The organism is Paenibacillus alginolyticus DSM 5050 = NBRC 15375 (genome assembly GCF_000422905.1).
Classification (GTDB): Bacteria; Bacillota; Bacilli; order Paenibacillales; family NBRC-103111; genus Paenibacillus_E; species Paenibacillus_E alginolyticus.
The window spans coordinates 57,672-104,712 of record NZ_AUGY01000018.1; the positions used below are offsets into that span (position 1 = coordinate 57,672).

General features: G+C 48.4%; 39 protein-coding genes and 2 pseudogenes (1 of these 41 running past the window's edge). 13 read left to right on the plus strand and 28 right to left on the minus strand.

Features of this window, described 5'->3' with window-relative positions; genetic code table 11:
• From helD to G519_RS0110100, 6 genes are all read right to left on the minus strand, one after another.
• Window positions 1-2,043 carry the 5' portion of an RNA polymerase recycling motor HelD gene (gene helD, locus G519_RS0110075; RefSeq protein ID WP_029194571.1) on the minus strand. It extends 255 nt beyond the left edge of the window, so only the first 2,043 of its 2,298 coding nucleotides appear in the window; the start codon lies at window positions 2,041-2,043; the stop codon falls past the left edge of the window.
• A gap of 21 nt (window positions 2,044-2,064) precedes the next feature.
• Window positions 2,065-3,036 (minus strand): ABC transporter ATP-binding protein, encoded by a 972-nt coding sequence (locus G519_RS0110080; protein WP_029194572.1) that lies wholly within the window; start codon window positions 3,034-3,036, stop codon window positions 2,065-2,067.
• Window positions 3,037-3,072: 36 nt separating this feature from the next.
• On the minus strand, window positions 3,073-3,864 hold the full coding sequence (locus G519_RS0110085) for an ABC transporter permease (protein ID WP_029194573.1): 792 nt from the start codon (window positions 3,862-3,864) through the stop codon (window positions 3,073-3,075).
• Complete coding sequence (locus G519_RS0110090) at window positions 3,861-4,637, minus strand: ABC transporter permease (protein ID WP_029194574.1); 777 nt, start codon at window positions 4,635-4,637, stop codon at window positions 3,861-3,863. The genes G519_RS0110085 and G519_RS0110090 overlap by 4 nt, the downstream gene beginning before the upstream one ends.
• Before the next feature lie 248 nt (window positions 4,638-4,885).
• Complete coding sequence (locus tag G519_RS42515) at window positions 4,886-6,898, minus strand: LTA synthase family protein (protein ID WP_051253300.1); 2,013 nt, start codon at window positions 6,896-6,898, stop codon at window positions 4,886-4,888.
• A gap of 97 nt (window positions 6,899-6,995) precedes the next feature.
• Window positions 6,996-7,310 carry a c-type cytochrome gene (locus G519_RS0110100; protein WP_036632564.1) on the minus strand — a complete coding sequence of 105 codons (315 nt, stop codon included), beginning with the start codon at window positions 7,308-7,310 and terminating at the stop codon, window positions 6,996-6,998.
• Between the two features lie 269 nt (window positions 7,311-7,579).
• Between G519_RS0110100 and G519_RS42520 the strand changes: the two genes are divergently transcribed.
• Window positions 7,580-11,170, plus strand: a complete 3,591-nt coding sequence (locus G519_RS42520; RefSeq protein WP_244280086.1) for a family 10 glycosylhydrolase — start codon at window positions 7,580-7,582, stop codon at window positions 11,168-11,170.
• A gap of 63 nt (window positions 11,171-11,233) precedes the next feature.
• On the opposite strand, the gene arfA is transcribed toward G519_RS42520, so the two are convergent.
• Window positions 11,234-12,745 (minus strand): arabinosylfuranosidase ArfA, encoded by a 1,512-nt coding sequence (arfA, locus tag G519_RS0110110; RefSeq protein WP_029194576.1) that lies wholly within the window; start codon window positions 12,743-12,745, stop codon window positions 11,234-11,236.
• 165 nt (window positions 12,746-12,910) lie between these two features.
• Here arfA and G519_RS0110115 point away from each other — a divergent pair, with 165 nt between their 5' ends.
• The gene (locus tag G519_RS0110115) at window positions 12,911-13,816 is read left to right on the plus strand and encodes an ArsR/SmtB family transcription factor (protein ID WP_029194577.1); all 906 of its coding nucleotides are present in this window, start codon (window positions 12,911-12,913) and stop codon (window positions 13,814-13,816) included.
• Window positions 13,817-14,280: 464 nt separating this feature from the next.
• On the opposite strand, the gene G519_RS0110120 is transcribed toward G519_RS0110115, so the two are convergent.
• A complete protein-coding gene (locus G519_RS0110120) occupies window positions 14,281-15,687 on the minus strand; it encodes an MATE family efflux transporter (protein ID WP_029194578.1) in 1,407 nt (468 codons plus the stop codon).
• 143 nt (window positions 15,688-15,830) lie between these two features.
• Here G519_RS0110120 and G519_RS0110125 point away from each other — a divergent pair, with 143 nt between their 5' ends.
• The 6 genes from G519_RS0110125 to G519_RS0110150 all read left to right on the plus strand — a co-directional run bounded on the left by G519_RS0110125 (window position 15,831) and on the right by G519_RS0110150 (window position 21,486).
• Window positions 15,831-16,706 carry a helix-turn-helix domain-containing protein gene (locus G519_RS0110125; RefSeq protein ID WP_029194579.1) on the plus strand — a complete coding sequence of 292 codons (876 nt, stop codon included), beginning with the start codon at window positions 15,831-15,833 and terminating at the stop codon, window positions 16,704-16,706.
• 80 nt (window positions 16,707-16,786) lie between these two features.
• The gene (locus tag G519_RS0110130; RefSeq protein WP_029194580.1) at window positions 16,787-17,029 is read left to right on the plus strand and encodes a hypothetical protein; all 243 of its coding nucleotides are present in this window, start codon (window positions 16,787-16,789) and stop codon (window positions 17,027-17,029) included.
• A 97-nt stretch (window positions 17,030-17,126) separates the two neighbouring features.
• The gene (locus G519_RS0110135) at window positions 17,127-18,326 is read left to right on the plus strand and encodes an MFS transporter (protein WP_029194581.1); all 1,200 of its coding nucleotides are present in this window, start codon (window positions 17,127-17,129) and stop codon (window positions 18,324-18,326) included.
• A gap of 34 nt (window positions 18,327-18,360) precedes the next feature.
• On the plus strand, window positions 18,361-19,041 hold the full coding sequence (locus G519_RS0110140) for a TIGR00266 family protein (protein WP_029194582.1): 681 nt from the start codon (window positions 18,361-18,363) through the stop codon (window positions 19,039-19,041).
• Between the two features lie 1,268 nt (window positions 19,042-20,309).
• Window positions 20,310-20,900, plus strand: coding sequence for a zinc metalloprotease (locus tag G519_RS0110145; RefSeq protein WP_029194583.1), 591 nt, complete (start codon window positions 20,310-20,312; stop codon window positions 20,898-20,900).
• Window positions 20,901-20,916: 16 nt separating this feature from the next.
• Window positions 20,917-21,486, plus strand: a complete 570-nt coding sequence (locus tag G519_RS0110150) for a hypothetical protein (protein ID WP_029194584.1) — start codon at window positions 20,917-20,919, stop codon at window positions 21,484-21,486.
• A gap of 774 nt (window positions 21,487-22,260) precedes the next feature.
• On the opposite strand, the gene G519_RS0110160 is transcribed toward G519_RS0110150, so the two are convergent.
• The 4 genes and pseudogenes from G519_RS0110160 to G519_RS48420 form a co-directional block, all read right to left on the minus strand.
• On the minus strand, window positions 22,261-22,920 hold the full coding sequence (locus tag G519_RS0110160) for a transposase (RefSeq protein ID WP_029194585.1): 660 nt from the start codon (window positions 22,918-22,920) through the stop codon (window positions 22,261-22,263).
• Between the two features lie 332 nt (window positions 22,921-23,252).
• A complete protein-coding gene (locus tag G519_RS0110165; protein WP_154669561.1) occupies window positions 23,253-23,600 on the minus strand; it encodes a hypothetical protein in 348 nt (115 codons plus the stop codon).
• On the minus strand, window positions 23,572-23,931 hold the full coding sequence (locus G519_RS51035; RefSeq protein ID WP_029194587.1) for a transposase: 360 nt from the start codon (window positions 23,929-23,931) through the stop codon (window positions 23,572-23,574). The genes G519_RS0110165 and G519_RS51035 overlap by 29 nt, the downstream gene beginning before the upstream one ends.
• 163 nt (window positions 23,932-24,094) lie before the next feature.
• Window positions 24,095-25,380 (minus strand): annotated as a pseudogene (locus tag G519_RS48420) (IS1182 family transposase).
• Between the two features lie 502 nt (window positions 25,381-25,882).
• Between G519_RS48420 and G519_RS0110185 the strand changes: the two are divergent.
• The 3 genes from G519_RS0110185 (at window position 25,883) to G519_RS0110195 (ending at window position 28,424) form a co-directional block, all read left to right on the plus strand.
• Window positions 25,883-26,632, plus strand: a complete 750-nt coding sequence (locus tag G519_RS0110185) for an IclR family transcriptional regulator (RefSeq protein WP_029194589.1) — start codon at window positions 25,883-25,885, stop codon at window positions 26,630-26,632.
• A 14-nt stretch (window positions 26,633-26,646) separates the two neighbouring features.
• Window positions 26,647-27,420: an SDR family NAD(P)-dependent oxidoreductase gene (locus tag G519_RS0110190; protein WP_029194590.1), complete on the plus strand. Its 774-nt coding sequence runs from the start codon at window positions 26,647-26,649 to the stop codon at window positions 27,418-27,420.
• Between the two features lie 104 nt (window positions 27,421-27,524).
• Window positions 27,525-28,424: a fumarylacetoacetate hydrolase family protein gene (locus G519_RS0110195; RefSeq protein ID WP_029194591.1), complete on the plus strand. Its 900-nt coding sequence runs from the start codon at window positions 27,525-27,527 to the stop codon at window positions 28,422-28,424.
• Between the two features lie 91 nt (window positions 28,425-28,515).
• Here the strand turns inward: G519_RS0110195 and fabG are convergent, their stop codons facing one another.
• From fabG to G519_RS42540, 16 genes and pseudogenes are all read right to left on the minus strand, one after another.
• Window positions 28,516-29,262: a 3-oxoacyl-ACP reductase FabG gene (gene fabG, locus G519_RS0110200; protein WP_029194592.1), complete on the minus strand. Its 747-nt coding sequence runs from the start codon at window positions 29,260-29,262 to the stop codon at window positions 28,516-28,518.
• 41 nt (window positions 29,263-29,303) lie between these two features.
• Window positions 29,304-30,203 carry an intracellular short-chain-length polyhydroxyalkanoate depolymerase gene (gene phaZ / locus G519_RS0110205; protein ID WP_029194593.1) on the minus strand — a complete coding sequence of 300 codons (900 nt, stop codon included), beginning with the start codon at window positions 30,201-30,203 and terminating at the stop codon, window positions 29,304-29,306.
• A gap of 1 nt (window position 30,204) precedes the next feature.
• Window positions 30,205-31,242, minus strand: a complete 1,038-nt coding sequence (locus G519_RS0110210) for a 3-oxoacyl-ACP synthase (RefSeq protein ID WP_029194594.1) — start codon at window positions 31,240-31,242, stop codon at window positions 30,205-30,207.
• A 9-nt stretch (window positions 31,243-31,251) separates the two neighbouring features.
• Entirely contained in the window at window positions 31,252-31,437 is a 186-nt protein-coding gene (locus G519_RS0110215; protein WP_029194595.1) for a hypothetical protein, read from the minus strand.
• Window positions 31,428-32,435: a branched-chain amino acid ABC transporter permease gene (locus G519_RS42530; RefSeq protein WP_036632566.1), complete on the minus strand. Its 1,008-nt coding sequence runs from the start codon at window positions 32,433-32,435 to the stop codon at window positions 31,428-31,430. Before G519_RS42530 ends, G519_RS0110215 begins: the two co-directional genes overlap by 10 nt.
• Window positions 32,436-32,439: 4 nt before the next feature.
• The gene (locus tag G519_RS0110225) at window positions 32,440-33,309 is read right to left on the minus strand and encodes a branched-chain amino acid ABC transporter permease (RefSeq protein WP_029194596.1); all 870 of its coding nucleotides are present in this window, start codon (window positions 33,307-33,309) and stop codon (window positions 32,440-32,442) included.
• A 27-nt stretch (window positions 33,310-33,336) separates the two neighbouring features.
• Window positions 33,337-34,041 carry an ABC transporter ATP-binding protein gene (locus G519_RS0110230; RefSeq protein ID WP_029194597.1) on the minus strand — a complete coding sequence of 235 codons (705 nt, stop codon included), beginning with the start codon at window positions 34,039-34,041 and terminating at the stop codon, window positions 33,337-33,339.
• Window positions 34,028-34,792 (minus strand): ABC transporter ATP-binding protein, encoded by a 765-nt coding sequence (locus G519_RS0110235; protein WP_029194598.1) that lies wholly within the window; start codon window positions 34,790-34,792, stop codon window positions 34,028-34,030. The genes G519_RS0110230 and G519_RS0110235 overlap by 14 nt, the downstream gene beginning before the upstream one ends.
• A 16-nt stretch (window positions 34,793-34,808) precedes the next feature.
• Window positions 34,809-36,101, minus strand: a complete 1,293-nt coding sequence (locus G519_RS0110240; RefSeq protein ID WP_036632569.1) for a substrate-binding domain-containing protein — start codon at window positions 36,099-36,101, stop codon at window positions 34,809-34,811.
• Between the two features lie 51 nt (window positions 36,102-36,152).
• Window positions 36,153-39,395 (minus strand): BTAD domain-containing putative transcriptional regulator, encoded by a 3,243-nt coding sequence (locus G519_RS0110245; RefSeq protein ID WP_029194600.1) that lies wholly within the window; start codon window positions 39,393-39,395, stop codon window positions 36,153-36,155.
• A gap of 23 nt (window positions 39,396-39,418) precedes the next feature.
• Window positions 39,419-40,930 (minus strand): acyl-CoA synthetase, encoded by a 1,512-nt coding sequence (locus tag G519_RS42535; protein ID WP_036632571.1) that lies wholly within the window; start codon window positions 40,928-40,930, stop codon window positions 39,419-39,421.
• 134 nt (window positions 40,931-41,064) lie between these two features.
• Entirely contained in the window at window positions 41,065-42,249 is a 1,185-nt protein-coding gene (locus tag G519_RS0110255) for an acetyl-CoA C-acetyltransferase (RefSeq protein ID WP_029194601.1), read from the minus strand.
• Entirely contained in the window at window positions 42,242-42,922 is a 681-nt protein-coding gene (locus tag G519_RS0110260; protein ID WP_029194602.1) for a 3-oxoacid CoA-transferase subunit B, read from the minus strand. The genes G519_RS0110255 and G519_RS0110260 overlap by 8 nt, the downstream gene beginning before the upstream one ends.
• Entirely contained in the window at window positions 42,919-43,626 is a 708-nt protein-coding gene (locus G519_RS0110265; RefSeq protein ID WP_029194603.1) for a CoA transferase subunit A, read from the minus strand. Before G519_RS0110265 ends, G519_RS0110260 begins: the two co-directional genes overlap by 4 nt.
• A 47-nt stretch (window positions 43,627-43,673) precedes the next feature.
• Entirely contained in the window at window positions 43,674-44,459 is a 786-nt protein-coding gene (locus tag G519_RS0110270; protein WP_029194604.1) for a 3-hydroxybutyrate dehydrogenase, read from the minus strand.
• 24 nt (window positions 44,460-44,483) lie between these two features.
• A pseudogene (locus G519_RS42540) lies at window positions 44,484-45,599 on the minus strand (GntP family permease); the annotation flags it as partial.
• 106 nt (window positions 45,600-45,705) lie between these two features.
• Here G519_RS42540 and G519_RS0110280 point away from each other — a divergent pair.
• Window positions 45,706-46,596 (plus strand): LysR family transcriptional regulator, encoded by an 891-nt coding sequence (locus G519_RS0110280; protein WP_029194605.1) that lies wholly within the window; start codon window positions 45,706-45,708, stop codon window positions 46,594-46,596.
• Window positions 46,597-46,859: 263 nt separating this feature from the next.
• Window positions 46,860-47,041 (plus strand): hypothetical protein (locus G519_RS0110285; protein WP_029194606.1); only part of this gene is annotated, 182 nt, incomplete at its 3' end.

The following is a 47,041-nucleotide window of genomic DNA, read 5'->3' on the forward strand; positions in this document are numbered from 1 at the left end:
AGCGTACGCGCGGCGCGTCTCGCGCTCGGTCTTGCAAATGATCGCGACGGAGCTTGCACCGCCGTCGCGCCTAGCGATTGCCGCCTCAGCAACGAGGCGGCTGAGGCGGCCATCGTCCGCCGCGCGCAGAACACGCGGCGCCTCGCCGCTGCGGCTGAACGGCTCGATCGGCTCGCCGCCCGGCAGCACGCGACTAGCGAAATCAACGATTTCGCGCGTCGAGCGGTAGCTCTTGACGAGGCGGATCGTCTCCGTCTCGTCTTCCTTCATCAGCTCGCTAATGGAGCTGTACTCGCTCGGTTGCCCCTCGCCATCCGAACTGCTCGCGTTCGCGTGCGTGAAGATCCCTTGATTCCAGTCCCCGAGCAGGGTAAACCGAGCACGCGGGAACAGCTTCTTCAAGTACGCATAGTGAAACGGCGAGTAATCTTGCGCTTCATCCACAAGACAATAGCGGATGGTGCCTACGCGCAGCTGTCCCTCAACGAGGCCCTTCAAATAGACAAGAGGTGTCGCATCCTCGTAATGCAGCATTCCCTTAGCAAGCGCGTCTGCCGTGAAGGCGCTGATCGTATCCCAAGCTGCGGGCAGGCGCTGCCCCTCATGGTGCATAAGCTCTTGATGCAGCTCACGATTTGTATAAAGGTCTTGGTACATCCCGAGCACGTCCACATAAGCTAGCTTCCGCGCCTTCTCCTTAAGAGGAGCAATCGCTTTATGCGCTTTGACCTTGCTCATCTTTTTCATCTCTGGCTCGGTGCCCACATATTTCGGCTCCCGCACCATTTTACGATAAAACCTCTTCTGTACATCCACTTGAAATTCATCCAGCTTCTCCAGCATCCACTCCGATAACTGCTCCATCCGTTCACCCAAAGCAAGAATAGAGGACTTGCTGTAAAACCGTTCGCTAAGCTCCTCGGCGGTAATCAACACTTTCTTACCTACCGATAAATCTTGGAATCGGATTCCACCGTTTTTCAGCTTCTCCCCGTAGGCCTCAATGACACTGAGAAAAGCAGCGGACGTTTTGTAATGAATGCTTTGCAGCCGCGCTGCGTAAGCGGGATCTTGATCCGTCCCCGTAAGGATAAACTCCAATTGATCGTAGGGATCTTCCAGCGCTAGACCCGTGTCGCTTAATTTATGTGTTAAATAGTCTTGGAATGTCGTTTGCTGCATGGTAGCTTCGCCAAGCTCCGGCAGTACGTGAGAGACGTAATCGCTGAACAGGGAGTTCGGCGAAAACAGAATCATATTGTCGGCGCTAAGCGTCGTCCGATATTTGTAGAGCAAATACGCGATGCGCTGCAGCGCGACGGAGGTTTTGCCGCTGCCGGCCGCCCCCTGCACGACGAGCACCTTGTGCCGATCATCACGGATGATCTGGTTTTGCTCGCGCTGGATCGTCGTGACGATGCTGTGCATCTTCTCGTCGGCGCTGCGGCTTAGCATCTGCTGAAGCATCTCGTCACCGATGGAGATCCCCGTATCGAACACGTCCTGCAGCACGCCGGCCTTGATGATGTACTGGCGCTTGAGCATCAGCTCGCCGCTGACATCCATCTCCGGTGTCCGATACGTCGCTGGGCCCGGCGGATAGTCATAGAACAGACTGGCTATAGGCGCGCGCCAGTCGTAGATAAGAATTTCATCCGTCTTGGCATCTATGAAGGACGTCAGTCCGATATAAATCTTCTCGCGCTCCTGCTCTCCGCTCTCCTTGAAATCAATGCGGCTGAAATATGGCGCATCGACGACACGCTGCAGCTTACGCAGCGCATCCTGCGCCAAGCGATAGCTGCGTTCTTGACCCTGCAGCACGTGCTCCTGCTGGGCCATACTCGCTGCCGTCTCAATCAAATCATCCGCATTATCCGCATTGACCGAGATATCATCCCAGAAGCTGCGGCCAATTGCTGTCGCTTCCGATCGTCGCTCATCCACCGTTTGGCGCAGCTCTTCAATTCGCTGCTGTATATTACCTCGGACAGAGGCAACGCGCTGCGTCTCCCTCTCCCGTTCTTCGTTCTCTATAGGCATACGGTCTCACTCCAGTTCTATCTATTTATATACACCGTGGATCACCTCTTCAAATTCAGGCTCTTCCATATGTACGTCATCCATATCGCCCCAGCTGCTGACGATTCGCAGCACTTCCATCGCTTTCAGCTCCTGACGGTTGCAAGCGATCGTGAGACAATTCGCTTCTTGCTCCACCACGCGAAACGGAAGCTCCCAGCCGGCAGGAACTTGGATTTCACCTCGATAAGTAACCTTCATCATCGTTGGTAAGCCAATGCGCTCCCGCAGCTCATCGATCGACCCGTCATAGCCGATTTGCCCATGATTGATCACGATGACTCGTTTACACAATTGCTCGATATCATCCATATCATGCGTAGTCAGCAGAATCGTCTTACCGAAATCTCGATTTAATGTCTGAAGAAAGCCGCGAATGTTCCGCTTGGCGACAACATCCAATCCGATAGTCGGCTCATCCAGAAATAAAATATCCGGATCATGCAGCATCGAAGCCGCCAAATCGGCCCGCATCCGCTGACCAAGGGACAGCTTCCGCACAGGCGTGTCCATCAGCTCCTTCAGTTCCAGAAGCTCTGTCAATTCGCCTAATCTGCGGCGGGCGGTGCTTTCCTCCACCCGATACATCGCCGTAAGGATCTCATAAGAATCCTTCACCGGCAGATCCCACCACAGCTGACTGCGCTGACCGAATACAACGCCAAGCTGCCTAACGACTCGCCTTCGATGCTTCTGAGGACTATACCCGTGGATTAACACCTCGCCGGAGGTGGGGTGAAGAATGCCGGTGAGCATTTTGATCGTCGTCGACTTTCCCGCTCCATTAGGTCCAATATACCCGACGAACTCGCCAGATTCAATCTCGAAGCTTACATCGTGCACCGCTTCCTTCTCTTTATAGGCTCGTGAGAACAAAGTTCGAATGCCAGAGAACCTGCCTTCTCTGACTAGCGGAGTTTGAAAGGTTTTGCGCAAATTCGTTACGGTTATCATGTTTTCTTGTAATCCCTCCTTGTATGAAGCCCTTGATTAACTTCCTGTGCTTTGATAGCGAGATAGTCCTAGCTTCCAGAAGCGCATGGCCAGCCAGAGCGCAGCGAATGAAACCGCAATAGTTCCTAGCAGCATCCCGATGCCGCCTTGATGTCTTAGCAAGTATAAAGTAGGTATGTAATTGACGAATCCTACCGGAACGAGCACCAACAGCGCGCCCTGCAGCCACTTTGGATATAAGGAAAGCGGATAGCGCGCCGCGGTTTGAGAAGCGTCTTCGGTCATATTTTGCAGGGATTCGATCCGGGTCAGCCAAAAGCCGGCTGCTGCAGTTGCCAAACCAATGGCGAATAAAATAATGGCACCCGTTAGGATAATTAACACCGTTAAAGGTACGGCTGACCATCCGATTTGTCCATTAGCCATCAAGGCTTTCATAGCGATAAAAAGTAAAATGATGCCTTGCCCTACTTCGGCAAATAAGACACGTGAATTTTGTGTCATCAGCGCCAGCAGCACAGGGACAGGCCGTGTGAGAAGCGCATCCAGATCACCGGAAACGAGATATTTCTCTAGATGATGCACATCGGAAGCCAGCGTGCGATAGATCGCTTTGGATATCATCATGACCCCATACAGATAACACACCTCGTACAGTGTCCAGCCTTTGATATTGCCAAAACGCATCATCACGAGCGCCACCATCAGAAATTCTGAGATATGTACAAAGGAAGCCATCACGGTCGAAAAAAAGAAATTAAACTTATACTGCATTCGGCTTCGCAAGCTCGCCTTGATCAGCAATATATAGAGCCTTACTGACATCATCCGCCTTGCACCTCCAGCTTTCTGCGTACCCCTTGCGTAACCGCCAAACAGACACAAGTAAACCCGATGCCCCATAGGAGAGCTCCGAGCACAACAGTTCCTTGTTCAAGCTGCATGTAAATACGAGTTGGGTAATAGAGTAGATAGGGATATGGTGTGTAAAAGCTAATCGTGCGGAGCCAACCTGGCAGCCATTCAAGCGGAATGAAAAAACCAGAGAGCAGTGTACTGAAGGAATAATTAACCCAGTAAAACCAACGAGATTCTGTGGTCCACAAGGCTGCTACGCCTATCAAATAATTTGTGCAAATGGAGATATATGCCGCCAAGACGAGCGCAATCGCTGTCCAGCCATAAACCGAAGCGTGATGTGGAAGCTGTAAGGAGAAAATAAAGTAATAGAGGGCATAAATCGGGATAAATTTATAAAGAAACTGATAATATACCTGGCCCCATTCCCGGCTCATCGCCTGATAGAATAAGTGTACCGGCCGCATGAGATCGACCGCAATTTGCCCGGTGCGCACCGATTGCTCGAGCCCGAGTCCATTCGTCGTGAACTGCGTAATCCAAAGGATTGCTTGGTTAAAAGCAATATAACCTACAATCCCTTTAGCCCCGTATTCACCGAGTGACGAGTCGCTCCCCAAACCGGTCCAGATGCTGGCATAAATGAAGCCAAACACCGCGCTCACTGCATTGTGCAGCAGATGCGAACCGCGATACTGCAAATTCCTCGCATACGCCTTGCGCGCCAAAACCGCGAAAAGCATAAAACACCTCCTGAGCTGTTTTGATCCTTATCCACTAGCTTTTTTTTGCAGCCGCCGCGTAGAGACGGAAGTCTATATTACCAAAATTCCCCTAACCATGGCAATGATTATTTTTTTACCGCAGATGAAGGCCACACTTAACGATGAAAAACATCGTCTCAGCTCACCGCCCTCCACCACAACTAAAATACGAAAAAGTCCCCGTCTCGTCGCTCAAAGCAACAAACAGGGACTTCTCTTCTATTCTCTTACTGCGCGCTCACCGGCTTAGCCGGCGGGGAATTACTGTTCACTCCCGCAGCTTGCACATGTTCTTCACCAAATTCAGCGTTATATTTATCCTGAGAGGTTTTCGTCAAATAGTCATGATCAATATGTTCAGCTAAGTACTGCTTGCCGAAAAGTAAATCGTACTGCACATTCCTGTAGTCATTAAGGAGTGCTTGCGATGATTCGGGAACCTTAGCATGGAGTTCTTGGTTCGCATCAACAACAAGGTTACTCAGTAGTCCTGGCACTTGCGCCGCCAATTCGGCATTCAATTTGAAGTTCGCCGGTTTTTCCATATGCAGCATATCCAGCACGTGGGCACCAAGGAAGGAATCACTGAGCAGCGGAATGTCCTGCTTCGGCATATCGAAGTTCGACCAAGTAACAAGCGGGATGCTGTGCATCTTCTTCACTTCTTCCAGCGACCAATTATTCGCGTTGCTGCTTTGGATGAAGCCTGCTTCTTTATATACTTGATAATCTAATCCCAGCATCGGCAAATGGTCCCCATAGAATACGATCATCGTCGGTTCATCCGATTGCTTGAAGTGATCGATCAGCATTTGCAAGCTCTGATCCGCATCGTGCGCGCCCTGCGCGTAGGTTTCAAGAATCGTTTTGGCTTCCGGCGTCAGGTCGCCTTGCGCTTTGAACTGATTTTCTCCATACCGAGGTTCATCATACGGCCCATGATTTTGCATGGTTACTGTGTACATAAACATAGGATCCTCGGTTTTATCTACTTCATCTATGATGCTCCTAGACACTTCGGCGTCAGAAATAAAATAACCCTTCGTTTCCGGATTCACGAAATACTCACTGCTCTTAAAGCTTTCGAAGCCTAACTCCTTATACACCGAATTACGGTTCCAGAACCAGCCTTCATAGGAGTGAATTCCCATGCTTTTGTAGCCCTGATCGGCAAAATAACTCGCCAAACTCGGTACTGGTTTCGTTATATATTGTTGATACGGAATGGACCCTCCTGGCAGAAAGCTCATTGAGTTCCCCGTCAACACTTCGAATTCCACATTGCTGGTACCGCCACCGAATTGGGGGGACAACAGATATCCGGAACTCGACTCTTTCTGCAAGCGGTGGAGGGTGGGCACCGGATCTTCACTGAACTTCACATTCGTTAGCAAAGTTGGATCCCAGAACGCTTCACTCATAATGAAAATCACGTTCGGCTTCTTCCCTTTTAGAGAATCAGCATCTACGGACTTTTTCAGTCCTGCCGTTTGCGTGCCTGCTTCTTGTAGATTAGCTGCAACGGTTGCAATACTCTGATCGCTATACGTTTCTGGCTTTTGAACGATCGAATTTTTGACATTAAGGGTGAAAGCTAACGCTAATCCATTATTCGCATAGTTCTCTTTCTGATTCCACACAATTTCGTTTACACCCAAATGGTCAAGAATTTTGCCAGCTAACGGTGTTTTGATTGCAAATGCATATAAGGCATAGAGCGAGAACAGCCCTAAACCAATTCGACTGATGATAGAAAACGATATGCGCGGAAGAATCCATTTCAGTAAAAATACAAGAATGACCGCGATGACCACAGCTCCGATTCGGAGAAGTGCGGCTTTCCCTGTTACGAGCGAAGCAATATCCATACTTTCTTTATTCAGCAAAATATCCCACGGGAAGAATGGCTCCCCAATCATTTTCACCTTCATATAAGAGATCAGTGCCATTAGTCCGAGCAATAAAGTTGTGATGGATCCGGAAATAGCTAATGATCCTACAACCGCATAAATGAAAGCTAGTAAACAAAAGGACAGTCCTACATTTAATAGAAAAAGTGGTCGATTAGTTGTTATCCATTGGACTGTTTCATGCAAGGAACCACGTTCTAGAAGTTCCATTCCGGCTACTGAAAGTACAGGTAAGACTATCATAAATAACAAAAGCGAAATCGTCGCTCCCAGACGGTTTGGTCTCATCTTCTTAGGAAGATGGTTCCGGGGCTTCAAATTCAAGTGCATATTGCATCACTCTCCTCTTGCCCCTATTATAGACATCAAATGTGAAGGAATTATGTAGCTAACCTTAAAGGAACCTTAGTGTTACCATATATACCCATTATTTAAGCCCTGCCAGCCATGACGCCAACGCCTTCAATTCTTCCTCTTTCAGTGCCACTTGGAACGGCGGCATTCCGCCACCACCCTTTTGAATACGCTTTATGATCTCGGCTTCATCTAAACGTTCTCCTACTTTTTGGATATTAGGGCCTTGTCCGCCTTGTAATTGATTTCCATGACACGAGATGCAGAAATTTTGATAAATCTTAGGAACATCCACTTTTACCGCGGCAGGCTGCGTTTCATTTTGTTTATTTCCACAGGCGGATAAGCCGAGAGCCAGAACAATGACGCCAAACAGTTTTAATTTCATGCGCACGAAACTCCTTCAATCAGTTCTATTTCTCTCATCATACCAGAGCATAGATTGTAAAATAAAGGAGTACTCCCGATAGAACGATCCTCCCGAAAATTCAGTAAAATAAAATTTCACATATATTATTGAATGTTGAAATATTATTTTGTATGCTAAAGGCAGCCGAAATTTTTTATAACATTTGCTAAGAGAAAGGAAGAAAGGAGGAAAACCGTATTTTCGGCAATTATGTAAGCGAATACATAATGAGAAGGAAGTGAATCCCGTTGAAGAAATCTGTTCAAAGTCGCACAGTTTCAATCCCTTTTACCATGGCCTTATTATTATTCTTGAGCACAATCATGTTCGGTGTACCCGTTGTTAGCGCGGACACGGAGGCTGCTTTGAGCGCAGATATGCAGACGTCAGCTGTCGTTCAAGCTACCGCCGATGTGGAAGGCTTTGAGCAAACGGCTAATCTCTTCTCGTCCTCGGCAAGGGCGACGGCAAGCATCGGTCTCATCAGCCGACCGGAAACGATTTATTACGGCTATCATGCTGTTAAATTGTCCTATGATTTTACCGGAACGATTGGAACCTCGGCGGCTTATGTTAACTTCAAGGATCCTGACGGCACAACGGGCAGAACGCTGCAGGGACTTCCGAAGAAACTCGGCCTCTGGGTGTACGGCGATGGCAACAACCATTGGCTGCGCGCTCAAGTCAAAGATTCGGCGGGAACCGTCTCAGCGCTTGACTTCACCTCCGGCAACGGACTGAGTTGGACTGGCTGGAAGTACATAACGGTATCAATTCCGACCTCGCTGAAGGCTCCGATTAAGCTCAATCAAATCTATTTGGCAGAGACCAAAGACAACAATAAAAACAAAGGCGCGCTTTATTTTGACCAATTGACGGCGTTTTACACGGATTCGACCGTTTACGGGCTCGATTTAGCGGATCTTCCTCCGCTTCAGGTTGGGGAATCGAAGAAGGCGCAAGTATTCGCGACTTACCAGAACGCAGCGGAGCCGGTTCCAGTTACAAGCGGGCTATCTTTCCGAAGCAGCAACGATCAGGTCGCAACCGTCGACGTAAGCGGCACCGTCCGGGCGCTGCAGGCAGGCACAGCGACGATCTATGCCTCCTATGGAACGGCTCCAGAAGCATCCTACGTGCTGACTGTCTCAACAAGTGCTGCCGTGCCGTCGAAATTAGAACAATCTTCCTTGGAGAAGCTGGAATCAGGCTCTACGAACAAAATTCGCCTGTACGCCGTATACCCGGACATGACTGAACCCGTTACCGTGCAGAGCGGAGCAACGTTTGAAAGCAGCACTCCTGATGTTGCAACCGTCGATGCCGATGGCGTGGTGAAAGCCGTAAAACCTGGAACGACAACGATCACAATGTCCTATAAAGGCGTTTCAACGGCTTATACGTTGAATGTAAACGCCCCTGTACCGGTATTGCAGAGCATCAAGCTGACCGAGCTCCACACGATGACGCTTGGCGATACCTTGCAGGCGAAGGTGCTCGGCACCTACACATGGCTTTCGGACCCCGTTCAGCTGACTAGCGGTGTTACGTATACGAGCAGTAACCCGGCGATCGCCGCGGTGAGCGCAAGCGGAATCGTTACGGCACTGAAATTCGGCACCTCCCGGATTACCGCGACGTATGCCGGGAAAACGAGCGATTTCTACTTGGTGGTGAACAATGTGACAGCCATTCCGAAGTCAGAGCTCCGAGCTGCCTGGATCGCAACCGTTGACAATATCGACTGGCCGGACAAAGGCGTAACGGACCCGGAGCAGCAAAAACGCGATTTCATCAAGCTGCTGGACCAACTGCAAGCTACGGGGATCAACGCGGTCATCGTACAGGTAAAGCCGACGGCGGATTCCTTGTACCCGTCCCATTTCGGTCCATGGTCGGAATGGCTGACAGGCGTGCAGGGCAAGGATCCCGGGTATAACCCGCTTGCGTTCATGCTGGAGGAAGTGCATAAGCGCAATATGGAGTTCCACGCTTGGTTCAACCCCTATCGGATCAGCTTGCAGGATCGTCTCGACAAGCTGGTACCGGATCACCCGGCGCGCCAGCATCCGGACTGGGTCGTTTCGTACGGCGGAAAGCTGTATTTCAACCCTGGAATTCCGGAAGCGAAGCAATTCATCATGGACGGAATTATGGAAGTCGTTAAAAATTACGATGTCGATGCGGTTCATTTTGACGATTACTTCTATCCGTACCCGGTCAGCGGGGTGGACTTCCCCGACCAAGTTGCGTTCCAGAAATACGGCGCGGGCTTTGCAAGCATAGCGGACTGGAGACGTAACAACGTCAATTCGTTCGTACAGGAAATAGGCGCCAGAATCAAGCAGGAGAAAAGCTACGTCAAATTCGGCATTAGTCCGTTCGGCATCTGGAGAAACAAAGGGGAAGATCCGGCAGGCTCCGATACGAATGGTCTCAGCAGCTACGACGCCATCTATGCGGACTCGAAAAAATGGGTCGACCAGCAGTGGATCGATTACATCGCACCGCAAATCTATTGGTACATGGGCTATTCGCCGGCCGCGTACGACAAGCTGATCGAATGGTGGAACGGCGTCGTTGCCAATAAAAACGTTCACCTTTACAGTGGGCAGGCCACCTACCGCATCGGCTCAAACGATCCGAGTTGGCTAAACCCGAACGAAATGCCAGACCAAGTAAGCTATAATCGCAATTTCAGCAGCGTCAAAGGCAGCATCTTCTTCAGCGCCAAATGGCTGCCGGCGAATCCGCTGGGCTTTACAGACCGGTTAAAAACCGATCTCTACCGCTACCCGGCCCTTGTCCCTGCGATGCCTTGGCTCGACAATCAAGCGCCGGCCGCCCCTGCTCTCGCTTCGGCCATCCGCAAAGCACCCGGTGTGGAGCTGACTTGGGCGAATGGTGCATCAGACGCGGCCTACTTTACCGTATACCGTTTCGCGGGTGATACGGCAGGAAGCTTGCAGGATGCAACGAAGATCGTCGCTACCGTTCGCAAGCAGGAGGGCGCGAAGGGAACGTTCGTCGACCGGACAGCTGTTGACGGCGCGCGATATACGTATGTCATTACCGCTGTGGACCGCCTCCATAACGAAAGTGCGGCCAGCAACACGATTGCGATAACGAATGTGCTTGATGTGACCGCACCTGTGACGACGGCAACCGCCCAAGGAACGATCCGTAACGGCTGGTACGTTTCGGAGGCGACTGTGACACTCACGGCTACGGATGACCTGACAGGCGTCAGCTCCACGCAATACAGCACCGACAACGGCATAAGCTGGCAGCCGTACGGCGGTCCTATTACCATTGAGGCCGACGGCGGGACCACCCTTCTTTACCGGTCCGAGGATGCTGCCGGCAACGTGGAACAAGCGAAAAGCTCGGAAATTAGCATCGACCGGACGGCTCCCGTGATTCAAATCAGCGGCGGAACCACATACACTGTAGACCAAACCGTCCAAATAAAGTGTACCGCTTCCGATACGGTTTCTGGCCTCGTTTATAATCCTTGCTCCGCGCTCCTTGTCGATGCTCCGGCCTATGAGATTGGTCTCGGCTCGCACGTCGTGACCATCGATGTTCAGGATACCGCAGGCAACACAGCATCCGCATCGTTTACGTACACGGTACAGACGACCGTTAGTTCCATTTCAAACGTAACCCGTACATTTGTAACAGGTCCGGGAGCCGACGGGGTTACGAACTCGCTTGTGAAAAAGCTTGAGCACGGTAATTACGACGCATTTATCCATGAAGTGCAGGCACAAACCGGCAAAAGGCTGACGGCTCATCAGGCCGACGTCTTGATCCGTTTAGCGGCGTCTCTGCAATAAACCGTAAAGGCTGCTGATAAAATAAAAGACATGGCCGGGGTAGTCCCCGGCCATGTCTTATTATTAAACTAATTTCAACCGAATGACGTTCCATGATGCTTTGCCAAGTACCGCCTGAATCTGGCTGTTTGACGATATGGCCGCATTACCTCCTGCATGAGGCTTCACCCGATCCTGGGCATCCATGGTATTCGAAGCTTTCAAATCGTCGTTCTCCAGAACGATATGCTCGATAACTCGGCATTCACCAAAACTGCGCAGATCCAGCTCCAAAGGAAGTGCTTCCTCCAGATGACGGTTAACTGCGAAAATCGTCACTTCGGACTTGTCTTCGTTATGAACGGCAACAGCTTCCAAATAAGGCACATCCGTATAATCCTTCGCGTCGTATTTCGGTGATTTGATCAGCGGCACAAGAACAGTCCCTCGTCCAAACACACTTGCATGCATGTAAGGATAGTAGATCGTCTGTTTCCAGGCTGCTCCCCCATTCGCGGTCATGATCGGTGCGATGACGTTAACGAGTTGTGCTAAACAAGCCATCTTCACACGATCCGCACGTTTCAACATAGAGATAAGCATACACCCAACTAACAAGGCATCTTCATGGTTGTAAATGTCTTCAAGCTGCGGCGGTGCAATGGACCATGGCTCAATGTGCCGATCCGCCTCGTTGGAGTGATACCAAACATTCCATTCGTCAAAGGATAAGTTGATTTTCTTTTTACCGCGCTTTTTGGCCTGAATGTAATCCGCCGTCGAAATCACCGTATGGATGAATCGATCCATGCCCATCGATTGTGCAAGGAAATTGGCAGAATCCTTATCACGATTGCCATAATATTGATGCAGGGAAATATAATCGACGTGATCATATGTATGCTCAAGTACGGTCGCTTCCCAGTCAGGGAAAGTCGGCATAGTGAGACTTGAACTGCCGCAAGCAACAAGCTCGATTGACGGGTCGACCCATTTCATGACTTTGGCCGTTTCACAGGCTGTGCGTCCATATTCCGCGGCAGTTTTGCTGCCCGTTTGCCAAGGGCCGTCCATTTCGTTGCCTAGACACCAGGTTTTGATGTTATGGGGCGCCTTATACCCATGCGCAATCCGTAAATCACTCCAGTAGGTGCCGCCTTTGATATTGGAATATTCAATGATATCTCTAGCCTCATCAGGGCCGCGAGTCCCCAGATTAACCGCCATCATGGCTTCTGTATTTGCTTTGCGGCACCAATCCATGAATTCATTCAGTCCAACTAAATTAGGTTCAATCGTGCGCCAAGCCAGATCAAGTCTCTTCTTACGCTCTTCTATCGGCCCAATGCCATCTTCCCAGTTGTAACCGGATACAAAGTTACCTCCCGGATAACGAACAATCGGAACATCCAGCCCTTTTACCAACTCCAGTACGTCTGCTCGAAAGCCTTGCTCATCCGCTTGCGGATGTCCAGGTTCGTAAATTCCGCCATAGACTGCGCGTCCCAAATGCTCAATAAATGAGCCATAAATACGAGAATCTACTTCTCCAATTTTAAAATCTTTGTCGATAATCATACTAGCTTTCATAGACATTGCATTCACCTCGTAGTATAATTAATAAAAATATGAATCAGTTAATACATTTATTATGTTAATGACTCTATTAAACAATAATCTGCAGAGGATTTCAAGCTTTTCATCTGCCTTCTGTTGCATTCATATTTTCATTAATTAGTCTACTTAAGAGGAGATTGTCCGATGATCCAAACGACAACAGACCGCAAATGGCTGCCGCTGTATGAAGCGCTGGCTAGCGATGTGCGGCTTAAGATTCTGGAACTGCTTGCTGAGAAAGAGATGAATGTCAAGGAATTAGCCCATATGCTCGGATTAAGCAGCGCCATCGTAACTATGCACGTTAAAAAGCTCGAGGCTGGAGGGCTTATTCAGACCGATTTAGTACGCAAGCAGAACGGCACGCACAAAATGTGTAAGTTGGCCATCTCCCGCATCGAAATGCGGCTCCCGCAGCCAATCGAGCAGCAGCGAGCATTCGATGAAGTTGCGATACCGGTTGGCCACTACACGCGCTTCGATGTCCACCCAACCTGCGGTTTGGCAACGGCTGATCATGTGATTGGTCAATATGATGATCCGCGATTTTTCTTCGAGCCGGAGCGGATGCATGCCAAAATTCTATGGTTCGGCAGCGGCTTCGTGGAGTATCGCATTCCGAACTATGCACTGCCCGGTCAGACGCTTGATGAAATCGAGATTTCGCTGGAAATCGGCTCCGAAGCCCCCGGAATTGAAGCGAATTGGCCGTCTGACATTCATTTTTATGTCAATGATACGCTGCTCGGCTATTGGACCAGTCCCGGTGATTCGGGACAAGGCCGCGGCCAACTCACGCCTGCCTGGTGGCCGGACACGATCAACCAATATGGTTGGTTGAAGATCATCCGGGTCACAGAGCAGGGAACATTCCTTGACGGACAGCGGTTATCGGCTGTCTCGATCAAGGATATCCCCATGTCCCGCAATGAGTGGACATTGCGGCTCGAAGTGCCGAGCCATGCTGCGCATGTCGGCGGTTTAACCTTGTACGGTGAAGGGTTTGGCAACTACAACCGTGACATTCTGTTTCGCACCTACCGCAGGTAGGGGGCTTCTTTGTACACATATGAATTAGGGGCTGTCCCAAGTCATATCGCCCATTGAAGCCGAAAAGCCGGAAATCGACTTCTCGGCAAAATCTATTAAAAAAGAGCCCCTAGGCTCTTTTTGAACTTGAACTACTTTTTACCTTCTCTAGACCCTTTTTTAACACTCATATCACTATAGCTGCCCTTAGTCGATCAACACCAAATTCCAAATACCCCTTTAAACAGGTCAACATATATACCCAGCCTTCTTTATTATCTATCAATTGACTTATTAGGCTTCGATACGATCACGATCATATTTGCTGATCCAGCGATCGTAAATCTCTCCGAAGGGTGCCACATTTAGATAATGAATATTTTATTTCGGCCTTGCCAAAAAATAAGAATAAGATTCGCTTCCTCCAATAAGTGCAGGTGTCTGGTTACGGATTGACGAGTCATCTCAAGATTTACCTAACCAACCTACGCATGCATGCCCACACCAGCAGCCTCAGCGCTACCTGAAGCCGCAACACCCTTATCCCGCACCTCCGCCCGGCGCAAATACTTCTGCTGACGCCAACGGATGACAACGAGGATGCCGCGCAAATATTCGTCGCAAATCATAGCGACATAAATACCCGCAAGTCCCCAGCCCATATGCAGGCCTAATACATAGGAGAGACCCGCGGCCACGCCCCACATCGAGAACAAGGAAATAATCATATTGTAACGGGTATCGCCTACCGCGCTCAGCGCATTTCCGAAGCCCATATTGAGCATTCTCCCTGGCTGCAAGATAAGTGTCAGCACCAAACATGAGAGTCCCAGCTTGATAATATCCGCATCTGAGGTGAAGAAGCCGAGAAAACTTTTGAAGATAAGAAAGAGAATAATGCTGTTGAATCCTACCAAACCGAGTCCAATCCATGTTCCTCGATATCCGCTCTTATAAGCTTCTTTGATTTTTCCGGCTCCATACAGATGGGCAATCTGAATTTGAACCGCTAAGGCAATGGAATAGCCTAACATAAAACAAATCGACTCGAGCGTGTTCATATATGTTCTCGCCGCCAATTCCTTAGCTCCCATCGTGGCTAGGAACGTATAGATCGTCAACTGCGTCAGTACCCAAGAAGACATGTTCACGCCGAGCGGCCAACCTATTTTCAAAATATCGCCAAACAACTTTCGATTGAATACGATTAGATCCCGCCACTCCATCCTCCGATCGAACGCGGAAACGAACATAAACAGCAGCAAACACGTCGCGAGCAACCGGCTCACAAGAGTCGAAATGGCAACACCCGTTAACCCCAGTTGAGGAAATCCGAGCTGACCATATATAAAACCGTAGTTAAACACGATGTGTATCACATTCATACCAATAGCCGTAATCATCGGCCCCTTGGTGTTCCCCGTATTCCGAATCACGGTGCTAAGCGCCGCCGTCAAAGCAGTTAAAACCATCCCGCTCCCCACAATCGAGATATAGGTTTCAGCCAGAGGAAGCAGCCTCTCCTCCAAGTGGAAAAGTTTAGCCAGAGGGCGAGCCTCCATATAAAGAATCACACTCAGTACACTGCCTATCACTGCGCTGACCGTTACAGCCATAATGGCAACGGTGCGTGCAGACTCATTCTGCTTGGCTCCGATTTTCTGAGCTATCAAAATCCCTGCTCCGCTCGCAACCGTCATAAATAAGATCATCATCGCTTGGAACAGTTGGTTCGATAAACCGACCACCGCCACGGCATCATCCGATACACGGCTCACCATTAAGGTATCGACGGCACCTAAAAGCAATTGCAGCAGCAATTCGACGAAAATAGGCCAAGCTAGAAGCCACAGTGTAAACTTATTTTTCTCTTTGACCATGTTTTTCACCATCCGATTATCATCTCTCTTTTTGTATAAATGAAACTTTGTTGTCTGCTCAAATTATAGATGCTATAGTTGACACCAAGTATGAGTATTGCAACTTAAAGTTTCAAAATTCCAACCTCCACTCAAGAGATGAAAAGGTGACGCCGATGGCTTTTATCGAAATAACTGTCCCTCCGCTGCCGCACTATATTACAAGCGGTTTCAGCACCATATCCAAAGGCAGCAAACATCCGAGCAGACGCAATATCCAAGTCTTTGATTTGCTGATCACCACATCGGGCTGCTTCTATATAGGCGAGGAGGATGCTAGGTTCGAGGTAGCAGCTGGACAAGCCGTTATTCTAAGGCCGGACAGCTATCATTTCGCTACACAAGTCTGTTCCGAGCTGACGGGTACTTATTGGATGCACTTCCATGCAGGAGGAACATGGGCTATGGTAGACCAAACGGTCCAACCTATACCTCTGGAAGATCCTTCACAAACCCCAATTGAGCCATTTGCAGTTGAGCCCTTTACGATTCGGATCCCTCAATATACAACACTTTTGCAGCCAGAAAAAACCTATGACCTGTTCGAACAGCTCCAGCAGCTGCAGCCAAGCGCTCATCAGAGCAGTGTCCGTTTTGCGCAGCAGCAGCTTTTTCATGAGCTATTGCGCCAGCTTTCCGCTTCCACGGACAACGATCATCCTTCACCTTCCAAAGCCTGCGCGGAAAAAGCCGCCGCCTATTTAAGGCAGCATTACAAAGCGTCTGTTTCAGCCAAAGAGCTTGGCGATCATGTCAACTTCCACCCTGTTTACATTGCACGCTGCATGCATAAGGAATATGGCTGCTCCCCTACAGAATACCTGCTCAGATTAAGGGTCCAGCAAGCTAAGCTGCTGCTTCAAACCGATCTTCCCGTAGCACACGTCGCTGAAGAGGTGGGTTTTGAACAGCCTGCTTATTTTGCCACCTGCTTCACCAAAATGGAGGGTATCTCTCCTCGGAAGTACAGGCAGCAGTTCTCGCGAGGGTAATTAACGATCAACTCGAAGGCATATATAGGCTAACTTCTAAATACAGTTAACTTATATAACTTAGAGGGAGTTGACTTGATATGGAAGAACAACAGCATGCACCTGTCCTAAGTGTAAAAGACTGGATGATTACCATCCTGCTCCTCGCGATCCCACTTGTGAATATTGTGATGCTATTCGTGTGGGCATTCAGTAATGGAGAAAACCCTTCGAAATCTAATTATGCCAAAGCAAGCTTAATCTGGGCTCTCATCGGACTCGGTCTCTATTTTATTTTCTTTGTCCTCTTCTTCGGCGCAATGATGTCGAATATGAATCACTAAACCTTCTCCCGTACAGCTATCCTCCTTGCGGCCGTAACCGCTTGGGGATAGCTCTTTTTATGTTATACTGGAAAAAAATGATAAGGAGTCAACGAACATGCCATCCCCCTTACATTGGAAAAAGTCACTATGGATTCTATGGGGCGCTAATTTCTCCGTTATGTGCGGCATGAATCTCGTTCTTCCGTTTCTACCGCTTTACATCGGAGAACTCGGGGTTCAAGATCTTGGCGAAATTGTACGTTGGACAGGCTGGATTGTCGCTGCACAGTTCATCACATCGTTTCTCACTCAGCCGCTCTGGGGAGCTATCGCGGATCGACGCGGACGTAAAATCATGCTGCTTCGCGCCGGGTTCGGGATGGCGATTGTGACAGCACTTATGGGCATCGTCACGTCACCGTGGCAACTGCTGTCTCTGCGGCTGCTCAACGGTATCTTCTCCGGCTTCATATCCATGGCGGTGTCTCTTCAAGCTTCCGTTACACCGCCTGAGCATTCGGGCAAGTCGCTCGGCACCTTGCAAACGGGAGCTATCGCCGGATCGCTCATCGGTCCTTTACTTGGAGGCTTACTGGCAGGTTTCTTCGGCTTCAGCCATGTGTTCTTCTTCACAGGAGGGCTCATGCTCTGCGCGAGCATCATTGTCATGATTTTCATTAAAGAGGAGCGCAAGCCTCCCTCTAAGAAAAAAGAACGACAGCGCACCGATTGGCGGCTGTTTCGGCCTTTGCTCCCGGTCTTCGCTGCTTCCTTGATCACACAGATCGGCATGATGAGCATCGAGCCGATTGTGACGGTATACGCGAAGACCTTATATACCGGCAGCCACTTGGAGCTGTTCGCTGGTCTAATCGTTGCGATTACCGGCATCGCCAACTTGTTCGGCGCCCCAACCTTAGGGAGACTCGGCGACCGTATCGGCCAGCGCAAAACACTTGTGATCGCCTTATCGATGGCGGCACTTGCCTTCATCCCGCAGGCTTTTGCCACTAGCATTACCATGCTCCTAGTCGGCAGGTTCCTGCTTGGGCTGTTCATCGGCGGCATGATTCCCTCTCTGAACGCGCTAGTTATGAAGCTAGCGCCTACTCAGATTCAGGGGACCGCTTACGGCTTTAACACCTCATCGTTGTTCCTAGGCAATCTGATTGGCCCTTTAATTGGCAGCCATCTTGCGGCAGCGTACGGTTTCACATCCGTCTTCTATGTCACGATGGGGATTTTGCTGCTCTGTGCTGGATTCGTTTTTACGAATCGCAGTTTAGATAGTCATTACCATTCAAAAACGGCTTAACACTTACCACTACCTATAAAATTGGAGGACCACTATGAAACACGAAATTCTATACAAAGGCGCATTTCCTATGTTGAAGGTTGAGCTTGAAGCAGGCGAGAATATCAAGGCAGAAGCTGGAGCCATGGTCTCGATGTCACCCAATATCGAACTCAAGGGAACCGTAGAGGGCGGCATCATGCGCGGTTTAGGCCGAATGCTGAGCGGTGAGAAATTCTTCTTCCAAGAACTGACTCCAACCAGAGGATCAGGCGAGGTTTTACTGGCACCTACGGTCATTGGCGATATTGAAGCCGTAGAGCTAGACGGATCCTACAAGCTATATGTGCAAAAAGACGGCTTTCTTGCTGGAACATCCGGCATTCAGGTGAACACGAAAATGCAAAACCTGATGAGCGGCTTTATGTCAGGCGAGGGCTTTTTCATCGTTGAAATTAGCGGAAGAGGCACCGTCTTCCTTTCCTCCTACGGTGCTATACATGCCATTAATCTAGCTCCAGGGCAAGAAGTGATCATCGATAACGGGCATCTCGTCGCTTGGCCGGATTATACGCAGTATACAATTGAAAAAGCGGCCAAAGGCTGGTTATCCAGCTTGACGAGCGGCGAGGGCGTTGTCTGCCGATTCCGCGGCGAAGGTGTCGTGCTTATACAAACGAGGAACCCGCAGGGTTTCGGCGGGTGGATTAAGCAGTTCATTCCGGGTGGCAGATAGGTGTAGCGATATCCGAGCAGTCTAGGTGGCAGATAAGTGCTATGGCATCCAAGCAGTTCATTCCGGGCGGCAGATAAGTGCTGCGGTATCCAGACAGTCTAGGTGGCAGATATGTGCTATGGTATCCGATCCCGTGATTAGAGTAACTTGCGAGCTAAATTAGAGTAACTTCTTCGATGATATAAACTAGTTTGCACAAAAGAATTCGAAGTCTTCAATTCGAAGAATTCATTTGGAACCTTTATTTGGAGCTTCTTTGGTGCTTCTTTGGAGCTTGGGAGCTTCTTTTTCTGATTCTTTTAGTGCTTCTTTTGGTGCTGTGCAGCGACAGAAACATGTTTTCTTTAAGAATATTGTAACAAATGGATTTCCGAAAAGAAGCATGTACGTGTCGTTGTAATCGCGACACGAACATGCTTCTTTCGTCTGCTAATGACATGAACATATGATGGTTCTGACATAAAGACACTATAGTTAATCTACAAAAGCCATAGACCTATTATTGTTCGATGATGATGGACTGACGCGCTTTTTAAAGGGTAAATGGTTTACCTTTCAAAAAAAGTTTTAGACTATTCGATCTTAATGAACAGAGAAACCAGTCAAAACACGAAAATAAAAAAATATACCCCGTTTTATTAAACGCCACCAGCTTCAAAAACGATTGTTGTAGGTCAAACCAAAGTGCTTACCGCCCCCCAAAAAATTGTATGAAAAGTAACACTCTTCGTAACTCAATTTATCCGTAAGATATACGCTTCATTTACGTTCTATTAGGGTACTCTTGAATTTATTTTTCAGATGCTCTTCTATACATGGAAGAAAAGATACTTCTTTGGTGTCCATTCCGCTCATCATTTTAAATGTTCACAATATTTTTCAAAGTTCCCTTTCACCCTTGAAATCATCAAGTTATTTAATCAAAATTTCTTTGCCCCATATTAAGGTGATCAAAATCCACGTCGTATTTTGCGATATTTTGTCTTCTGCCCACTAAAATGGTCCCAGTCTATTTTGAAAGCTTCATTGATCATGGTAAATTATAACTATTTTTACGTTTTAATGTAACTTATGCTGAAAATTAGGTGTCTATTACAATGCGTGGAATAATTTGAAAGATGGAGGGGTTGCTTAGAGGCATTAGACGATTATAGTTCGGTTCTATTGATAGTTGAACGTATTCTTTTTAATTGTTAGAACAGGGTAGATTGTTGGTTGCGATTACTAGTGAAAGTGATTTGATTCTAGTTTAGGGAGAGATAATTTTCATGAGAAAACGTAAATTGATAGGAACATCATTACTTACACTATGCATTTCGATAACTTTGTCCGTATCTGTTTTTGCGGACACATATTACCATACAACGGGTTTCGGAAATTCAGCCTCGAATTTAAAATACTGGAAAGATTCATCAGTATCTACGTATGGTTATACAAGTAAATCTGACACAGGCGCACTTGCATGGAACGGTATTTCTAGTAATCTAGCAATGACAGAGGTCTCTTCTATACCTACATACTTTAGTATTGTAACTTATGTGGGTACTTCACTTGCTGGCCTAGATGTCTACGGTGTTGCAGACTATTGGACGTATGGTTTATTTGGGTGGACACAGGTGAATCCAGATGATCTAAGAGATAGAGCAAGAGTTCGAATGGACGACACAAATCTAAAAAGTTTAAATGACAGCACCAAAGTACAATATGCGTTCACACATGAGTTTGGTCATGCAGTAGGACTCAAACATGATAACGACTCTGGTGTTGCTTCAGTTACGAGGGATTCGTCAATAGTCTGGTCTAATAATATGCCGCAGCAAATTGATAAAGATCACATCAAGCAGAAATACGGAAATTAATGAGGAGGCGTAATTTATGAAGTTCAAAAAAATTATAATTATTACTTCGGTCGCTCTAGCATTAACTATTGCTGGCTATATGTATGAAGATAGTAAAGTAACATTTGCCGATCTCGACGCAATGCCTGTTAGTCACAAGTCTCTAAGTGAGCTTGAAGGTCGCTCGAAACTCATTATTTCCGGTAGACCAACTGCAAGTGAAAACCATATCATTAGAGACGAAGAAGGCTTTACAAAGGAAGCTTATACAATTACCAATTTTGAAATTGAACACGTCTATGATAGCAAGCTGGGGAGTCAACTGAAAGATGGAGATGTCATTAGAGTTGCTGAACCTGTATATCTCCTTGACAATGGAATTAAGCCAGGCAAAACGCAATTTGCTATCGAAGGTTATGAACCCATGGAGAAAAAGAAAAGATATCTCCTCGTGTTAAAAACTGATCAGAATTATTCAGATTTATATGACATTGTTGGCGTTAATGATGGGAAGTACAGCTTAGATAGCACTGATCAAAAAATTAATTTAGGCGAGAAGGCAGGCAAGTTTAAAGACGAATTAATTAACAAATATATGATTAAATAATCGATGTTTTAGAATGTCGCCACTCACTTCCAACGACGGAAGCGAGTGGCGATTTCTTATACACGATAACCGTACTTCTTGACGAAACTTGAAATAGTCCCCATTTGCTATACCGAGAATATTTCTTTAGCGTACGTTTTTCGCGTTTGTTGGCGGTACCCCTGAAAGGGGAATACATTTTCTTGAATGTCTAATATTTTGCAATTTATTTGAAGAATATGTTGATATATTGGACAATTTGTCAAACCCGCAAAGAAATCAAAATAAGGAATTTCAACGTTTGTCTTTCCAATACCAGCATCTTACGTTTTTTTAATCAAGTACCGCTAGAGAACAAAGGAAAGCATGAATTTCATATTTGGCATAAACCAGAGTTGTTAATCGATCTTAAGTAGGTTAAGTTGAGCTGTCCTTATGACACTAATAAAAAGCGGAGAAGCAATCATTTCTATGAAATGTCACAATAACAATGCTAATAAATAAAAGCGACAAAGCAATTTGCTGACGTCGCTTTATTTTATCATGGAAAATAGCATGTTTGTGTCGCAATTATAAATAGATGAATGTTCTTGTCGTAAAGGAAAGCATGATCATGTCGCTGGACAGGTGCTTCTTTCGGTGCTTCTTTCGGTGCTTCTTTCGGTGCTTCTTTTACAATGTTGTATTTTCGAGACTGTCGATTCAATAGCCCCCAAGGACCCCTATGGGCTCTTGGGGGCTAAATTTTGCCTTTCATGCGCAAATTCGACGTATCTTTGCCCCATTTTATCTACCTTAAATAGCTATATGGACAGACTTCCCCCTTGGTAAGGGAGATTCTTTTTTTCGCTTGAAACCAAGTGTTAAACTACCTACTTGTTTCACCATTACTTTTATATTAACTACGATGCTGCTCACCTTTGCATCGACACGCCGCTTCTCACGCGTTCGTTTATGGGTGTGCGCCAAATCGTGGTGGTTCTTCATTTCATTGTTTTTTCGTTCGATGGCTGGACGAGCTGCTTGCATGGTCTTACCTTCCTCGGTTTCATTGCGAGCCCTAGATGCCATGTGGTGTTCGTGGTAATCACTGCGAAAAACCTGACGTCCGGTTGTCTCTGCCGACGTACAGCTTGAACGGAGCTCACAGGTCATACATACCTTCTTGGCAAAGGTAAAGATGGTCGCTTCGTTCTTGGTATCTTGACGGGATTTCGTACTTACTTTTCCATTAGGACAGGTGAGAGAGTTTCTTTCGGCGTCAAATAGGAATGCTTCGTGACTGTACATCCCTTTTTTCTGAATTCCAAACTGAGACCAAACAGGTGCGGAAAGCACGAGTTCCATGCTGGAAACTGCTTGCAAATTCTGCCCCGTTCCATAGGCGGTATCGCCGACAAAGGCAACCGGCCAAAGTGAGTGGTAGCGGTTTACTTCCCTCACAAGTTCCAGCATACGTTTGCCGTCCATCTTCATTGCCTGGGATCGGTTCAGCTGTCAGCACAAATCCGGAAAGCGCGGACTGCACCACTTGGATTTTATCGCCTGTAAATTTCACAGTCCTGCTTTTATGGCCATTGCGTACGTCAGGGCAAACGGCACTTCGAATCAGGTTTTTAGGTTTATCTTTCTTGGCTCGCTTCTTGTAAGGAGCATCCGGGCTATTTGGGTCCTTCGGGTGGACATTCTGCGTCAGTATCTCATACAGCCATGCCTGGCTTTCTAACGAAACTAATTGCCTCTGGGATTGTGTCCACGACCAAAAAAGCGTGCGTACCGCCTCATTTTCAAACCAGTAAAGCAATCCATACGCCGCGACAAACTAGCTTGCTAAATGCAATTTGTTGCTCTTCCTCTGTGGCCTCATAAGGAAACTTTACCGTAAGTGTACTAACATCCACTTCTTTTAGTAACTTTTCATAGAGAACGGGAAAGGCGCGTTCGAGTGGGTTGATGGTGCGAAACATTCCCTGTTGAATTAACCGATAACTCGAGTGTCTAACCATATGGCTGTAGGTTGGAAAAGAATCCACTAGCCAAAGATCTTTTTTGTCGCCCCAAAGTCCTTTTTGCTTGGCTTGCGCAAGAATGTGATGATGACAGGCATTAAAGAGCTCGGAACCCATTCGATTCACGGTCTAGCCCTAGTGTGCTATGGTCAAATCCTATAAACGAAACAGGAAGTCCTAAAAATCGTTTGATAAACAAATCACCTATGACACGCTCTTCCATTTCACTTTCGGATAATGCATAGTAGCGCTGCACCACGTGGAGTTTCAACTTGAGCGAAGGGGCGTATGGGTACTGGCCTCGGCCTGAGTACAAATGAGAACAAACCTCGTCAGCGAAGGAAAAGTCAACGAGTTCAGCAGCCCGACTCCAAATCGGATGTTCAGGAAGACACGCAAACACCTCAATGTCACTGAAAGATAATTGCTCAAATTGTTTATATCGGACTCGGCTCATAGGAATCCCTCCGGAATTGGTAAATTTCAAGTATACCATTAAACGAGAGTATTGGGGATTAAAATAAAGAAAACAAGCGATTACTTGGAATAAATCGCTTGTTTTGGGGTTTGTATATACGACAGAATATCTAGATTGAATCGACAGTCTCTTTTCTACAACTTTACACAAGCAAAACCGTGCCAACTCGCCCAAATGTTGCACTCGTCATCAAGGTCTGCTCTTGCACACCCTTTCGTCCCCGCAACCGGCAACGACGAAGCCCGTAGAGTTCTTTGGACTCTGCGAAGCTTCGCTCAATGGTTTCCTTGCGTTTAGCATAAAGCTGTCGGCCGACCTCGCTTTGTGAGTGAGCGGTCACATGTTCCTTGTACACTTCCCATACGTGTCGTCCCATTTCACGACGTTCTTCCGAAGCTGTGCATTGGGCAAAGAGCGGGCAGTTCTTGCATGTTTCCCCCTCTGTGCGATATATCTTCTCCCCTGTTCGCTTCGTAGTGTAATAGACCATCTCCTGGTTAGCAGGACAGCGATAGACATCTTTATCCGTGTCGAAGGTAAATTGTTCTTTAGAAAAAATTCCTTTGCGAGCCGGTATTTTGCGCGGCGCAATTACACCCATGATGCTCATCTCTTCCAATTTCTTGCATATATACGCACCCTTGTATCCGGAATCTAGTACGACGGCTTCAATGTTTTCCTGCCAGCCAAATGTTTCTTGCTGGCGCTGTAAACGGTCGATGTACACCGTGGAATCATTCACATTTCCAGGTGTAACAAACGAATCCGTAATGATGTTGAATTTAGCGTCAACCGTCCGGTGCTCCAAGTAAAAGAAACCTTCTGGTTTGCCTTTACGTTTCATATAACCACTTTCCGGGTCAGTCTTGCTTACCATTTGCCGTTCCTTCGGCGGTTCGGATGAGTCTGGTAACAGTTCTTTTTGCCCATGTTTCTTGCGTTCTTCATTTACCGCCTGCTCCAGCTCTTCTAGATAAGCAGAGGGCGCTTTGGCGATTCTTGCATCGTGTATTTGTTTATATTCGCACTGGCCTGCATGTGAGTGGAGTCGGTTGCAAGCAATCTTCCTGCAACCATACGATGGGAAATTGCCAGTAGAACAACTTCATCGAACACATCTTGAAACACACTGCCCGGAAAGCGGTGGTGCCGATTCCAACTAATGGTGCTGTGGTGCGGAACAGGATCGCTTAGCGAAAGACCGAGAAACCAGCGATAGGCATTGTTGACTATGATATCCTGCTCTAACTGCCGCTCCGAGCGAACACCAAATAGATATCCGATCAGCATCATTTTAAACAAACGAATGGGATCAATGGATGGTCGCCCGTGCGTTGGATGATAGTAATCCTTTACTTTATCCGTGATAAAAGAGAAGTCGATATGTCGCTGAAGCAAGCGAACGAGATGGTTATCTGGAACCAGCATATCTCAAACCATTTCGTAACTCATCTGAGGATTTTCCTTATCGTTATGCAACAACACGACCACCGCTTTCTCTTTTTGTTCCTTATATTATACCACATTAACGCGTTAATTTACTGATACTATGAGTTACTTTTTCGACAGTCTGACGTTGTACAACATGTATGTGAAGGTAACCTAATCTACACTTTCCACAAAGGATAAACGACGAAGCTAAGTGAATTATTGTCCTAATCTTTTCGGCCATAGATAAACAACTCCGTCGTCCTATAAGGACGACGCGCGTATAGGTTGAGCCGAAGCAAGTTGGCCACCGCCATACGGCGATGCAGCGCGCGCCCAGATCAACAGAAAAAAAACGAGAAATCCTCACGGAGGGTTCTCGTTTTTTTGACGATTATATGATAAAATGGTTCTATCATATAAACTTGGTTTTGTATACAAAACCACAATACAGAAACGCAATGTATGCGAACGATCGCTTTGCGAACAAGGAGGCCCTAACTTGGATGATAAATACCGCGTTCCGGCCATCGAACGTGCACACCTGATCCTCAAAGAAATCTCTCTGCATCCCGGTGAGTTGAAGCTCATCGACTTGTCTCGAACGCTCGCCATTAACAAAAGCTCGATGTACTCCTTGTTATTAACCATGGAGAACTTGGGGTGGATCGAAAAGGAAACCGGAGAAACCTACCGGTTAGGAAGAGAATTGTCTCGTTTCGGCCATGCCTCCATGCAGCAGCGAGACTTGAATGAATCCTTCCACAAGGAGGCTTCCTTGTCCAAGCTGAGACTGGGCGAATCATTCCAACTTGCCAAATTAGATGGCAAGGAAGTCCTTTATATCGCCAAAGAGGAAGCGCTTACGCCTGTTAGGCTAGCCTCCGAACCAGGCATGCGATTACCTGCTCATGCCACGGCACTCGGCAAGGTCATGCTGGCTGATCTGAGCGATGAGGAAATTGATTTGCTTTATCGTTCTGACCAAGAACCATTTCCACATTTAACGGTTCATTCCATTACCTCATTACAAGCATTAAAGCTAAGTTTAGAACAAATCCGACAACAAGGCTATGCGCTGGACTTGGAGGAAGCCGTGCTTGGATTTAGCTGTGCGGCTGCTCCGATCCATAATGCTCAAGGTCAAGTCATTGCCGCTGTCAGCTGCTCTATGATGTTACCTCAATGGGAGCAAAAAAAGCAGTCCTGTATAGAAGAAGTTTGTAAGCTGGCTCACAAACTATCCGAATAAAAAGGAGAATTCACATGCGATTACAAGACAAAGTCATTCTCATCACAGGTGCAGGATCAGGAATCGGCAAAAGTACTGCTCTCTTATTTGGACAAGAAGGCGCGCAAGTCATCGTGAATGATCTCGACGTCATCAAAGGACAGGAAACGGCGGATGAAATTATCCGGGTTGGCGGAGCTGCTGCGTACATACAAGCGGACGTTACCCAAGCTGAGTCCGTCAGTCAGATGGTAGAGCAAATCATACAGGAACATGGCCGTATTGACGTACTTTTCAACAATGCGGGAATTAGTGGTGTAGGCGCGCTTCATGAGCTCGAACCTGACGCCTGGGACCGCATCATGAGCGTAAATGTCAAAGGTGTATTCTTACCTTCTAAGTATGTCGTGCCGCATATGATGGATCGCAAGTCCGGCTCTATTATTAACATGTCTTCTTGTATAGCTGAAATAGGTCTGGCTCGCCGGGCATCTTACGCAGCAACCAAAGGCGCTGTCCTCGCATTGACCAAATCCATGCAGGTGGATTATGCCGCCTATGGGATCCGGGTGAATGCGCTGCTGCCGGGGACCATTTTAACCCCTTTCGTAGAAAACTATCTCCGCACCTCCTATGATGATCCCGAAGCTGCCATTGCCTCTTTAAAAACTAGACAGCTGAGCAACGAATTGGGCCGTCCAGAAGACGTCGCGCTAGCGGCATTGTTCCTCGCTTCAGACGATTCCAAATTCATGATGGGTTCACCGTTATATATTGACGGAGGAGTGACTTTCGGCAAGAACGCTTAAGTAACGGCCCCAATTCTGCATTATTCATTTAATTGTTTATTCACTTATTCACTAATTCACTCACACATTCACTCATCACTCACTCATTCAGGAGGTTTTTTCTAATGAAACTGCTTACTTTCAGGAAAAATGATTCGTTCACCCTTGGCGTCCAAACCGAGTTTGGCGTGCTGGATGTCGTTCAAGCTGTCAAGCAGCTGTCTCCAGCATTCACAGTCCCTGCCACTGTTCACGAAGCCATTAATGGTGGGGCAGCTGCTACCGATGCATTACTTAACCTTGTTAATCTTGTCCTAGAGCGCGAAGACCGTGCTTCTTTACTGCTAAGCGAAGAGACAATGATTTACGGCCCCTGCGTTACGCATCCTAACAAAATTATTTGCGTAGGGTTGAACTATCGCAAGCATGCTGAAGAAACGAATGCCCCGATCCCGCAATACCCGATTCTTTTCAACAAATTTAATAATACGCTTACCGGGCACGGGCATGACATTGCACTACCTCGTGTAACCAAGGAAGTCGATTACGAAGCCGAGCTAGTCATCGTGATTGGTAAACAGGCCAAATACGTGCCCAAAGAAGAAGCCTTGGATCATGTGTATGGATATTGCTGCGTGAATGACCTTTCTGCGCGTGATTTGCAAATGCGGACTCAGCAATGGCTGCTTGGCAAATCGTGCGATGACTTCAGTCCACTTGGTCCTTATCTAGTGACAGCGGATGAAGTCGGCAACCCGAATAACCTGCAGATTAGCACCACCGTCAACGGTAAAGTACGTCAAAACTCGAACACGGCGGATATGATTTTCCACTGTGACGAAATTGTCAGCTATATTTCTCAGCATATGACGCTATATCCGGGAGACATCATCCTAACAGGTACTCCGGAAGGTGTTGTGCTCGGCGATCCAGTTGATAAGCGCGTATACTTAAAAGACGGCGATGTCGTGACGATTTCTATCGAGAAATTAGGAAGCTTGACCAATCGTATGGTTAACGAGTAAAAAAACACCCCCTTTCAAGAGTACTTTTACAAGGTGCCAAAACACCTTTGCAGTGCTCTCGTTATGGGGGCTTTTCATTTCATTAACCCTATTAAATAACCAAACCGCCATCCACCTCAAGCACAGTACCGTTCACATAATCGGCATCATCTGAGGCTAAGTATAAATAGGCTTTTGCAATATCTTGCGGCCTGCCAAGACGGCGTAAGGGCACCTTCTCTATCATCGCTTGAAGCACCTTTTCCGGGACCTTGGCAACCATGCCGGTTTCAATATATCCCGGTGCGACGGCATTAACCGTAACTCCCTTAATGCCCAGCTCCTTGGCCCAGGTTTTGGTCATCCCAATAACGCCCGCTTTCGTCGCTGCGTAGTTAGTTTGGCCGATATTCCCATTCACTCCGACGATGGAGGAGGTATTGATGATTTTACCTTTCCCCTTCTGGACCATGTACGGTGCTGCAAATTTGGTGCAGTAAAATACACCGTTCAGGTTTACGTCGATGACCTGATGCCACTGCTCGAGTGTCATTTTACTGAGCATACTGTCGCGTGTAATGCCTGCGTTGTTGATCAGGATATCCAGGGTGCCGAACTGCTCTACCACGGAGCTGACCATCTGCTGCACACTTACCGCGTCGCTCACGTCCACCTTCACGAAGATCGCCTGCTCCACGAGAGCAGCGGCTTGCAGCTCCAGCAGCACTTCTAGTCCAGCCGATTCGTCATAGTCGGCAATAGCAACGAAGGCGCCTTCCAAGACGAACAAACGAGCCGTTTCTCGACCGATCCCGTTAGCTCCGCCGGTAATTAAGGCGACCTTATCCTTTAGTCTCATCGCTCAACTTCCCCCGTTCGTCTAAGAAATTAATGGCTATTTCAGCCGAGTAAGAACCGTTCCACGTGCTGCGTTAACGCTGGCAAAGCATCCACTAGCGGCGAATGTCCACAGTTCTCCAAGACGATTAGCTCGGCGCGCGGGCCGAAATCCTCCGTAATCTCGCGTGTCATCGACTCCGGAATGACGAGATCATTTGCCCCCCATAGGGCGAGCACAGGTGCTTTAATCCGCGACACGTCCCCGCTCCCCGGTGCAGCTTCATTATCCACACTGCTGATATTAAACGTATTTAATCCATGATAAATATCAGCCAGATTCCGCTGCGTCAAAATATCATCTACATACTGCTCATATTGCTCCTCAGCAGGCTTCTTCAAGTTATATACCGAAACATCAAATAACCAGCGCATGAACGCTCTATCTTGCCGCTTACCCGCATCGGAAATAAGTTTCGTCCGCGAGAGAGCACTCATTTCATCGTGTGTACGAAGACGCTTCGATAGATCAGGATTACCGTCTGCACCATCCGCATAAAACGGATAACCACGCGTAGACATCGATGACAGCAAAATCAACTGATCCACTTGCTCCGGGTAATCCGCCGCAAATTTCATGGCGACTCCCCCACCGGTCGACCAACCGATAATGGAAAATTGACTCAACGAAAGGGCATCAACAAATTGTTTGACTGTTTCCGCATAATCGGGTAGGCCGTCAATTGGCTTATGATAAGTAGAGATGCCAAATCCAGGTAGATCGATGGCGACGAGATGAAGCCGAGAATCAAGGCTCTCCATCAGTACATCCCAATGCTTGGACGAGTTCATATTCCCGTGAATGAACAACAGCGTAGGTCCGCCGCTTTCACTTTGTCTCTCACGATAACCTACTGTTTCTCCGTTCGGAAGCTCTACTCTCTTCAATGTAATTTCAACCATTTTAATCATTCCTCCCATTTCCCCATCGAATAGCCGTTGCTCCCCACGCATAGCCGATACCTGCGCTCACGAGCACTACCCGATCGCCATTTTTGATTTTACCCTGCTCCACGCCCAGCTCTAGACTTAAAATTTGGTCCAACTGACCGACATGACCGTAATCCTGCAGATAGACCGATTGCTCCTGCGACAGCCCTATCTCCTGAAGTACATAGTCATGCGCCGACTTTTTCATGTGCAAAATGGCCAAATAATCGATATCGGTCAGCTGCCAACCGCTTTTCTCCGCCGCCCTGCGAATGACTTCAACAAAACGCGCCATCGACGTGCCGTCAAGCCGTTCTTTCATCCCCTCGGGATCCGGCACATCCAGATAAAGCCCATACCCCTGATTCAGCAAATCGCTGGTTAAAGGCATCTTCGTACCGCCAACAGGTATAATGACATCCTCCGCAAACGCACCGTCGGTAATCAAATGACTTTCGAGCACGACGTTACTCGCGTGCCCTTTGCGCAGCAGCATAGCGCCTCCGCCCGCAGCCAAATTAAACATAAACCGCGTTCGCGGGTTCTGATAATCGATGAGATCGACGTTCCGATAGCCCCCGGCAAGCAGCACCGTACGGATCGAATCATCGGCCATCATCAGGCTCTTCGCCACCTTGAGAGCCATGATCGTCGTTCCGCATCGAAGCGCTGCGTCGAAAGCCCAGGCGTTCACTGCTCCAACCTCGTGCTGCAGTTTAAGTGCCGTAGTCCAAACCGGATACTCCTTATGCTCTTCGCCGATATATATGACCAGATCGATTTCCTTCGGGTCGATTCCCGCTTTCGCGATCGCTTCGCGAGCAGCATGGATACCCATTTCACAGCTGTGATCATCCGGACCGGGAACATGCTTTTGCCGGATCCCAAGCTTATGCTCCACCACAACTTCAGGCAAACCCGATGCCTCCGCAATCTCCTTAGCCGTCATAATCGGTTGAGGCAAATATACACCAGTGCTTAAAATGCCTATAGGCTCATTGGAGACACTCATACAATCACTTCACCCTTTTCTTAAAGCCTGCTCGATGTAGTCGAACGCTTCCTGCATGGTACCGACCACAATTTCATCCTGGTCCTGCACATGCGTAATGCGAATACGCCAACGACGGTCTTCGGGTTGCTCCTCTTCGCCCACGGAGCTAAATCGAAGTACAAAGGAGCTCACAATATGGGGTTCTAGTGCCATTTTTTCTCCACCCGCCTTTCGAGTACAGGAGATCGCCATTTCTTCCACCACTGCCTTAATGTACCGGCAATACCGAGCGGAAACACCATGACAATAAGGATATACAGTAAACCAAAGAAAATAATCCAACGATCAAAGATGGCATAGGTCTTAGCAAGGTTGGATAATCCGTTATGCGCCAGTTCGATAATCGCTGAGCCGATGAGGCCGCCGTACAGCGTCCCTACCCCGCCGATAATCGTCATTAACAAGGCATCCAGCGTAATATCCGTAGAGAACACGGATGTATTAACAAAACGCAGCGTTACGGCATACATCGATCCCGCAAGCGCAGCCACCATGCCGGCAACGATACTGGCGATGACCTTATAGTGCACAAGATTAAAGCCAAGCGAGCGTGTCCGCTGCTCATTCTCGCGGATGGCTTGCAGCACGCGACCAAGCGGTGATACCGTGAAACGCAACATCAGCAGGAACACGACGATCAGCACCGCTAAGGCAATCCAATAAAAGCTGCGTCGGTCCATAAGAAGATCCGGGATGGTGAAGGTAAAGCCTTCTCCCCCTTTGGTGAGCGTGCGCCATTTCTCGGCAGCTACTTGAAACAAGCCCGCAAAGGCAAGCGTGAGCATCGCGTAATAATGGCTTTTTAACCGCAGCGACAGCATACCGACTAAATAGCTAATCAAAGCTGCAATGATGAGGCCAATTAAAATGGCTAGCAGCAGGACTCCGATGGAATGGCCATAGTTATGCATCATGATTCCGACGGCATAAGCTCCTATACCGAAAAACATGGCATGCCCAAAAGATACAATTCCTGTGTACCCCAACAAAAGATCATAGCTGATAGCGAAGATACCGAAGATAAAAATTTTCGTCACAAGGATCATCGCGCTGCGCGAATCGTTTATGAGCGGATACAAAGCTAATAGAAGAGACATAATCCCATATACCGTAAGAGAGCCGGAAAACCTTTTATTAAGCAGCGTTAGCATAATCTCACCCCTTCGATCCAAGCAAGCCGGATGGCTTGACCAAGAGCACAAGGACCATCAGCAGCATATTGACAGCGAGCGACAAGTCGGGAACATAATACGCCATTAATGAACCTGTCAGCCCAACAATAACGGAAGCGAGTGCTGAGCCGTTAATATTACCCATTCCACCGATGACAACGACGATAAACGCGAGAATCGCAAACTGCATACCCATCTCAGCAAACACAATGCCGGAATAAGGCGCGAGCAGCACGCCGCCAAGAGCTGCCATCGCTGCACCCAACATGAAGACACCCGTAAATACACGATGGATAGGAATACCTAGCGCCTGCACCATTTCTTTGTTCTGCACACCGGCACGTACGATAAGACCGAGCCTCGTACGGTTCATAAGGAGGTGCAGCACTAGCAGCACTAGCAGGACTAGGAGACCAACACCTATAATAAATAATCTGTATTTGATAAAAATGACGCCACCCAAGCTCCAACTGCCATCAAGTGCTTTCGGCACAGGCGCAGAGATCGGATTCGGTCCCCACACGACCTTTAATAACTCACTCAAGACAAGCATGACACCGAGCGTAACGAGAATTTGCTGAACATGGTTGCCGTACACAGGCCGAATGACGATGCGTTCCATCACGAGGCCAAGAACAAGACCGGTAACGATCGCGCCGATGATGGCCAGTATAAAGCTGCCCGTGCGAGCGAATAACCAAACACCGGAATATGCTCCCCAAGCAAACAATCCGCCATGTCCAAAATTAAGAACATCCATCAATCCGAAAATCAAGGTAAGTCCTGCCGCCAGCAAGAATACGAGCATACCGGTTGCGAGACCGTTAACGAGCAAGTTTGTCACTGTAGCCATAGTGATACGGCCTCCTCTGTTGTGAATTTAGGCAATCCCCAAAAACCGTTCGCGGGTTTCCGGATCTTCCCTGAGCTCCTTCATTCGCCCGCCCAGGACGATCCGGCCTTCATCCACAATATAGTAGCGGTCCCCTATTCGGCTGGCCATGAAAAAGTTTTGCTCGACCAGGAGCACCGTCGTTTTCTTCTTGATTTGTTCGATGGACTGCATGAGCTTCTCAACCACGATCGGCGCAAGCCCCTTACTGGGCTCGTCGATCAAAAGCAGCTCATTCTCTCCGACATATGCTCTCGCAATCGCCAGCATCTGTTTCTGCCCGCCGCTGAGATGACCGCTTTTGCGCTGCCAGAACGTCCGCAGGTCAGGAAAAAGCTCTAGAATCCATTCTTGGCGCTGCAAAGCCGCATCATGCCCAGCCCGCATAGCGACCTTCATATTCTCTTGAACGGTCAAATCGGCGAAGATACCCTGATCTTCCGGCACATATCCGATCCCTTTACGGGCAATAGCGTAAGTGGGCAGCCTCTCAATACGTTCTCCCTTGAAGGTAATGCTGCCCTGGGAAATCGGGTTCAACCCCATGATCGATCGGAGCGTTGTTGTTTTACCTGCACCGTTACGCCCCAATAATACGGTGATCTCCCCAGGCGTTACTTCCAATGAAATGCCTTGTAAAATGTGATACTGACCAATAAAGGTTTCGATGCCTTCGACATTAAGAAGCGTCATCGTAAAAGCCCCCTAAGTAAGCGGATTGGACCAACTCATTGTTCATGATCTCTTGGGGTGAACCGTCCGCGAGCAGCTTTCCGTTAAACAGAACCGTCAACGAGTCGGAAAGATCTAGGACCATCTCCATCTTGTGCTCGATCAGCACAATGGAGCGATCGCCCCGTTCTTTAATGCCGCGAATGACTTCTAAGATGGCAGGTACCTCTTCCATGGAAATACCGGCAGTGGGTTCATCAAGCAGCAGCAGCTCGGCGTTCAGAGCTAGCAGCATAGCAATCTCTAGCTTGCGCTTTTCTCCATGCGCCAGCATGCGCGCCGGCGTGCTCGCCACACCCGACAATAATACCGTATGGAGCAGCTCCTTGGATTCTTCCTCCAACCGTCGGAAAGAGCTGAAATGACGAAAAAAGTTATACCGGATGCCTTCCCGAGATTGAACGGCTAACCGGACATTTTCCAGCGCTGTCAGATTCGGAAACACGTTCGTAATTTGAAAAGACCGCCCGATGCCCAGCCGGGTTCGAGCATGAGGAGACAGCTGAGTCACATCTTGCCCCTTGAACCACACAGTTCCCCTTGTCGGCTTCAACTCGCCGCTCAGCAAATTGAAAAAGGTCGTTTTCCCCGCTCCATTCGGCCCGATGATCGATTTAAAATGCCGGGGTGGCACCGTAAGGTCCACCCCGTTCACCGCCGTATGTCCGCCGAACGCGATCGTCAGATCACGGGTTTCGAGAATCGGCTTCATTCGCACTCGCTCCTTGCTATTTTTTATTACGAATCGGCGGAGCCGTTTCATCCATCTTCATTTCACGCATGAGCTCCGGTACTGGATAATCGAAGCCATCTTTTTTCACCAACTTGATTGCGTACATGGACTGCAGTGCCTGATGGTCTTCCGCGCGGAACTTCATTGTTCCCTTTGGTGTTTCGAAAGACATGCCTTCCATGACCTTGATGATCGTGTCGGTATTCATGTCAAATCCAGCCTTTTTAACCGCTTCTGCAATCGCAAGCGCTGCCGACATGCCTCCCGGCGTAAACAGATCCGGAACTTCGTTGTTGAAACGCTTCTTGTTTTCATCGACCAGCCATTTGTTGATATCATTATTCGGGAGCGTGTTGTAATAGATGGAAAAGCCTTCCATCCCAACAAGATCATTCATGGTTTTGAGCGCTACGATGTCCGGTGCTCCCGTGGAAATTTTGATGCCGCTTGCTTGAACCTTCATATCCTGCAGCTGCTTCCATGGCGAGTTCGCGCCTGCCCACACAACAAACAGGTAGTCCGGCTTCGCTTCTAAGATTTTCTGAATGTTCGGCGTAAAATCAGTAGCCGCCGCACCTGGGTATTGCTCCGTTACGAAACTTGCGCCTAGCTTAACTGCCGCCTCCTTAAACGCTGCGATACCGTCGCGACCATATGCGCTGTCCGGTGCCAGAGTAGCAATCTTAACGCCCTGCTTCGCAATGGCTGCCGCACCTGCTACCGCATCCTGCGAGGAGTTGCGTCCCGTACGGAAAATGTATTTATTCCAGCTAGCTCCTGTAATACTGTCTGCCACAGCAGGCTCAACGACCATGACCTTCTTATATTCCTGCGCAAGCGGTAGAACAGCTAACGTATCGCCTGAACTCGACGATCCGACAAGGAAATCAACCTTATCCTTCTCGAGCAGTTTCGTCGCTTTCTGAACTGCAACGTCCGGCTTCGTCTCTGTATCTTCGACAATAATCTGAATAGGGTGGCCATCCAATACCTTCGTCCCTTTGGTTACGTAGTCTATACCCATTTCAAAGCCGCGCGTTGTCTGCTTTCCGTAGCTTTCAAGCGCGCCTGTCATTGAAGCCAGTACCCCAATTTTGATCGGTGTTTTATTAGTGGCGGCGCTTTCAGCAGGTGCCTTCGTAGCCGCTGCAGTTGTCGCTGCTGTAGCTGCTGCTGTCGGTGAAGCTGAGCTATTGCTAGTCGTCGTACTTGTGCACGCAGATGAAAGCAGCAGCATGGTTGTTAATACTGCTAAACTTCCGCCGCGTCCCCATTTTTTTGTTGGCATGAAGAAAATCCCCCTCTTCGTTTCGAATGACCTCATCATAATTGGGAAGGGTTACAAATCAGTTACATCAGATTCCGACAGCTGTTTATACAGCTCCTGCGTAGCAGGCATCGGTTCGACCCCCATCTCTTCGGCTAGAGCGTGCTGGCATTTTTGATACCATCTGGCGGCCTGGCGTCGGTTACCCAGCTTGAGATGGCACTGCATGAGGAGACGGTAAGCCTCTTCCCAGCAGGAATCCTTGTGGACAATCGCTTCGCACCAGTGGATAGCGCGGTCATAGGATTGGGCTTTCACCTGTAGACGTGCTAACCTTTCTGCCCCGCGCAGGTAAAGGACCAACAATCTTTCGCGCTCCTCAATACACCAATCCTCATAACGACGGTCAGGCATATAATCACCTTTGTAAAGCTCAAGACCTTTTTCTAGAAGCGCCAAGGCTATGGCCGGGTCCGAGTCCTCCAGACCTGCTTTAAGAAGCGCTTCAAATTCAATCGTGTCCAGTTCAAAGCCGGACGCCAGATTCAACCCATAGGAGGAGCCATGCCGCTGAATAAAGAAAGGGTTGCTACGCGCGCGCCGATGCGGCTCAAGCGCTGTATTTAGCGCGTTTAGCATCACTTTGAAATCCCGCGCTGCGGATTTGTCGTCAGATTGCGGGTAGAGAAGGGCTAGAATGGCTTCCTTCGGCAGCAGCTGCTGGCGCTTAACGACGAGCAGCTGGAACAGTTCCTTGGCTTTACCGCGCTGCCAATCCTTCTCTTCAAGCTCACGGTCACCCAGCCTTACACGGAATCCTCCCAGGGTTTCGATGTGAAGGGTGTAGCCCGGATGGTACGTCATATGCTCCATCCCCATGCCCGTCAACAAATGGGTGACATATCCGCTCTCGATCTTTTGCTTCTGTGCTTCAATGAGAAGCGGCGCCAGATGCTGTACATCACGGGGGCCAAATAACGTACGCCGCTCGATAAGAGCATCATAATCGCCGTATTGCAACATTTGGAGAAAGCGTTCCATCACATCGTGGAATCGATCATCCTGCTCAGTACGGTAAGCAAGCATCGCTTGCCACAGCAGCGTTACCGTCAGACCGTAACTATCGCCGCACAGCATGAACCGATTGTGGCAGTCCAAGAATACCGCGGCTGCCTCCTCCCAGCGGGATGTGTAATAAGCAGCGATGCCACGGGAAATTCGGATGTAGGAAGATAACCACTCATCGTTGACTTTCTCCGTCTCAGCAAGCGCCTCTTCGCCGAACTGTGCAGCCAGCTCGAAGGCTCCTTCACGGCCGTAGAGCAGGGCGAGCCCCATGAGCGGCTCCGCCTTTCCGCGCGACACATCGAGCTGCTCCATCATTTCCTGGGCAGCACGATAGCACTTCACGGCAACAGTAGGGTCGTATTTCTGTAAGAGCTGTGCCGCGTGCCCCATGCGCATCCACCCAACGGCTTCAACGAAAGGGGCATGTAAGCGAATGCCAATCATCATCCCGGCTTCGGCCAACTGCTTCGCAGTCTCTGGTTGACCTTGCATGGACGCGATAAGTGAAAGCAGCAGTTCAATCTCGCGATGTGAACGGGGGAGCTGCGAAGCGGATGCGCTGCTTCGCTGCTGCACGATTCGCTCGGCAAGCCGCTTGGCTTGCCTCAAGCGGCCTGTGCGTAAATGTAACCGCGCTTCCAGCCAGTCTTCATGGAAATCAGTGAGGAAAAGGCGACATTTGTTAAACCAGTCTTCGGCTTCCGCCGCACGCCCGGAGTTCACCAAATTTTCCGCCATCAACCCATACAAGCGGACCCGGTGTGTATCCTCCGGATGGACCGAAGACTCAAGCAGATCAATAGATCGTTCAAGCAGCTTTTGTGCTCTTCCTGGCTGAATGGTATCCAGATAAACGCGAACCTGCCCCTCAAGTGCCAGCGATTGTCCCAACCTGTCTGATGCTGCGGCTGCCAGCTGCTCCGCCTGTGTATAGCAGCTCAACGCTTGCTCGTACACGCAGCGATAGCGATGAACGTCCCCTTCATAGATCCAAAGCATAAACCTCACATTCTTCTCGGCCAGCGGTGTTCGCCGGATACGATCCATCAGCGCTTCGAGCTGGCCGGTTTCCATCAACGCACGACCGTGAATCTCCAGCATACGGGCTGCTTCGCCAGCATCGCCGGCCGCTGCGAACAGATTCATCGCCTGCCCATACTGACCAGTCGCAGCCAAATACGCCGCGGCCAAATGAGCGAACCGGACGTATTCCTTGTGCATTTTTTTAAATTGTCCCTGCAAAAAATCCCGAAATAACGAATGATATCGGAATAATCCCTCGCCGAGATGTGCCAAAAATAAGCTTTGACTGCATAGTTTTGCAAGAAGCTGATAAGAATCATCCCGTTCCAGGATCCGATTGCAGGCATCGGCCGTGAGTTCCTCCAATAGACTGGTTTGCAGCATAAACAGCCCGATATCCGGAGTTTGCTTCTGAAAAACCTCAAGCGCTAAGAAGCGGAACAAATCATCCATCGTCTCCGCTTCGTCCGCTACTAGTGTTTGGACATCACTGCCGGTCAAAAGTAAGCGCTGCCAAATGAGTTGGACCGCAATAGCCCATCCTTCCGTCCTAAGGTATATGAGCTGCGCCTCTTCAGGTCGCAGTGGATAGTCATAGTAATCTGTAAAAAGCACCTCGATCTCCTCTTCGGAGAAAGCAAGGTCTTGCTCTGTTATCTCCAGCAGGTCACCGCGAACTTTCATCGCCGCGAGCGGCTCCCAGTTGGGACGGTTGCGGCTTAATAAAACAACATGGATCCCAGCAGGAATATGTTTTAACGTATATTGCATGAAAGCATCTACACCTTCGCAATGCTGAATCAGGTGGTAGTCATCCAATACAAGCGTAAGCTCTTCGGGAATCATCCCTAGCTCGTTCAGGAAAGCATCGAATAATCGGTGAAATTCCGAATCACGAACGTAATATTCTCCCTGAGCCAAATGGTTCAAAAGCTCTTCTCCAAATGCGGGAAATCGCCCGCGAATAGCATGAACGATATAGGTTAGAAAGACATACAAATCATCGTCATGCTCACTGATACTGTACCAGCAGTAAGGAGCGGACATTTCGCGTATAAATGAGGCTACAGCTGTACTTTTACCATAACCTGGGCCAGAGTGGACCAGAGTCAGCGGATGATCGTTCAGGCGCTTTAGTTTTTTGGCAAGAGCGGATCGTTTCAACATTTGAGACTTTACCCGATGTGGCGTTAACTTGGTCTTGAGCACGATGCTAGTCTTCATCACCGCACCTCTTTCTTGTAAGGTCATGCTTCATTTCCATATTGTACCATGTCGGTAATTATTCGACTCTTATCAATTTTACCTACCGCTGTTTTGGGAAGCTCGATCATAAATAGTATCCGCTTAGGAACCTTATACCTACCAATGGAAGCTGAGCAGTACTCGATCAATTCTTCCTTCGTTACGCTGCAGTCCGCAGCTAGTACGATTGCCGCAGAGACAGCTTCTCCCCATTTCTCATCCGGAACCCCAACCACTGCCGCGTCACTAACAGCCGGATGCTGCCGAAGCTGATGTTCAACCTCAAGCGGGTAGACGTTTTCTCCACCGCTGATAATCATGTCTTTCTTACGACCGATAATATAGTAAAAGCCATCGGTGTCCCGTTTACCAAGATCCCCCGTTTTCAACCAACCATTTGGACTTAACACTTCAAGCGTAGCTTCCGGGCGATTCCAATAGGAGTGGAACACATGGCCGCCGCGAAGCCAAATCTCGCCCACCTCACCAATTGACACCTCTCTGCCATCGTCATCAGCCAATAAGACATCATTGTAAAGCATAGGGCGTCCCACGGAGCCGCGCTTCCGGACTGCATCGTGAGGAGCAATATAAAAGTTATTCGGTCCGGCTTCGGTTAACCCATAACCTTCTTTAAAGGAGAGTTCCTTTGCCTCGAAGGCTTGATATACCGGAAGCGGACAAGGAGCTCCCCCTGATAAGAACGTATGCATGGTTGGGAATTCCGCCCCAGCGAATGCAGGAGATTGAATCAGCATGTGATACATCGTTGGGACGAGCAGCGCTATCGTACATTTCTCCCGGTTGAGCAGCTCTAGCGTATGCTCAGCGTCGAAGTGCTGGACAACGACGACGGTTCCCCCCGCATGCAAAACCGGCAGCGATAAAGCGTTCAGCCCACCAGTATGAAACATCGGCATAAACGTCGGTGTCACATCGCTCGCAGTCAAATTCCATGTGACTACTGTGTTGGCCGCATTCCAAAAAATAGACCGATGGCTGAGCACTACACCCTTCGGTTTGCCTGTGGTTCCACCCGTATAGATCATCACATAGGGATCTTCAGGATCTACTGCGGCGTCCTTATCCACATCAGTATCGATTTGCATAGTTTCCGAATCGTCGAGAGAGAAAACCGTCATCGCATGTGATGCCTGCAGTTCAGCCGAGAGTGTGGCAAACCGGCTGTGTACACCCATCAATTTGGGTGTGCAGTCTGCCAAAATACTAGCGAGTTCAAGGGAGGCTAGGCGCCAATTAAGCGGAACAAGCACCGCTCCGAGCAGACGGCATGCAAATAACCATTCCAAATAGGCAACGTGATTTGGAGCAAGCAGCGCGAGCCGATCTCCACGACGAATGCCTTGTGCTTGAAGCCTGACCGCCAGCCTTTTCACCTTGATATTCAATTCTTTATACGTTAAGCGTTCTCCCGTTTCTCCATCGACCACTGCGATATGGTCTGGCGTAAGGAGGCATCGCTTCTCCCACCAATTAACCATGTATTCTACCATGATGACATTCCTCCTGCTTGCTGCATAGGCAGCACCTTAACCTGTTTACTATTAGTAAACAGGTTAAGGGTTACAAACGAGTTACACGGCAGTGCTGCTGCTGCGAGACATCACTCCTAAGTTTCCTTGTACTCTTATACGCGTTCCAACAACATAGCGACACCTTGTCCGCCGCCAATACATAACGCAGCCACACCCAGCTTGCCATCTCTCTTCTCCAGCTCATGCAGCAGCGTAACCAGAATGCGGGCTCCGCTTGCACCAATCGGGTGTCCAATGGCAATCGATCCTCCATTGACATTTAATTTCTCCCTTGGGATGCCCAGCTCTCGTCCAACGGCTAAAGACTGCGAAGCAAAAGCTTCATTCAGCTCAAATAAGTCAACGCTATCTAATGAAACTCCTGATTTGCGAAGAAGCTTACGAACCGCATCAACGGGTCCCATGCCCATCATGGATGGATCTAAGGCTGCGTTCGCATAACCTTTGATACGAGCCAAGGGTTTAAGTCCAAGCTCCTTAGCCTTATCCGCAGACATAACAACCAGAGCAGCGGCTCCGTCATTAATGCCAGACGCGTTGCCAGCCGTAACCGTTCCCTCTTTTTTGAAAGCAGGACGCAGCTTACCAAGTATTTCAGCGGTTGTCCCCGCTCGAGGAAACTCATCTCGCGCGAATAGCACCGGTTCACCTTTTCTTTGCGGAATGGCTACTGGTACGATCTCATCCTTGAATCTGCCGGATGCAATCGCCTGCTCCGCTTTCAGCTGGCTCCACGCCGCAAACTCATCCTGCTCTGCACGTGTAACGCGATGATGCTCCGCTATATTCTCAGCTGTGATGCCCATATGGATATCGCACATCGCGCACCATAACCCATCCCGAATCATCGAATCCACCATCGTGCTGTCACCAAGCCGCAGGCCCGAACGAGCCCCGGGCAGCAGATAGGGCGCCTGCGTCATATTTTCCATACCGCCAGCCACCACGATATCCGCATCTCCGAGGCTCACAGACTGTGCCGCCAGCATGACGGCCTTAAGGCCCGAACCACACACCTTGTTAATCGTCATCGCTGGAACGAGTTGCGAATACCCCACCTTCAGCCAAGCTTGCCGGGCTGGGTTTTGCCCTAGTCCAGCCTGAAGCACGTTTCCCATGATGACTTCGTCTACTTGGCTGTCTGCCAGATTCGCTCTCTTCAATGCCTCTTGGATGACCGTACTGCCGAGTTCAGGCGCAGATATGTCCGCCAATGCTCCCTGAAAGCTGCCAACGGCTGTACGGACTGCGCTAACAATAACGACTTCTCTACTCATGACGATCTCCTTTGCTTACCTGAAGTTCACTTTGTAGGAGAGGGCTTATTGTAAAACTCGCCTCGGTGTTAGAGAGAACCTCTTCCATCGTTACGCCTGGCTGTATGCCCGATAACACCATGCCCTCTTCGGTAAAATCAAAAACGGCTAAATCCGTAATCAGTCGATTCACTACACCTTTGCCTGTCAAAGGCAGGGTGCATGCCTTCTTAACCTTAGACTCACCTGTTTTATTCACATGTTCCATGATGACGATGATCCGTTTGGCGCCTTTGACCAAATCCATGGCGCCGCCCATCCCTTTCACCATTTTCCCAGGAATCATCCAGTTGGCAAGGTCACCGTTCTCCGCTACCTCCATACCGCCAAGAATGGCCAAGTCTATATGGCCGCCTCGAATCATCGCGAACGATTCTGCACTGTCAAAAAAAGAAGCGCCCGCAACAGCCGTTACCGTTTCCTTGCCGGCATTAATCAAATCCGGATCTTCTTCCCCCGTATAGGGGTAGGCTCCGATACCCAAAAGCCCATTTTCCGATTGCAGCATAACCGTCATTTCCGGAGGAATATAATTGGCGACAAGTGTCGGTAAACCAATGCCTAAATTGACATACATGCCATCTTTTATTTCTTCGACTGCGCATTTAATGATCGTTAAACGGTCGTTTTTCATACCGATACCTCCTTGCTTCGAACCGTGAGACGCTCAATCCGTTTTTCATAGGACGCACCCTTCACAATTCGCTGCACATAGATACCTGGCGTATGAATATCGTCAGGGTTCAGCTCGCCTGCCTGCACAATTTCTTCCACCTCAACAATCGTCACTTTCCCTGCTGCTGCTGCCAGCGGATTAAAGTTACGCGATGTTTTGCGGAACACGAGATTGCCCAGCGGGTCAGCTTTCCAAGCTTTAACCAAGGCAAAATCGCCGACAATCCCTTTTTCCAATAAATAAGTGCGTCCGTCAAATGTTTTGTGCTCTTTGCCTTCTGCGACTAAAGTGCCTACACCTGAAGCCGTATAAAATCCCGGAATGCCGGCTCCGCCAGCGCGAATCCGTTCGGCAAGCGTCCCTTGTGGAACCAACTCAACTTCGAGCTCTCCGCTTAAAAACTGCTGCTCAAACGTTTTGTTTTCTCCCACGTAGGAGGAAATCATTTTCTTGATTTGTTTGTTGGCCAGCAGCAGTCCAAGTCCGCAATCATCAACCCCGCAGTTGTTGCTAACTACGCACAAATCTTTGGTCCCTTGCGCTTTAAGCGCCGCAATTAAATTCTCTGGAATTCCGCAGAGTCCGAAACCGCCAACAATTAACGTAGCTCCGTCACGAATATCCGCTACAGCTTCCTCCATGGAAGAACATATTTTATTCAAGGTGATCCCTCTCCTATCCCTAACCCTATCCCTAGGTTGATTTATCTCTACTGTGCCGTGTATCCGCCGTCGATTAATAGTGAAGCTCCCGTAACACCTCGTAATTTATCGCTTGCAATCAACATGGCATAGTCAGCAATTTCCTCTACAGCCAAGAGGCGTCTTTGGGGAACCAAAGGGTAAATAACTTCTTCAAGGACGCTTTCCAATGGAACATTGCGCGTTTTCGCCAAGTCCTGCAGCTGGCCTCTAACAAGAGGTGTATCTACATAGCCTGGGCACAGCGCGTTCACCGTAATGCCATGAGCAGCACCTTCCAGTGCCGCTACCTTCGTCAAGCCAATCAACCCGTGCTTTGCGCTGTTATAGGCCGCTTTGCCTGCAAATCCAATGACTCCGTTGATCGAAGCCATATTAACGATCCGGCCAAAGCCTTGTTCCTTCATAATAGGAAAAGCATGTTTAATTCCGATAAAAGCACCCGTCAGCATCACCTTGATCATGAACTCAAACTTTTCTACAGGGAAATCCTCAATGGGAGCTACATGCTGTAAGCCTGCATTATTGACGAGAATATCCAACCGTTTATAGGTTTGAATCACGGTTTCAATGGCTTCGACAAATTGCGGCTCCTGCGTTACATCACATTTGAGCCCTATCGCTTCAAAGCCATCTTCCTGCAGCTTCTGCGCTGCCAGATTCGCTTGTTCACCATTTATGTCGGAAATGACTACTTTGGCTCCTTCCCGAGCATAAGTGCGAGCGATTTCAAGTCCAATACCGCTTGCAGCCCCTGTTATCAAAGCGACTCTATTTTCCAAGAACCTAGCCATTGCGCATACCTCCATCTTTAACTGTTAAAAAATCGATAAAATGATCGCGAGCACGAGAACAGTTACTGTTTTGATAACCGTAATTGCGAAAATATCCTTGTACGATTGTCGATGCGTGAGTCCTGTAATCGCAAGGAGTGTGATAACGGCACCATTATGAGGAAGCGTATCCATACCACCTGATGCCATCGAAGCAATTCGGTGCAACAGTTCTGGGCTAATCCCTGCATGGTTGGCTGCTTCCAAATATTGCTTACCCATGACTTCCAAAGCGATAGACAGCCCTCCTGATGCAGAGCCCGTTACGCCGGCCAACACGTTGACAGAAATCGCTTCAGAGATAAGCGGATGAGAGCTTAAGCCAAGAATCCAACCTTGAATAGCTTTGAATCCGGGCAGCGTTTTTACGACATTACCGAAACCTACTTCAGAAGCTGTGTTGAAAATAGCAAGCAGCGCTCCCATAGCTGCAGCCGTCAAGCCCACTGCCAGTTTACTTTGGACAACACGCGCATTAATGCAGATGGCAGACAGAATGCCGATGAGCAAGGCCACGATCAATGCCCAAGAGGACGACACCGTTTTCACATTGGTAATATTAAACGTTTTCAAAAGTTCAGCTGAATACCAATTGTTTACCGTTAAGAAGCCTCTGCTCAGCAAATAGTTAAATACCAAGACCAGCACCAATGGGATGATGGACACCCAGAGATTCGGATATTTCTGATTGTCTAGCCCCTCAGGCTCATTCTTATGACCTAAACCATAGCCTTCACCAGCAGCTTCCGCTTGCTTGCGTCTTCGTTCCAACCAGAACAGCCCTAAGCCAAATACGATAAGACCACCAATAATACCAAGGATTGGGGCTGCGTAAGAATCCGTTCCGAAATAGGTTGTAGGAATAATATTTTGAATTTGCGGTGTCCCTGGAACGGCATCCATTGTAAAAGTAAACGCTCCCAAAGCAATCGTACCGGGAATCAACCTCTTCGGAATATTCGCTTCTCGGAAGATCGAAACAGCGAAAGGATACACTGCAAACGCTACCACAAATAAAGAAACACCGCCGTACGTTAAGATACCACAAGCAAGAACAACGGAAAGCATCGCTCTCTTGGATCCCAATGCCTTCACTAACGATTACATTTTGATTAATTTCAGTTTACATGCAGAATCCTAACAGGTAAAATTCATATTTGGAATGACAATCATGAAAAAATGCTATGAGTCGGGGAGGGATGATCCTTTGGATTTACGCCAGTTAACTTATTTGCTTGAAATTGCTAAACACATGAATTTCACTAAAGCGGCCGAAGCCCTTCACCTCTCACAACCAACACTCAGCAAAATGGTGAAAAATATAGAAGAAGAACTGGGCGTTTCTTTATTTGATCGTTCAGGTAAATATGTGCAATTGACGGACTCGGGCGAGATCGCTGTTCAACAGATTCAAGTCATCGTTCAGGCTGTCCAAGATCTTCATCACCTCTTAGATGATGTCTCCAACCTAAAAAAAGGAACCATCACCATAGGGTTGCCCCCAGTTGTTGGTTCCGTTTTCTTTACAAGAGTTATCGCAAAGTTCCAAATTAAACATCCGAATATCCACTTCCAACTTGTTGAAGAAGGCGCTAAGAATGTAGAAAACCTGGTGCAAAATCGAAAGCTTGATCTTGGTGTGGTGGTTGGGCCTGTAGACACGTCTAACTTTGAAACCTTGCCTTTTATCTATCAAAAATTAGCGCTCATCATTCATCGTTCTCATCCGCTAGCTGAGCAATCCAGCGTTTCTCTGCAACAGCTTAGAAATGAACCCTTTATCCTGTTTCCTAGCGGCTATGCCGTTCGAAATCATGTCATTCATGCCTGTCGATCCATTGGATTCGATCCTTCCGTTGTCTACGAAAGCTCGCAGTGGGACCTTTTGGCTGAAATGGTTGCTTCGAATGCAGGCATTTCCATCATACCCGAGACGATTTGCAGTAAAATCACTTGTCCCGAAGTACTCACGTTACCTTTAATAGAGCCTTCTATTCCCTGGAATTTAGTCATTATTTGGCCCAAAGATCACTACGTTTCTTACGCAATGCGTGAATTTATTTCCTTTAGCCAAGAGCTGTCGGAGACAGAGAGCTGACTCTGGCCCGGATGTCTACGAACAATCAAAACAGGTTTTCCATCACTTCAGATGGAGAGCCTGTTTTTTTCATTTGATATTTGTTTTTATTAACAGAAGGAGAAAAGATCTATTCCATACATTACCGATGCATCAAACCTCACATCAAATATTTACTTAATTTGTAATATAAAGTATTTATTTATCTAGACAAACAAAGAAAAAGCACCTATGTTTAGGGAATGACGCGCTATCCATCATTCTCCCAAACAAAGGAGCCAACCATGGATAACGATAAGGAATTTTCCGTAGTTTGTCAATGTCTCAAAGTGCTCAACGTCCTAGATTATCGGTCTATTTTTCAGGATCATCGGTCAAAGAAGCTGTTTGCGGGTTCAGCCATAGGGCTTCATGTCGTTGCTCAGCTGTTGCAACTGAAATCGTATGGCGAACTGTCTGAGCAACT

Bases quoted from the DNA above. Each gene is read 5' to 3' on its own strand.
- G519_RS0110080 (WP_029194572.1), bottom strand. From the start codon at position 3,036: ATGATAACCGTAACGAATTTGCGCAAAACCTTTCAAACTCCGCTAGTC.
- G519_RS0110085 (WP_029194573.1), bottom strand. From the start codon at position 3,864: ATGATGTCAGTAAGGCTCTATATATTGCTGATCAAGGCGAGCTTGCGA.
- G519_RS0110090 (WP_029194574.1), bottom strand. From the start codon at position 4,637: ATGCTTTTCGCGGTTTTGGCGCGCAAGGCGTATGCGAGGAATTTGCAG.
- G519_RS42515 (WP_051253300.1), bottom strand. From the start codon at position 6,898: ATGCACTTGAATTTGAAGCCCCGGAACCATCTTCCTAAGAAGATGAGA.
- G519_RS0110100 (WP_036632564.1), bottom strand. From the start codon at position 7,310: ATGAAATTAAAACTGTTTGGCGTCATTGTTCTGGCTCTCGGCTTATCC.
- arfA (WP_029194576.1), bottom strand. From the start codon at position 12,745: ATGTCTATGAAAGCTAGTATGATTATCGACAAAGATTTTAAAATTGGA.
- G519_RS0110115 (WP_029194577.1), top strand. From the start codon at position 12,911: ATGATCCAAACGACAACAGACCGCAAATGGCTGCCGCTGTATGAAGCG.
- G519_RS0110120 (WP_029194578.1), bottom strand. From the start codon at position 15,687: ATGGTGAAAAACATGGTCAAAGAGAAAAATAAGTTTACACTGTGGCTT.
- G519_RS0110125 (WP_029194579.1), top strand. From the start codon at position 15,831: ATGGCTTTTATCGAAATAACTGTCCCTCCGCTGCCGCACTATATTACA.
- G519_RS0110130 (WP_029194580.1), top strand. From the start codon at position 16,787: ATGGAAGAACAACAGCATGCACCTGTCCTAAGTGTAAAAGACTGGATG.
- G519_RS0110135 (WP_029194581.1), top strand. From the start codon at position 17,127: ATGCCATCCCCCTTACATTGGAAAAAGTCACTATGGATTCTATGGGGC.
- G519_RS0110140 (WP_029194582.1), top strand. From the start codon at position 18,361: ATGAAACACGAAATTCTATACAAAGGCGCATTTCCTATGTTGAAGGTT.
- G519_RS0110145 (WP_029194583.1), top strand. From the start codon at position 20,310: ATGAGAAAACGTAAATTGATAGGAACATCATTACTTACACTATGCATT.
- G519_RS0110150 (WP_029194584.1), top strand. From the start codon at position 20,917: ATGAAGTTCAAAAAAATTATAATTATTACTTCGGTCGCTCTAGCATTA.
- G519_RS0110160 (WP_029194585.1), bottom strand. From the start codon at position 22,920: ATGCTGGAACTTGTGAGGGAAGTAAACCGCTACCACTCACTTTGGCCG.
- G519_RS51035 (WP_029194587.1), bottom strand. From the start codon at position 23,931: ATGAGCCGAGTCCGATATAAACAATTTGAGCAATTATCTTTCAGTGAC.
- G519_RS0110190 (WP_029194590.1), top strand. From the start codon at position 26,647: ATGCGATTACAAGACAAAGTCATTCTCATCACAGGTGCAGGATCAGGA.
- G519_RS0110195 (WP_029194591.1), top strand. From the start codon at position 27,525: ATGAAACTGCTTACTTTCAGGAAAAATGATTCGTTCACCCTTGGCGTC.
- fabG (WP_029194592.1), bottom strand. From the start codon at position 29,262: ATGAGACTAAAGGATAAGGTCGCCTTAATTACCGGCGGAGCTAACGGG.
- phaZ (WP_029194593.1), bottom strand. From the start codon at position 30,203: ATGGTTGAAATTACATTGAAGAGAGTAGAGCTTCCGAACGGAGAAACA.
- G519_RS0110210 (WP_029194594.1), bottom strand. From the start codon at position 31,242: ATGAGTGTCTCCAATGAGCCTATAGGCATTTTAAGCACTGGTGTATAT.
- G519_RS0110215 (WP_029194595.1), bottom strand. From the start codon at position 31,437: ATGGCACTAGAACCCCATATTGTGAGCTCCTTTGTACTTCGATTTAGC.
- G519_RS42530 (WP_036632566.1), bottom strand. From the start codon at position 32,435: ATGCTAACGCTGCTTAATAAAAGGTTTTCCGGCTCTCTTACGGTATAT.
- G519_RS0110225 (WP_029194596.1), bottom strand. From the start codon at position 33,309: ATGGCTACAGTGACAAACTTGCTCGTTAACGGTCTCGCAACCGGTATG.
- G519_RS0110230 (WP_029194597.1), bottom strand. From the start codon at position 34,041: ATGACGCTTCTTAATGTCGAAGGCATCGAAACCTTTATTGGTCAGTAT.
- G519_RS0110235 (WP_029194598.1), bottom strand. From the start codon at position 34,792: ATGAAGCCGATTCTCGAAACCCGTGATCTGACGATCGCGTTCGGCGGA.
- G519_RS0110240 (WP_036632569.1), bottom strand. From the start codon at position 36,101: ATGCCAACAAAAAAATGGGGACGCGGCGGAAGTTTAGCAGTATTAACA.
- G519_RS0110245 (WP_029194600.1), bottom strand. From the start codon at position 39,395: ATGAAGACTAGCATCGTGCTCAAGACCAAGTTAACGCCACATCGGGTA.
- G519_RS42535 (WP_036632571.1), bottom strand. From the start codon at position 40,930: ATGGTAGAATACATGGTTAATTGGTGGGAGAAGCGATGCCTCCTTACG.
- G519_RS0110255 (WP_029194601.1), bottom strand. From the start codon at position 42,249: ATGAGTAGAGAAGTCGTTATTGTTAGCGCAGTCCGTACAGCCGTTGGC.
- G519_RS0110260 (WP_029194602.1), bottom strand. From the start codon at position 42,922: ATGAAAAACGACCGTTTAACGATCATTAAATGCGCAGTCGAAGAAATA.
- G519_RS0110270 (WP_029194604.1), bottom strand. From the start codon at position 44,459: ATGGCTAGGTTCTTGGAAAATAGAGTCGCTTTGATAACAGGGGCTGCA.